This window comes from Methylobacterium haplocladii (assembly GCF_007992175.1).
Classification (GTDB): Bacteria; Pseudomonadota; Alphaproteobacteria; order Rhizobiales; family Beijerinckiaceae; genus Methylobacterium; species Methylobacterium haplocladii.
Genome location: NZ_BJZT01000044.1, coordinates 1 through 57,498, shown reverse-complemented (window position 1 = coordinate 57,498; position 57,498 = coordinate 1). Strand labels below are relative to the sequence as shown.

Here is a 57,498-nt window from a genome sequence, read left to right as displayed (position 1 = left end):
CGTCCTCGACAGCCGCGAGGTCGCCGACGCCAAGAGCGAGTACCTGACCGCTTCCGTGAAGGCCGAACTGGAGAAGACGAACTTCGACCGTCAGCAGTCGCTCTGGGACAAGCGCATCTCCGCCGAGTCGGCCTTCCTGAATGCGAAGGCCGTCTACTCGGAGGCGACCCTGCGGCAGGACCTCGCCCGTCAGAAGCTCTCGGCGCTCGGGCTGAACGCTGCGGAGGTGGCGAAGCTTGCCAAGCAGGACGAGACCACCCCGAACACCTCGACCCTTCGCCAATACGAGCTGCGCGCCCCGCTCTCCGGGCGGATCGTCGAGCGAAAGGTCGACGTCGGCACGGCGGTGGGCAAGGAGGGCGACCCGTCCGACGTCTACACCGTCGCCGACCTCTCCACCGTCTGGATCGAGCTCTCGGTGCCGACCTCCGAACTCGCGAAGGTCAGGGAAGGCGCGAACGTCACCGTCACGCCGAGCCAGGAGGGCGCCGAACGCCACGAACGGGGCAAGGTGATCTTCGTCAGCCCGCTCCTGAACGCCGACACCCGCGCCGCCAGGGTCGTCGTCGCTCTGCCGAACAAGGGCATGGCCTGGCGGCCCGGCACCTATGTCACCGCCGAGGTCGAGATCGCCACCGACCAGGTCCCGGTGCGCGTGGTGAAATCGGCCCTGCAGACGGTCGAGGGAAAGCGCGTCGTCTTCGTGCGCACCGAAGAAGGCTTCGAGAAGCGCGAGGTCGAGCTCGGACGCTCCGACGACGACGCCTTCGAGGTCGTCTCGGGCCTGAAGGCCGGCGAAGAGTTCGCGGTCGAAAACACCTTCCTTCTCAAGGCCGAGCTCGGAAAGAGCGAAGCCGATCACGACCACTGAGGGCCGGACATGATCGCCCGCATCCTCGATTTCTCCGTGAACCAGCGCTGGCTCGTCCTGCTGCTGTCCCTGCTCGCCGCCGCCTTCGGCGGCTACGCGGTGACGATGCTGCCCATCGACGCCGTGCCCGACATCACCAACAACCAGGTGCAGATCAACACGACCGCGCCGTCGCTCTCGCCGGTCGATATCGAGAAGCAGGTCACCTACCCGGTCGAGACGGCGCTCGCCGGCATCAAGGGACTGGACTACACGCGCTCGCTTTCGCGGAACGGATTCTCGCAGGTCACGGCGGTCTTCGCGGAAAAGCTCGACGTCTACTTCGCCCGCCAGCAGGTCGCCGAGCGTCTGGCCCAGGTCAAACAGGACCTGCCCCCGGGCGCCGAGCCCAGCATGGGTCCGATCTCCACGGGTCTCGGCGAGATCTACATGTGGTCGATCCACTACGCGAAACCCGGGGAGCGCAAGGTCTCGGGGATCGGCAAGCCGGGTTGGCAACCGGACGGCAGCTACCTGACCCCGGAGGGGCAGCGGCTCGGCAACGCGCTGGAACAGACCGCCTACCTGCGCACCGTACAGGACTGGATCATCCGTCCCCAGATCAAGACCGTGCCAGGGGTCGCCGGCGTCGACGGCATCGGCGGCTTCGAAAAGCAGTACCACGTCCAGCCGGACCCGACGAAGCTCGCCGCGCTCGACCTCTCCTTCGCCGACGTCGCCCGGGCGCTGGAGACGAACAACGCCAACCAGGGCGCCCGCTACCTGGAGGACAACGGCGAGGGCTACGTCGTGCGCGCCGCCGGCCGCCTGGAGGGCATGGACGACATCGAGACCGTCGTCGTCGCCACCCGCGGCGGGGTGCCGGTCAGGATCAAGGACATCGCCGAGGTCCGGATCGGGCGCGACCTCCGCACCGGCTCCGGCAGCGAGGACGGGCAGGAGGTCGTGATCGGCACGGCCCTGATGTTGATCGGCGAGAACAGCCGAACGGTCGCCGCCGCCGTCGACGCGCGCATGGAGCAGATCCGGAAGGCCCTGCCTCCCGGCGTCGAGGTGCAGACCGTGCTCGACCGGACCCGCCTCGTCGAGGCGACCATCAGGACGGTGGCCAAGAACCTGTCCGAGGGCGCGGCCCTCGTCATCGTCATCCTGTTCCTGCTGCTCGGAAATATCCGGGCCGCCATCATCACCGCGCTCGTCATCCCGGTCGCCATGCTGATGACCATGGCCGGCATGGTCGAGGCGAAGATCTCGGCGAACCTGATGAGCCTCGGGGCGCTGGACTTCGGCCTGATCGTCGACGGGGCGGTCATCATCACCGAGAACGCACTACGCCACTTGGCCGAACGACAGCACGAACTCGGACGCCCCCTCGACACCGAGGAACGCCTGCAGACGGTCAGGGCCTCGGCCGAGGAGATGATCAAGCCTTCGCTCTACGGACAGGCGATCATCATCCTCGTCTACGTGCCGCTCCTGACCTTCACGGGCGTCGAAGGGAAGATGTTCGAGCCGATGGCGCTCACCGTCATCATCGCGCTCGTGTCGGCCTTCGTGCTTTCGCTGACCTTCGTGCCGGCGCTGATCGCCATCGTCATCACCGGGAAGGTCACGGAGAAGGACAACCTCATCATCCGGACGCTGAAGGCTGTCTACCGTCCGGTCCTCGGAGCGGCCATGCGGGCGCCGTTCGCCTTCGTCGGCGGGGCACTGATTCTCCTCGTCGGCGCCGGAATCCTGTTCACCCGGCTCGGGACCGAATTCATCCCGCAGCTCGACGAGAAGAGCATCGCGTTGAACGCCACGCGCATTCCCTCGACGTCGCTGACACAGTCGCAGGCGATGCAGCTCAAGGTCGAGCAGGCGATCTCGAAGTTTCCGCAGGTCGCCTACGTCTTTTCCAAGACGGGCACGGCGGAGGTCGCCTCCGATCCGATGCCGCCGAACTCGTCGGACACCTTCGTCATCCTCAAGCCGCAGGAGGAATGGCCCGAACCCGAGCTCTCCAAGGCCGAGCTCCAGGAGCGGATCGAGAAGGCGGTCGGGCAGCTGGCCGGAAACGTCTACGAATTCTCCCAGCCGATCCAGCTGCGCTTCAACGAGCTGCTTGCAGGTACCCGTGGCGACCTCGCCGTGAAGGTGTTCGGCGAGGAGTTCGAGCCGATGCTGAAGGCGGCCAACCAGGTCGCCACGACGTTGCGCGGCATCGACGGCGCCGAGGACGTCAAGGTCGAACAGACCGCCGGGCTGCCCTTCCTGGAGATCAAGATCAACAAGGCCGAGGCCGCCCGCTACGGGCTCAGCACGGGGGCCATCCAGGACGTCGTGGGCGCGGCCATCGGCGGCAAGGACGCGGGCGTGGTGTTCGAGGGCGACCGCCGCTTCCCGATCGTCGTCCGTCTGACCGACAAGGTCCGCGAGGACCGCGAGGCGCTGGAGAACATCCCCGTACCGCTGCCCCCCGGGCCGGGCGGCCGGGCGGCCTCGGTGCTGCTGAAGCAGGTCGCCTCCTTCTCGGTGACCGAGGGGCCGAACCAGATCAGCCGCGAGAACGGCAAGCGCCGGGTCGTCGTCACCGCCAACGTCCGCGGCCGCGACATCGGCTCGCTCGTCGCGGAGGCGCAGGCGAAGGTCGGACCCTCGGTGCAGCTACCGCCGGGCTACTACGTGACCTGGGGCGGGCAATTCGAGAACCTCGCCTCGGCGAAGCGGCGGCTCATGGTCGTGGTGCCGGTCTGCTTCTTCCTGATCTTCCTGCTGCTCTATTCGGCGCTGGGCAGCCCCCGCGACGCGTTGCTCGTGTTCAGCGCGGTGCCACTGGCGCTGACCGGCGGCATCGTGGCCCTGTGGCTGCGCGGGATGCCGGTCTCGGTGCCGGCCGCGGTCGGCTTCATCGCGCTCTCGGGCGTGGCGGTGCTGAACGGCCTCGTCATGTTGACCTTCATCAAGCAGTTGGTGGCCGAAGGCCGCCCGAAGCGCGAGGCCATCCTGGAGGGAGCCATGACCCGGCTGCGGCCGGTCGCCATGACGGCGCTCGTCGCCTCCCTCGGCTTCGTGCCGATGGCCATCGCCACGGAGACCGGTGCGGAGATCCAGCGGCCGCTGGCAACCGTGGTCATCGGCGGCCTGATCAGCGCCACCCTACTGACCCTGGTGGTCCTGCCGGCGCTCTACGCCCGCTTCGGCAGGGTCGCCGTCCCCAAGGTGGCCCAGCGACCGCCCGAAATCGCGCCGGCGCGCCTGAAGGCGGCGGAGTAACGCGATGCCGCGACGGTGGCCGTTCCTCATCGCGCTGGCGGCATCGACCACGATGGCGACCGCGGAGGACCCGATCGTCGCCGCCGCTCCCTTCGGCTTGGCTTGGGGACCGGTCGAGCGTGTCGACCGGCCTTCGATGGTCGACCGCGAAGCCAACCTGACGGGTCTCTACTACTTCCACGACCGGCCGTTGGCCGCGGGGCCGGGTACCGTCGAGGTCGTCCTGGTCGTCTGCCGCGAGCAGGGCCTGCAACAGGTGGTCTGGGTGGGGCGTCCGCTCGGGGCGGCGGCCTCCGCGTCCGCCTGGGAGGCGGTCCGGCGAGAGGGCGTGCGGCGCTATGGCGACCCGCGCCCAGGCCCAGTCCCCGGCTCGCTGGAGTGGCCGTCGGGACGGGCGTTTCTGGCAACGCGCCCGATGGCGGACGGAACCCTCGAACTGGTGATGTCCGCGTCGGGCCCGGACTTGGCTGCGTGCTCGGCAAGCCACCGCGACGCCACCGGCCACCCCGTCGAAAACCACCTGACCGATCTGCTGAGAGACCCCGCTCTTGCACGGGCCGGTCCGTCCCTCGGCATGGGACATCCCTATCCATCCTCAGATGCACCGAAGTGAACGCCGTCATGTCGAAGGACAACAACATCCGGCTCGCGACCAGGATCGCGCAGGTCTACGTGGCCAACAACGCCCTTCCGGCAAGTCAGGTCGCCGCGCTCGTCCGGACCCTCTACGCGGCTATCTCCGGCCTCCGCGAAGACGCCGCGGCGGCCTCCGTGGAAGGTGGTCCAACGGAGCGGCCGAGAGAAACCAGAAAATGACGGGTGGCGCCGGCAGGGCTCCATGGCATGGAACGGCTGGGTTGCGCATCGCGGTATCAAATCGATGACCGGCAAGAAGCTCGCTCGGCGAAACGCGGTCTGGGGCGCCGGTGGAGGCGGTCGACGCGGCGTCAGACCGCATGTCCGCAAGGCCGCCGCGCGGTCGTTCCTGATGGCCGTGTTGCTGATACCCTCGGCCGTGCTGCTCCTCTATTGGATCGGTACATTGATCTGAGGATCAGACGGTCCGAACAGCCGACCGTGATCACGGAGGCGAGAGCTGGACCTCGGCCGGACCATCCGACTTTCGTCATGACGACCGCCGCCGAAGCCTGCCCCTCCAGAGTCATGGCGCGATGATCTTGAGCCGCGTCCCTTCTTTCAAAGGTGGACAGAGCGCAGCCGAAGAGCGTTGCCGATGACGCTGACGGAGGACAGGGACATTGCCGCCGCCGCGATCACGGGCGACAGCAGCAGGCCGAAGGTAGGATACAGCACCCCCGCCGCGAGCGGGATGCCGGCGGCGTTGTAGGCGAAGGCGAAGACCAGGTTCTGCCGGATGTTGCCCATGACGGCGCGCGACAACCGACGGGCCCGCACGATCCCCATCAGGTCTCCCTTGAGCAGGGTGATGCCGGCGCTCTCCATGGCGACGTCCGTGCCGGTCCCCATGGCGATGCCGACATCCGCCGAGGCCAGGGCGGGAGCATCGTTGACCCCATCACCTGCCATGGCGACCACCTGACCGGACGCCCTATGGCGCTCGACCACTGCCGCCTTCCGGTCGGGCAGCACGTCCGCCTCGACCTCGTCGATCCCGAGCTGCCGGGCGACGGCCTCGGCGGTGGTGCGATTGTCGCCGGTCAGCATGACGACGCGGATGCCCTCTTCCTTGAGACCGGCCAGGGCCTCGGCCGTCGTCGCCTTGACCGGGTCGGCGATGGCGATGACGCCGGCGAGCCGCCCGTCGACGGCAGAGAAGATCGCGGTGGCTCCGTCCCTGCGCAGCTCCTCTGCGACGGCGTTCAAATCCCCGGTCGCGACGTTCTCCCCGGCGAGGAATTTTGTGTTGCCGAGAAGGACGCGCCGTCCCTCGACGGTGCCGAGGGCGCCCTTGCCGGTGGGAGAATCGAACCCCGAGACCTCGGGAACCGTGATCGCGCGCTTCTGGGAGGCCGCGACGATGGCGACCGCCAGCGGATGCTCGCTCGACCGCTCGACGGCGGCCGACAGCCGCAGGATCTCCTCCTCCGAAAACCCGTCCGCCGGGACGATGCGGGTCACCGTCGGCTTGCCCTCGGTCAGGGTGCCCGTCTTGTCGACGACCAGGGTCGTGACCTTCTCCATCCGCTCCAGCGCCTCGGCGCTCTTGATCAGGACGCCGACCCCGGCGCCGCGACCGACGCCGACCATGATCGACATCGGCGTCGCCAGGCCCAGGGCGCAAGGACAGGCGATGATGAGGACCGCGACGGCGGCCACGAGCGCGTAGGTGAACCGGGGCTCCGGCCCGATGGCCATCCAGGCCGTGAAGGCAAGGACCGCGACACCGACGACGACGGGGACGAACCAGCCCGCGACCTGGTCGGCGAGGCGCTGGATCGGGGCTCGGCTGCGCTGGGCCTCGGCCACCATCTGGACGATGCGGGCCAGCATGGTGTCGCGCCCGATCTTGCGGGCCTCGATGACGAGTGAGCCGGATTGGTTGATGCTGCCGCCGACGACGGTCGCTCCGGCCTCCTTCGTGACCGGCATCGATTCTCCCGTGACGAGGGACTCGTCCACCGAGCTCCGGCCCTCGATCACGGTACCGTCGACCGGCATCTTCTCGCCGGGACGCACGCGCAGGCGGTCGCCGACCGCGATGTCTTCGAGCCGGACCTCGTCGTCGGTCCCGTCGTCGTGAAGCCGGCGTGCGGTCTTCGGTGCCAGATCGAGGAGCGCGCGGAGTGCGCCGCCGGTGCTCTCGCGGGCCCGCAGTTCGAGGACCTGCCCAAGAAGGACGAGCACCGTGATGACGGCCGCGGCCTCGAAATAGGTGGGCACGGCGCCGCCATGGCCTCGCAGGGCCTCCGGGAACAGTCCGGGCGCCAGGGTGGCAACCACGGAGTAGACCCAGGACGCTCCCGTGCCGAGGGCGATCAGCGTGAACATGTTCAGCGAGCGCAGGACCACCGACTGGTATCCGCGCACAAAGAACGGCCAGCCGGCCCAGAGCACCACGGGCGTGGCCAGGACGAACTGGATCCAGTTGGAGTTCTGCTGCCCGACCCGTTCCATCAGGTCGGTGAGATGGCCGCCCATCTCCAGGATGAACACCGGCAGCGTCAGAACGAGCCCGACCCAGAACCGCCGGGTCATGTCGACGGCTTCCTCGCTCGGGCCGTCGTCGGCGCTCACGGTCTCCGGCTCCAGGCCCATGCCGCAGATCGGGCATGAGCCTGGCCCGACCTGGCGGATCTGGGGGTGCATCGGGCAGGTGTAGATGGCGCCCTCGGGTACGGGGTCGGCCTTCGCCGCGGCGGCTGGCGGATCGAGGTAGCGTGCCGGATCCGCCTCGAACTTCGTCCGGCAGCCGTTCGAGCAGAAATAGAAGGGATGACCCTCGTGCTCGGAGCGGTGCTTTGCCGTCTGGGGGTCGACCGCCATCCCGCAGACCGGGTCCTTGGCAATCTTGACGCCATGGTCGGCCTGGACGTCGTGACCGTGTCCATGTCCCACATGGTCGTGACCGGTAGGAAGGCCATGCCCTCCGTGGTCGTGGGTATGGGCTTGGACTTTCGGGACGGGGTCGTTGGCCATGTCGGGTTCCTGACGGTTCGTATTGCCTATCGGCTTGCGGCTTCCCATCATGGGAAGGTCAACCATGGGGATTGCCATGAACATCGGGCAGGCCGCGGAGGCGTCGGGCGTCTCGGCCAAGATGATCCGACACTACGAGAGCATCGGCTTGGTGCCCCGTGCCGACCGCCGGAACAGCGGCTACCGCGATTACGGCCCGCAGGACGTGCACCGGCTCGGCTTCGTCCGGCGGGCACGGGACCTCGGCTTTCCCCTGGAACGGATCCGGGTGCTCCTGGGCCTTTGGGGCGACCCCGGCCGCAGCAGCGCCGAGGTGAAGGCCCTCGCCCTGAGCCACATCGGAGAACTCGAAGGAAAGGCCCGCCATCTTCAGGAGATGGCGGGCGTCCTGCGCGGCCTTGCCCTCTCCTGCGACGGCGACGAACGCCCGGACTGCCCTATCATCGCGGGGCTGGAGGCCGGCCCGGTGCCGCCCTCCGGCCCATGCACCGGGCGCCCTACTTCGCGTTCTTCTTCAGCCAAGCCTCCATCTCGCCGATCTCCCTCTCCTGATCGTCGATGATCTTCTGGGCCATCTGCTTCGTGGCGGGGTCCTTGGCGTGCTTCAGCGCGACGTTGGCCATGTCGACCGCGCCCTTGTGGTGCGGGATCATGTGCAGGCGGAAGTCGACGTCCGGGTTGCCGGTGTAGGCGACGTCCATGTTCTTCATCATCGCCATGTCGGCGGCCTTGAAATCCTTGGTCGAGGCGTCGTCCTTCGGGTCGGGCTTCATCGAGCCCATCGACCCCATTTCCTTGCCGGACATCGCGCCGTGGTCCTTCATGCCCTGCGCGAGGGCGGACCCGGCCAGGCTGAGGGACAGGAGCGCGGCGAGAACGAACTTCGGATTTCTCATGATGGTGTTCCTTCTGTTTGCAAGGTTTGGGACCGAGCCGCTCAGTCGAACTTGCCGCTGGCGGTGGAGCCGTCGGGGGCCGTCAGCTGCACCGCGCCCTTTGGCTTGGGGGTGAGCGGAACCTCGGAGGTGCCGGTCAGGCGAACGCCGTCGGCCGGGGCCAGGGCGACTCGGGCGGGCTTGCCGTCGACCACCAGGATCGCGGTGCCCTTGAAGCCGGTGGCCGGGACGGGCTTCTCGTCGCCGTCGAGGACGTAGACGTCGACGGTCCTATCCTTGGTGACGAGCTCGACATGGAACTTGCCGGCGTCCGTGACCCGGCCGCCGTTGCTGCCGTCGGCCTCATGGGCGCAGACGGGAAACGCGAGCAGCGCGCTCGCCGCCAAGGCCATTCTCCAGGGAATCATCGGTTTTCTCCGTTTTCGGGGGTGGGTTCAGAACGCCTCGACCGGACGCGGCTTGGCGCCGTCGGGACGAGGGGCGTCGGGGGTTTCGCCCTGTGCGGCGCGTAGGCGATCCAGCGGAGCCCTACCGAACCGCAGGAACAGGACCGGGGTCAGGACCGTGTCGAGGAGGGTGGCGCTGATGAGCCCGCCGAAGATCGTCACCGCGACCGGGTGCAGGATCTCCTTGCCGGGGGTGGCGGCGTCGATCAGCAGCGGCACCAGGGCGACGCCGGCCGAGAGCGCCGTCATCAGCACCGGGGTCAGCCGCTCCAGGCTGCCGCGCACGACGAGGTCGCGACCGAACGGGAGCCCATCGTGCAGCGACAGGTTCAGGTAGTGGCTGATCTTGAGGATGCCGTTGCGCGCGCTGATGCCGGTCAGCGTGATGAAGCCGATCATCGAAGCCACCGACAGCGGCTGCCCCACCAGCCACAAGGCGAGGACGCTGCCGATCAGGGCGAGCGGCACGTTGCCCATGATGATGAGCGCCAGCACGGCCGAGCGGTAGCGGCTGTAGAGGATGGCGAAGACCAGGGCGAGCGAGAGCCCGGACAGGGCCGCGATGGTCCGGCTCGCCTCCTCCTGCGCCTGGAAGGTCCCCTCTAGGCTGGCGAAGAAGCCCGGCGGGAGCTTGGCGTCCGACACCTCCTTGCGGATGGCCGCCACGATGGTGGCCATGTCGCTTTGGCCGTTGGTGTTGGCCTGCACGACGAGCCGGCGCCGGCTGTTCTCGCGCAGGATCTGGTTCGGACCGTCGGTCTCGCGGATATCGGCCACCTGGCGCGCCGGCACCCAACCCGAGGGCGTCTCGATCAGCAGGTCCTTGAGCCCTTGCGTCGTGCGCTGGCGCTCGGGCAGCCGCAGGACGACGTCGAAGCGCTTGTAGCCGTCGGCCACGGTCGAGACGACGCGACCGTTCGAGAGGCGACTGAGCTGCTCGATCACGGCCGAGGGCTGGACCCCGTAGAGGGCGGCCCGTGTGTAGTCGACCCGGATCTCCAGTTGCGGGATGCGGACCTGCTTCTCGACCTGGAGGTCGGCGAGACCGGGGATCTTGGCCATCCGATCCCGCAGATCGTTGGCCACGGTCCGCAGCGCGTCGAGGTCCTCACCGAAGATCTTCAGCGCGAGCTCGGCCCGGACCCCGGACAGCATGTGGTCGAGGCGATGCGAGATCGGCTGGCCGACGTTGACCGAGAGCGGCAGCGCCGAGAGGCGTTGGCGGATGTCGGCGACCACCGCGTCTTTGCCGCGGCCGGTCCCCTTGAGCGCGACCTCGATCTCCGAGGAGTGGACGCCCTCGGCGTGCTCGTCGAGCTCGGCCCGGCCGGTGCGGCGCCCGACCGAAGCGACCTCGGGGATCTGGAGGAGCAGCTTCTCGGCGATGAGGCCGACCCGGTTGCTCTCGGAGAGCGAGATGCCGGGGTTGAAGGTCGTGTTGACGGTGAACGAACCCTCGTTGAACGGCGGTAGGAAGGCCCGCGGCAGGTTCCAGGCCGCGATGCCGGCCGCGACCACGGCGACGGCGACGGTGGCGACCAGCACCCGCTGGTGCCGGAAGGCGACGCCGAGCAGCCGGGCGTTGCCGCGCTTGAGCCAGCGCAGCAGGGCGCTGTCGTGCTCGGACAGGTTCCTGAGGCCGGGCAGCAGGTAGTAGGCCAGCACCGGCGTAAGGGTCACCGACACCAGGAGGCTCGCCAGGATCGAGATGATGTAGGCTTGCCCCAGGGGCGCGAAGAGCCGTCCCTCGATGCCCGACAGGGCGAACAGCGGCACGAATACCAGCACGATGATCATCGTCGCGTAGACGATGCCGGAGCGCACCTCGGACGACGCCGCCACCACCACGTCGAAGGTGGATCTCGGCGAGCCGGCCGCCCGGTTCTCGCCGAGCCGCCGGAAGATGTTCTCGACGTCGACGACCGCGTCGTCGACGAGCTCTCCGATGGCGATGGCGAGACCGCCGAGGGTCATCGTGTTGATCGACAGCCCGGCGAAGTGGAAGGCGACCGCGGTGGCGAGGATCGAGACCGGGATGGCGGTCAACGAGATGACCGTGGTGCGCACGTTTAGGAGGAACGCGAACAGGACGATGGCCACCACCACGATGGCCTCCATTAGCACGCGCTCGACGTTCGAGATGGAGGTCTCGATGAAGTTGGCCTGGCGAAAGAGGACCTGGTCGGCCTTGATCCCGTTCGGCAGGGTCGACGTGACCTCCTTCAGGGCCGTCTCGATCTCGCGGGTGAGCTGGACCGTGTCGACGTCCGGCTGCTTCTCGACGGAGACGATGACGGCGGGCTTGCCCATGTAGCCGCCGTCGCCGCGCTTCACCTTCGGAGCGAAGGACACATCGGCGACCTGGCGAAGGTAGACCGGCGCGTCGCCGACGTTGGCGACCACGACGCTGCGCAGGTCGTCGAGGCTCATGGTCCGGCCGATGTTCCTGATCAGGTACTCGCGGGCGTACTGGTCGGTGAAGCCGCCGCCGGCGTTGGTGCCGAACTGGGCAAGCGACCCTTCCATCTGGGCGTTGGTCACGCCGAGGGCGCGCATCGCCGCGACGTTGGGGCTGACCCGGAACTGGCGCACCTCGCCACCGATGGGGATGACCTGGGCGACGCCGGGGATGGTGAGCAGGCGGGGCCGCAGGACGAAGTCGGCCGCCTCGCGGATCTCCATCGGAGAGGCCGTGTCGCTGGTGACCGCCACCAGCAGGATCTGGCCCATGATCGACGAGATCGGACCCATCTGGGGGGTGACGTTCGGCGGAAGCTGGTCACGGACCAGGGTCAGGCGTTCGGCGATCTGCTGCCGGTTCCGATAGATGTCGGTGCCCCAGTCGAACTCGACGTAGACGATCGATAGGCCGACGCCCGAGACCGACCGGACCCGGCTCACGCCCGGCAGCCCGTTCATGCGGGTCTCGATGGGGTAGGTGACGAGTTGCTCGACCTCCGGCGGGGCGTATCCCTCCGCCTCGGTCATGATGGTGACCGTCGGTTTGTTGAGGTCGGGAAAGACGTCGACCGGAAGCCTGGTCGCCGTGAAGGCCCCGTACAGGACCAAGACGGCGGCGACCGCGAGGACGATGAGCCGGTTGCGCAGGGACTGCGTGACGAGGACGTTGAACATGGGCGTACCCCCTCACCGGACCTGATCGAGGAGCTCGGCGCCCTCGGTGACGATGCGCCTTCCCGCGCCGACCCCCTCGGCGACGAGCACGTTCGCGCCGTCGAGGGGCTCGACCCGGACCTGACGGGGCTCGAAGCGTTCGGCGGCGACGTGCTCGTAGACGATGGCCTGCCCGTTGCCGGACCGGACCACGGCGGCGCGCGGCAGGGCGAGGCCCGACTGCTCGGCGTCGGTGCCGGCGAGCACGGTGAGGAACTGCCCGACGCGCAGGCCGGAGGTGTCGCCCTTCACCGCGAACTGGACCGGGATGGCTTGGTTGCGGTCGGCGAGGCCGGCCCCCTGATACACGAGGGACAGGGTGCGCCCATCGGCGAAGCGGGCCGTCGCGTTCCCGGCCGGGGTCAGGGCGTCGAAGCTCAGGGCCTCGACCCAGAGGCGGGTCGGGTCGACGATCTGGAAGACCATCGCCCCCGGCGAGGCCATCTGCCCGGCCACGGCCGAGGCCTGCGCGATCACGCCGTCGACGGGCGCCGACAGGGGTTCCGGCTGTTGCCGGATCCTGTCGAGGGAGGCGCGGCGGTCCTGGAGGCCCTTGAGCTCGGCGAGCGCGTCGTCGAGCTGGGTCTGGGCGACGGCACCGGTGACGGCGAGCTTGCGGAAGCGGTCGACCCGACGCTCGACGATGGAGGTCTGCTGATCGAGGTCGCCCTGGGTCTGGCGCATGTCGGAGACGTCCACGGCCTGGACGGGGGGCGTGACGAAGGCGAGCACGTCGCCCTTGCGCACCCGGGTGCCGAGGCGCGGGAACAGGCCGGACGGCGGCGGCGAGAGGCGGCCGCCGACCGAGGACTGGACGACGCCGCTGGCGTTCGGGTCCGGGATGACCCGACCCGGCAGCTCGACCGTCCGATGGAAGGTCGCCTTCTCGGTCATCGTCGTTCGCAAGACCAGCAGGCGCTGCGTGGGCTTGGGCACGAACACCGAGCCATCGGGAAGCCTCTGCGCGAGGTCCGACGCCGGTTGCGCCGGCTCGATCAGGGCGGAGCCCTGGACGGGTGCTCCATGGTCCTCGTCGCCATGGGCGAAGGCGGCCCCGCCCAGCACCAGCGTGACCAACACGGCGGTCAGGACGACGGCGGGCACTCGGCGCCGGCCGCGCATCGCCACAGTCAGGAGCATCCCGAGCAGGAACGCCCCTCCCGAGGCCAGCATCAGGACCGGGTCCCTGGCGACGCCGCGGGTCTTCAGTTCGGTGACCAGGTCGGATGCCCTCGCCATCGCGGACGGCGTAGCTGAGGAAGCCGTCGGAGCCGGAGCCTTCGTGTCGGGAACCGTCACGGAGACGGTCAGGACGTCGACCACGGCGCCGGCCGTCACGGTCACGAGGAGGTCGTGCGGGCCCGGCTTGGTCATCCAGGGCGCGTTCAGGACGTAGGCGGCCTCTTCCGTCTCCGTCGCGGTCCTCGGACCTTCAGGCGTCTCGACCTCTACGACTGCGCCCTTGACGGGTTCGTTCGTGCGGAAGCGGTCGAGATAGAACGCGACCGTCCCGTCCCGCGGGATGGCGGTCAGTTCGAGCGCCTCCGAGGCGGCCTCGCCCCGTGGGGCGATGGATTTGGAGACGGGCGGCGGGGCTGCGCCATGGTCATGCCCGTCATGGGCATGGGCGGACCCCGCCAACACGGCGGCAGCCAGCGCCACCGCGCCGAGGGCGGCGGCAAATCGAGACGACATTGTGGGACTTCCTCACGTTCGAACATCGGACGCGCGTCTGGACAGGCAGACGGAATCCGACCGTTGCGCGCCTCGGGCGCGCCGTTCGTTACGCGAGGGTTCGGGGGGGCCTGGGCAGAGCCTCGGGACCGACGCCGGGAAGACCAGCGACGTCGTACGGAACCAGGACGACGCGCGCGAAAGCCGGCGTCGGCAGGGAAACGGGGCCTGTCAGCATGGCGGAAGCGCAGCAGGACATCGTCCCGCAGCAGGTTCCCTTGCACGGGCCGGAGCAGCATCCCTTGCCTTGCTCGTCGGATTGGATCGATCCGACGACGGCGGAAGCCGCGAGGGTCTCGGGTGCGGCCGCCGGCATGATTGCCGACGGGACCCTCGTCAACGCCACCGGTGCCGACACCGAATGGACGACCGGCGGCACAGTCGCGACCTCGGCCACGGCCGCTTGATGGTGACCATGGTGGGCATGGCCCTCATGGGCCTGCACGGCAGACGGCGAGACGTAGGCGATGATCATCACGATCATCGCCGCCATCAGGCGCGCAAGTTGCCGGTCGAGGTTCATGAGACTTGGGTACACCAAATTCGAGACGCGAGAAACGCCCGGATCGACGAAAGCAATCCTCGGACCGGGCCATGGGTTGCAGGTTTCCGGCGGTCTATCCCGCGAGGGACAGTGCGTCCGCTCCGTAGCCGGCGGCACGAACGGCGTCGACGAAGCGCCCGGCCGGCGTTCCGGCATGGCTGGTGATCGCGACCGTCCCGCCGGCGAGGTCGACCGCGACAGTGGCACCGGTGTCTACGGCTTGGATCGCGCGGGTGACCGACTTGGCGCAACCGCCGCAGTTCATCCTGGCAACCTTGATCTGGAACATGACGGCTCTCCCGTGGGGTGGCGTCATGTCGAAATGGGGCTTCCCATAGTGGGAAGGTCAAGGGCATGCCCGGCGATTACGGATGGACCTCGTCGCGGACCTCGACCGTCAGGTGCGAGAGGTTGCCGACACCACCGAGCAGGCGACGATGGAAGTCGGGATTCCGGTCCTGGGCGGTCACCACGGAGACGATGGCACCGACGGGACCGGGGCCGAGGCGCCAGAGATGCAGGTCCGAGATCAGGTCGCCTTATCGCCCGGAGCGCTGGAGCTCGGGCCACCACGCGTCCACGATGAAGGGTGGGGGCCACGTTTGCGGGGTGGCGCCCTCCAGGTGTATCCTGCGGTCATCTCACGAGGCTATCGAAATGGCTGAGCCTGCCCATCGCCACCTGACAATCGAGGAATTCTTCGATTGGCAGGAGACCCAACCGCATCTCTACGAGTTGGTGTGCGGCCGACCGCAGATGATGGCCGGCGCCAGGAACGTGCACGACGACATCGTCGTCAACATCGTCAGCGAGTTGAAGAGCCAGACCCGAGGGACCGGGTGCCGCCCGTTCACCGGCGACGGTGCCGTCGAAACGGGACCCGATCAGATCAGGCGACCGGACGTCGGGCTCGATTGCGGGAACCGCAGGCCTAACTCGACCCTCGCGGCCGGGCCGAGGCTCGTCGTGGAAGTGCTGTCACCCAGCACTCGCGATTTCGATGCCTTCGAAAAACTCGATGAGTACAAGGCGGTGACCGGCATGGAGTACATCCTGCTTGTGGAACCCAACCAAGCGTTGGCCAAGCTGTGGTCCCGGGCGTCGGATGGCTCTTGGTCGCACCGAACCGTCGAGGGCCTCGACGCGGAAGTCGACCTACCGAACGTCGGCGTCAGCCTCCGCATGAGGGATGTATACGACGGCGTCGTGTTTCCTCAGGTGCCGAAGCTTGTCGTGGAAGAGGACGAGCCTTCCACGCCGACCATGCGCTGAGCCAATGGGTATCGCCGGTTTCGAGCGGCAAGGCGGATCGGCCTTGCCGAGTGGAATGGCGGGTCGTCCACCGATGATGGATTCGGGCACGTCTCAGAGTGCGATGCCGCCCCTATATCGCGCGAAGGTGCTTCGTCCAGCCGGCCCGAACAGGACGACGTCGTAGGCGTCGGGCTCCATGCCCTCGACCTCCATGCCGGGCGAGCCGGCGGGCATCCCCGGAACTGCCAACCCGGTGCCCTGGGGCCTTTCCGCCAACAGGCGTTTGATCGCCCCTGCCGGGACGTGACCCTCGACGACGTAGCCGCCGACCTGGGCGGTGTGGCAGGAGGCGAGGTCCCGCGGGAGCCCGAGGCGGACCTTGAGGGGGTTCACGGGACCCACGGTCACCGTCACCGAGAAGCCGCTCTCCCGCAGGTGGGCGACCCACTTCTCGCAGCAACCGCAGATGGGGTCCTTGGTCACGGCAACCGTGGGCAGCCCTTGCGCCAGGGCATGGCGCCCGAAGGCGACAGATGCCGCCAGGCCCAGGACCACGGCACGGCGCGACGTATTCGTCGTCTCTGTCATGGTCGGTCTCCTGTTCTCATTCCGCGGCCAGGGGCAATTTGGCGTGTTCGACGGATTCGGTCGGCATCTCGGCTCCGGGCAGGCTCCAACCCTTCACGAGGCCGTAGACGGCCGGTATAACGACGAGGGTGAGCACCGTCGACGAGACCATGCCACCGATCATAGGGACCGCGATCCGCTGCATGACCTCCGATCCCGAGCCAGTGCTCCACAGGATCGGGAGTAGGCCGGCCATGATGGCGACCACGGTCATCATCTTCGGCCGAACCCGCTCGACGGCACCGACCATGATCGCCCGCCGCAGGTCGTCTCGCGATAGGAGCCGACCCGCCTGGTCGCACTCGGCGCGGATCTCGGCCAGCGCGTGGTCGAGGTAGACCAGCATGATCACACCGGTCTCGGCGGCGACGCCGGCGAGGGCGATGAAGCCGACCGCGACCGCGACCGACATGTTGAAGCCCATCCACCACATCAGCCAGACGCCGCCGACCAGTGCGAAGGGCAACGACAGCATCACGATGAGCGTCTCGGTCAGCCGCCGGAAGTTCAGGTAGAGCAGCAGGAACACGATCAGGAGCGTCAGGGGGACCACGATCCTAAGCCGGGCCGTCGCCCGGTCGAGGTATTCGACTTGGCCGCTCCACTGGATGAGCGTGCCCTGCGGCAGCGCCACTTCGTTGGCGACCGCCGTCCTCGCCTCGGCGACGTAGCCTCCGAGGTCGCGCCCCGTGACGTCGACGTAGATGAAGACCGCGAGCTGCCCATTCTCCGTCCGGATCTGGGTCGGCCCCCGGTTCAACTGGACCTTGGCCACCTCGCCGAGCGGCACCGTGCCCCCGCTCGGGATCGGCACCTGCACCTCGCTCGCGATGGATTGCGGGTTCGAACGGAAGGCACGGGGATAGCGAACGTTGACTGTGTAGCGCTCGCGGCCCTCGACCGTGTTGGTGACGCTGTCGCCGCCCAGCGCCATCGCGATGACGTCCTGGACGTCGCCGACCGTGAGGCCGTACCGGCCCAGGACCTCGCGGTCGGGGGTGATGTCGAGGAAGTAGCCGCCCTGCACCCGTTCGGCATAGGCGCTCGACGTGCCCGGCACCGCCTTCACCACGGCCTCGACCTCCCGGGCGACCTTCTCCATCACCGTCAGGTCGGTGCCCAGCACCTTGATCCCGACCGGCGTTCGGATACCGGTCGCGAGCATGTCGATGCGGGCGCGGATCGGCTGCGTCCAGGCATTCGAGACGCCGGGGAACTGCAGCGCCGCGTCCAGCTCCGCCTTGAGGCTCGCAGCCGTCACGCCGGACCGCCACTCCGCCTTCGGCTTGAGGTTGACGATGGTCTCGAACATCTCGCTCGGAGCCGGGTCGGTGGCGGTGCTGGCGCGGCCGGCCTTGCCGTAGACCGAGGCGACCTCGGGGAAGGACTTGATGATCCGGTCCTGGGTCGCGAGCAGGTCCCCGGCCTTGGTCACCGAGATGCCGGGCAACGTGGTCGGCATGTACATCAGCGTGCCCTCGTCGAGGTCGGGCATGAACTCCGACCCCAGCCGGCTCGCCGGCCACGCCGTGGCCGCGAGGACGCCCAGGGCGAGGAGGATCGTGATCACGCGCGCCCTGAGGACGCCGGCGATCAGCGGCCGGTAGAGCCAGATCAGGAATCTGTTCACCGGGTTGCGGTGCTCGGGGATGATCCGTCCGCGGACGAACAGGACCATCAGGGCGGGGACGAGGGTCAAGGACAGCACCGCCGCCGCCGCCATCGCGAACGTCTTGGTGAAGGCGAGCGGCCCGAACAGGCGCCCCTCCTGGCTCTCCAGGGTGAAGATCGGCAGGAAGCTCACGGTGATGATCAGGAGCGAGAAGAACAGCGACGGTCCAACCTCGCTCGCGGCCTCGATCAGGATGTCGACCCGGGGCTTGTCCGGCGGCGCCCGCTCCAGGTGCTTGTGCGCGTTCTCGATCATCACGATGGCCGCGTCGATCATTGCGCCGACCGCGATGGCGATGCCGCCGAGGCTCATGATGTTGGCACCCAGCCCCAGCGCCTTCATGCCCGCGAACGCCATCAGGATGCCGACCGGCAGCATCAGGATCGCGACCAGTGCGCTTCGAACGTGGAGCAGGAACGCGATGCAGACGAGGGCGACGATGACGCTCTCCTCGATCAGCGTGCCCTTGAGCGTCTCGATGGCCGCCTCGATCAAATGCGAGCGGTCGTAGACCGGCAGGATCTCGGTTCCCGACGGTAGGCTTTTCGCGACCTCGGCGAGCCGGGCCTTGGCACCCTCGATGACGTCGAGGGCGTTGGCCCCGAACCGCTGGAGGACGATCCCTCCGGCGACCTCGCCGTCTCCGTTCATCTCGGTGATGCCCCGGCGCTCGTCGGGGCCGAGTTCCACGCGGGCGACGTCCTTGACCCGAAGCGGCGTGCCGGCCTCGGTCTTGAGGACGATGCTCTCGATGTCCGCGACGCTCTTGAGGTAGCCCCGTCCCCGGACCACGAACTCGAACTCCGACAGCTCGACGGTCCGGCCGCCGACGTCGGCGTTGCTCGACCGGACCGCATCCCGGAGCTTGGAGAGGGTGATCCCCTGCGCCCGCAGGCGGTTCGGGTCGACCACGACGTTGTACTGCTTGACGAAGCCGCCGACGCCCGCGACCTCGGCCACGCCCTCGGCGCGGGACGCCCCGAAGCGCACGACCCAGTCCTGGAGCGAGCGGAGCTCGGCGAGGGTCCGCTCCTTCGCGACGATCACGTACTGGTAGACCCAGCCCACGCCCGTCGCGTCTGGTCCCAGGGTCGGGGTCACGCCCGCCGGCAGGCGCTTGGCCACCGTGTTCAGATATTCGAGCACCCGCGAGCGCGCCCAGTACGGGTCGGTGCCGTCCTCGAAGATGACGTAGACGAACGATACGCCGAAGAACGAGAAGCCGCGCACCACCTTCGACTTCGGCACCGTCAGCATCGCTGTGGTCAGCGGGTAGGTGACCTGGTCCTCGATCACCTGGGGCGCCTGTCCCGGGTATTCGGTGTAGACGATGGTTTGGACGTCCGAGAGGTCGGGGATGGCATCGAGCGGCAGGGTCCGCAGCGCGTAGACACCCGCCCCGACGGCGAACACGGTCGCGATCAGGATCAGCACCAGATTCCGGGCCGACCAGGCGATCAGGCGGGCGATCATGGCGCCTTCCCCTCAGCCGCGGCCTGCGGACCGGGATCGGGCTTCGGCTCCGACAGCCCCTGCAGGGCGGCCTTGAGGTTGCTCTCGGCGTCGATCAGGAAGTTGGCCGCGGTCACGACGCGGTCGCCGGCGGCGATGCCGTCCCGGATTTCGACGTAGCCATCACCGCGGGTGCCGAGCCGGACCGGACGCGGTTCGAAGCGACCGTCTCCCTTGTCGACGAGGACGACCTGTTTCGTGCCGGTGTCGATGACGGCGTCGTCCGGCACGGCGACCACCGACCTGTCGCTGCCGGTAGCGATGTCGACGTCGGCGAACATCCCCGGGCGCAGGTCTCCGTTCGGGTTGGGCAGCTCGATCCGCAGGCGGGCCGTACGCGTGCCCATGGCGAGGTGCGGGTAGATCCGCGTCACGGTTCCGGTGAACGCGCGATCCGGGAACGTCCTGGCGCGCACGGTCGCCCTCTGACCCTCGGCGACGGCCGCGAGGTCACGCTCCGTCACGTCGACCAGCACCCAGACCCGGGAGTGGTCCACGAGCTTGAACAGGGTATCGCCGGACTTGGCACGCATGCCGTCGGAGACGTTGCGCTCGACGACGACGCCGTCGCGGGGCGCCGACCAGGTGATGGTCGCCGGCACCTTCCGGGTTCGCTCGATTTCGTCGATGACCTCGGGCGGGATGCCGAGGTTCTCCAGGCGACGCCGGGCACCCTCGTAGCCGATGCCCGTCAGGTACTGCGCGGCCGCCGCGTTCATCTCGGGCGAGAACAGGCGCATGAGCGGCTGTCCCTTGTGGACGTGATCGCCGGTGGTGACGCCCTCGACCTTCTCGACGAAGGCGTCGGTGCGCATCGCGATCACGGATATCCGCCGCTCGTCCTCCTCGATGGCGCCCGGCGCGCGTATCGGCATCGACAGCACGCGCTTCGCGGCGACCTCCGTCCGCACCCCGGTGCGCTGAAGTTTTCCGGGGGAGATCCTGACCGTGCCGTCGTCGCTGTCCTCGCCCTCGTAGACGGGGAGGTAGTCCATCCCCATCGAGTCCTTCTTCGGTGTCGGCGAGGTGTCCGGCAGACCCATCGGGTTGCGGTAGAAGCGGATTCGCTTGGCCCCGGTGGCGGCGGACGCCTCCGTGCCCGCCTCTGGTTCCGGCTCGTCGGCGTCGAAGCGCACATCCTCGCTCGCGTGCACGGCGCGGAACGCGCGTCCGTCCGCGGTCGACGTAGGGTTGGCCGCGTAGGCCGGCTTGCCGTCCGGGTCCTGGTAGTAGACCACCGGGCCGGACGCCTTCGCGGGCGGCGGGACCACAACGTTTGCGTTGCCGGGGAGCCAGTGCGCGAACTGGCCCCGCGCCTGCCCGACGAGCGCCGGAACGGGACTGCCTTCCCGTCCCGCGCCATACCCGAAAACCCCCGTCGCGAGCGCGACGAGGGTCCCGACGGCCCAGGCCGCCCGGCTCACTTGACGGCCTTGAGGACCAGCTTGCCCTCGACGGTGCCGGTCTCGCCTTGGACCTTGGCACCGAGGGAGAGCCGCCAGCCGCCGGCCATGGTGAGCTTCGCCTTGAAGCGGTAGACGCCGGGCTCGACCGTAGAGACCTGCTCGATCTTCGAGGTCATCTCCTCCATGCTGTCTGGCGCCATGTCGATCCGCTTGGCGAAGATCACGGCGTCGGGCACTGGCTTCGAAGTCCGCTTGTCGACCAAGCGGACTTCGAGCATGGCCTCTCCGACCTTGGCCTCCTGTCGGATGAGCTGGAACTCGTAATCCTTGGTGTCGGCCGAGGCCGGCCCGGCGAGGACGGCGCCGAGCAGCGCGGCCGCGATGGCGCGCGCGAATATGTTCTTCGTCACGGATCTTGTCTCCTGAACGCGATGGATGGCCACGCGCGGACGCGCGTCACCGTGCCGGCGAAGTCGCCGGCGGCATCGGGTTCAGGATCGAGGAGGCTCGGGCGACGGGGCCTGAGCGAGACTGTCGAAGTCGGCTGCCACGCTCCAGGTGGGTCCGGTCACGACGCCGATCCGCGCTGGAAGGCCGAAGCCGGTCGGAAGGCCTGTCGCAACCTTCGCGAAGCAGAGAGCCAAGAGAGGGCAGTTCTTGGAGCAGTCCGGCGCAGCAGGATCGTCCGGCGGGCAGCAGGGCATCTCGTCCATGGCCGCCGCTGCGCCGCTCGCTTCACCGTCCGGCATCGCCATCATGTGACCCGGCATACTGACGAGCGTGCGCATTCCCGGCGCGGCCGCGGATGCGGCCACCGGCGAGAGGGCGAGGCTGACGACCGCCAGAAGCGGGAGCAGCCGCCGCAAGGCGAGCCAGAACGTCACGAAACCATGATGCCAGTGATCGAGATCGGGATGAAGCGTGCTGCTTCAATCGCAGTCCGACAGGTGCCGGAGCGGCCTAGGTAGCGCTTACCATCGTTGGAAGGTCAAGAGGCAATATGGGCCGCGTATCGGACGCTCTAGCGGGTGCCCCACAAGGCAATTGCCATCCCGACATTCGCTATCGCTAGGGCCGCGAGCAACACATACGCGGAGTCGGGCCCTCCGTACGCCAGCGCCAGTGCGCCAAGCGACGGAGCGAGCGCTTGGGCGATCAAGCCCGGACGCGCCAGCCGGCCGACCAGCTCAGGGTAGCGGGCCGGGCCGAACAGGGCGAGCGGCACGGTGCCCCTGGCGATGGAATAGATGCCATTGCCTGCTCCGTAGAGCACGAGAGCGACCCCGACCGGCGGCACGCCGGCCGCGAGGATGCCCAGCCCGAATGCAACCAGCGTCATGGCCACGGTCAGAGTCCAAAGCGGGTGATGGCGGCCCTTGTTCGCCATCTCCAGAACGCGGGCCCCGACTTGCGACGGTCCGATGAGCGCCCCGTAGGAGACCGCCGCAGATAGAGCGACGCCGCGGGCCTGAAGCAGGGTGATCAGGTGCACGGAGACCAGCGCCATCACGGTGCCGCCCAGGATCAGGACGCCGGCCATCAGGAGGAACGCCCGGCGCTCGCGGGAGGTCAGAGATTCGATCTCCTGGCTCGTCTTGCGCTTGGCATCGTCCGGCGCCGGCGCCTTCGGGACGAGGCCGAGAACGAGCGGGAGCGTCACGAGAAGGTGAAGCCCGGCATAGGCGAAGCTGGTGGAGCGCCACCCGACATGCTCGACGAGGAAGGCCGAGACCGGCCAGCAGACGGTGCTGGCGAATCCGCCCCAGAGCGTCAGGGTCGTGATGGCCGGGCGCGCCTCCGCGCCGTAGAGGCGACCGAGGGTGGCGAAGGCGGGATCGTAGAGGCCGCACCCCATGCCGAGACCGAGCAGGAGCCAGCCGGCGAGGTAGATCGGCAGGGCCGGCGCCAGGCCGAGCACGACATGACCTGCAGCCAGCAGGATGGCAGCGCAGGCAAGCACTGGCCGGCCGCCGCGCTGCTGGATGACGACCCCGACCCGCGGCGATGCGAAGGCCGCTACGAGGAGTCCGATGGACAGCCCGCCGACCACCCAGGCCAGGGGCCAGCCGGTATCGGCCGCAACGGGTCCGGCGACGACCGCCGGCAGGTAGAAGGACGAGCCCCAGGCGAGGATCTCGACGACGCCGAGAGCCGAGATGACGGTCAGGCGCGCCCGACCGCCGGCGGCGTCAGGCGTCACGGGCGACGGTCTTCAGCGCGGCATTGCGGGTGGCGCCCCGCTCGTACCAGCCCTTGCTGCGGTTCACGATCCAGACGACCGACAGCATGACCGGCACCTCGACGAGGACGCCGACGACCGTGGCGAGCGCCGCCCCGGAATGGAAGCCGAACAGGCTGATGGCGGCGGCGACCGCGAGTTCGAAGAAGTTCGAAGCGCCGATCAACGCAGACGGACCCGCGACGCAGTGCTCCTCGCCGGCAATCCGGTTCAGGAGGTAGGCCAGTCCCGAGTTCAGGTAGACCTGGATCAGGATCGGGACCGCCAGGAGCCCGATCACCGCCGGCTGGGCCAGGATCTGCTCGCCCTGAAAGCCGAAGAGCAGCACCAGGGTGGTCAGCAGCGCGACGAGCGAGACCGGGCCGAGCGTTCCGAGCAGCCGGTCGAGGGCGGCCTGTCCGCCGGCCGCGAGGAGACCGCGGCGCGCGAGCTGCGCGATGATAACCGGGATGACGATGTAGAGGACGACCGAGAGAACCAGGGTGCTCCAAGGGACGGTGATGGCCGAAAGCCCCAGCAGAAGGCCGACGATCGGCGCGAAGGCCACCACCATGATCGCGTCGTTGAGCGCGACCTGCGAGAGCGTGAAGTGGGGCTCGCCCTTGGAAAGGTTCGACCAGACGAACACCATGGCCGTGCAGGGCGCGGCCGCCAGGATGATCAGGCCGGCGATGTAGCTGTCGATCTGGTCGGCCGGCAGATAGGGCCGGAAGAGCCAGCCGATGAACAGCCAGCCTAGCAGGGCCATGGAGAAGGGTTTGACGGCCCAATTGATGAACAGCGTCACACCGATGCCGCGCCAGTGCCGGCCGACCTGTCCGAGCGCGGCGAAGTCGATCTTGAGCAGCATGGGGATGACCATGAGCCAGATCAGGAGCGCGACCGGCAGGTTCACCTTCGCGATCTCGGCCGAGCCGACGGCCTGAAAGAAGCCGGGCATCACGTGGCCGAGGGCGACGCCGGCCACGATGCAGAGCCCGACCCAGACGGTCAGGTAGCGTTCGAATAGGGACATGGCGATGCCTTAGGCGGTGGCGACGCGGTGGCCGTGCTCGTCGACGACGCGCTCGCCGTCCTCCTTCACGAACTCGCCCTGCTGGACGGGCAGGAGATCGAGCACGGCTTCCGAAGGCCGGCACAGGCGCACGCCCTTGGGCGAGACGACGATGGGGCGGTTGAGTAGGATCGGGTGGGCCTCGATGGCGTCGAGCAGCTGCTCGTCGGTCAGTTCGGGATCCGCGAGGCCGAGCTCGGCAAAGGGCGTGCCCTTCTGCCGGAGTACATCGCGCACCGTCAGGCCTCCCCGGGCGAGAAGCTGCTTCACGAGCGCGCGCGCCGGCGGGGTCTTCAGGTACTCGATCACATGCGGCTCGAGGCCGGCATTGCGGATCATCGCCAGCGTGTTGCGCGACGTTCCGCAGGCCGGGTTGTGGTAGATCACGACGTCCATCACGCGACCTCCGGGCGGCGCGACGCGGCGCCTTCCTGCTGGCCGATCTCGCGGACCTTCGACGACAGAGCGACCATGTCGAGGCTGCCGAGGGGTAGCGCCACGAAGGCGGCGATACGGTTGCGGAGGAACCGCTGGGCGGTGACGAAGGCGGTCTTCCTCTCGATCTCCGAGCCCTCGACGGCGGCGGGATCCTCGATGCCCCAGTGCGCGGTCACCGGTTGGCCGGGCCAGTAGGGGCAGGCCTCGCCGGCCGCGTTGTCGCATACGGTAAAGACGAAATCCATGACCGGGGCATCCGGCGTAGCGAACTCGTCCCAGGACTTCGAACGCAGGCCCTCGGTCGGATAGTCGGTCTCGGCGAGCATCTGCAGGGCGAGCGGATGAGGTTGCCCCTTGGGCTGGCTACCGGCCGAGAAGGCCCGGAAGCGCCCATGCCCCTCCTTGTTCAACATGGCCTCGGCGAGGATCGAGCGGGCCGAGTTGCCGGTACAGAGGAACAGGACGTTGTAGACGCGATCAGACATGGGCGAGGTCTCCGGGAGGGCAATCGCAGGCGGCCAGGGCGGCGACCGCCGGGGCGCAGACCTCGGGCCGGCCCTGGCAGCAATCGCGCATCAGGAAGGCGATGAGGTCGGACAGGCCTTCGTAGGCGGCGCTGTAGATGATCGACTTGCCCTCGCGCCGGGACTGGATGAGCCCAGCGTGGGAGAGCTCCTTCAGGTGGAAGGTCAGGTTCGTGGCCGAGACGCCGATCTCGGTCGCCAGCACGCCGGCCGCCAGCCCGTCCGGCCCGGCGGTGACCAGCGCGCGCACGACCCGGAACCGGTTCTCCTGTCCCAGGGCCGCGAAGGCAGCGACGGCTTGCCGTTCGTCCATGATTGATCCATTGTTTCAATGTTTGTTGAAACGTAGAGGATGGCGACGCCTTGGACAAGCCCCAACAGCCCTTCGTCGACGGGATGCCGAACCTCTCCGAGGCCCACTTCGAAATCCCGACCGCCGAGCGCGTCCACGCATCGACGCCCTTCACCCATGCCCCGCGCTTCCTGATCCTCTACGGCTCGCTGCGGGAGCGGTCGTTCAGCCGCTTACTGGCCTACGAGGCGGCGCGTCTGCTGGAGGCGATGGGCGGCGAGGTCCGCATCTACGATGCGCACGGGCTGCCGCTGCCGGACGACGCTACGGCCGACCATCCGAAGGTCCAGCAGCTCCGGCAGCTCTCGATCTGGTCCGAGGGGCAGATCTGGGTCAGCCCCGAGCGGCACGGCAGCCTAACCGGTGTCATGAAGAGCCAAGTCGACTGGCTGCCCTTGAGCGAGGGCTCGGTGCGCCCGACGCAGGGACGCACCCTCGCAGTGATGCAGGTGTCAGGCGGATCCCAGAGCTTCAACGCCGTGAACGCGCTCCGCGTCCTCGGGCGCTGGATGCGGATGATCACGATCCCGAACCAGTCCTCGGTGCCGATGGCCTACAAGGAGTTCGACGAGGCCGGCCGCATGAAGCCGGGGCCGCTCAGGGATCCGCTGATGCCGGACCCTCCTCCGATGATGAGGGCGCTCCGATAGGGGATGTCCGTCATGCCTTCACCGTTCGATCGTGGAAGTGAACCCCGTGTGTTCGGCCTAGCATGTGGTGCTCGGCGGCGATCCTGCGAGGCGCGGAATGCCGAGTCGATAGAGCCGCGACGTCGTGCGCGCCCATGTGAGATCGAGGGCGATGGCTCGGAGGGCGCTCGTGTGGATGTTGGCGTTGCCGAGCAACGGATGGCCCGTCACTCGGCCAAGCAGCACGACGTACCCCCAGAGCGGATGCGCGACCTGCCACCAGTCGTCGAGGATCGGCGCGCCGGCGAGGCCGTCCTGTGTGGGTTCGCGGCCCTCGGCGATCGCCAGCATCTCCGACGCGAGCGGCTCCTTCTCCATGGGAGACCCGGGATCGAAGAACCCTGGCCGCAGGTATTCGTCATCGATGAGCAGTTTGGAGCCGATCTCCGAGGCGAGAAGTAGGATGGGGTCAGGCATCGCGACCGCCTCCCATCTCGACCTGCCGCCGTGCGACTTCGAAAGCGGCACGGCGACGGATGATCTCCGCCAAGCCCTCGATGACGAGCTCCCGCTCGCCGCCGAGGATCTCGCAGAGTTCGTCGATCGCTTCGGCGAGCGGCTGCAGCTCGCCGAGTTCGGGGCCCTCCGGAGGGATTGCGAACATCACCGCCTCCCTTCCGAATTGGGAGTGCTCGGCGAAGCGGCAGTAGCCAGAAGCCGTTCGATCTCGGCACCGGCCAGATAGCCCTCGGCTTCGAGAGCTGCTGCGATTGCCTCCACCTGCTTCCGATGGTCCTCGAGGAGCACGCGGGCGCGCTCCTCGGCCGCCCGCAGTCGCTTCGCCACCTGCTCGAGTAGCCCGTTGGGAATGAGCAGGTCGGTGGCGGAGACGTCGACAAGGACCGGACCCAAGGCGCCGAGCCCATACCTTGCCTCGATATCCCGGGCGATCGTCGTCGCACGCTCCAGGTCGGAGTTCGCGCGTCCTCCGGCGCCGATCGAAGCCTCGCCGAGGCAGATCCGTTCGGCCGCGCGACCGGACAGAATCACCGTGAGCATCGCTTCGAGCTGGGGTAGCGTCGAACAGCCGGTGATCTGCTGCGTCATGACGAGCAGGCCGCCTGCATCGCTCAACGACACGTCGACGATCGCGTCATGGAAGCCGAGCGCCCGGCATGCGACCGCGTGGCCCGCCTCGTGGATGGCGATCCGGCGACGGTCGTCGGAAGACAGTTGCGGAGCGTCGTCCCGGACCTCGGCCATTAGGTCGGCCAGGAGGAGTTCGCGGCCGCCGCGGCGAGCCCGGCCGCGTGCACGGCGGACGAAGCTTTCGACATCGGCCCCAGTGCGGCCGCGGGCGGCGAGCGCGACTGGAGCCAGCGAGATGTCCGGCAACGTCTCCGCCCCAAGGTGATGGCGGAAGATCCGATCGAGCGTGGCGACGTCGGGCTTCTCGATCGCGATCTCGCGGTCGAGGCGACCGGCCCTTTTGACGGCGGCATCGATCCGATCGGGATGGTTCGTCGCGGCGACGACCACGACCCCGGGACGTTCCTCGACGCCGGCGAGCAATTCGAGGAAGAGGTTCACGATCTGCGTCCAGTACTGGACGTATTCCCCCCGGATCTGCGTTCTGTCCGAGATCCCATCGAGCTCGTCGATGAAGAGCAGGCAGGGCGCCTGCGCCCGCGCGCGAGAAAAGGCCTCCCGGATCGCCTGAAGGGTTCCGCTCATGTAGTTGGCGCTATTCCACTCCGCGACGCTGGTCGCGACGAGCGGGACGCGGGCGCTTTTCGCCAGCGCCTTGGCGAAGCTCGTCTTCCCAACACCGGGCGGACCCGACAGGAGAAGTCCGCGGTTGTCGATATCGGACCAATCGATGCGGCCGGCGCGATAGTCGTTTAGGTCTTGTGCGAGAGCCAGGCCCCAATCCCGGGCTGCCCCGTAGCCATGCAGTTCGTCGAGCGAGGGGCCGGACTCGAGGTAGTCGGCCTTCTGCGACAGGACGCGCGCGATCGCGTCGATGCCATCGTCTGCGGAACGCACATTGCGGAGCGCGACCGGAAGATCGCCGATGTCCAGGGTCCGGAGCAGCGCGTCATCGAGCCGACGCGTCGGGACGCCGCCCGTGACGGCCTCGACCATCAGCGCGATCGCGCCATGATCGATAGGCGGCAGAACGAGGCGATGTTCCGCCGAGCGCAGGAGGTCCCTCGGCAATTGACGCTTCGGATCTGGAGCGATCCCGATGAGCGCGGCTCCGGCGTGAAGCGCGGCGCCGATGGCAGCGTTGCCGGTGTCGGGATTATGCTCCCTGCCGGACCCGTCCCGGACGACGAGACCGACCTCACTGCGTCTGAGGTCATGGTACTTCGAACCGTTCAAGTCCTTGACGAAGGTGTCGGTCGGAAGAGCGCATTTCTCGACCACGTAGCGCGTCGCATCGATCAGTTCCGGCATGTGGGTGGCGATGACGACGACCGGGTTTTCGCGGCGCAGCCGGCGAAGAACATCCGAATCCGCTTCGATGGCGCGAGCGACCAGGACGGCGGTCAGCGCACGGCCCGGAGGGACCGGAACGTGCTGCGCCTGCCTGTCGGGCTCGTCCTGAGCGATGATCTTCTCGACCGGGTCATCGTCGTCGACGAATGAGGCGTTGGAGGCTTCCTTGGCCCCGTGCTTCCAACGCTCGCGCTCCTTCTGGGCAAGCGCCTTGAGAAAAGCGCGCGCGAGTTGATCGGTCGAGGCAGCTGCCGGCGCTTCTCCAGCAGGAACGTCGATCGTCTTGGAGATTGGGCTGTCGAACATAAAGCGTCTCCCCCGGCCGGACTGGGCACGGCCGTCAGCGGAATGGCTGGATCGGATGATCGACGTGGCCGGCTCGATCGGATCGAGCACTCCGCGGACGCCGCCTTCGGGAGATCGCCTGCTTCATAGGCGATGTATGCGAAATAGAACAAAGCAGGAACTTATGCTAGTTGGATCGATGCTCGTCCACAGACGTCCCACACGGTCGTCTTCAGCACTGGTTGCTCGAAAGGCGCCTCCATCACGCCGCTGCAAACGGGCGGCCCATCATGCCGGAACCATTGAGATGGTGCTTGGACGTTCAAGCTCGTGATCGGAGACCAGATAGGAATCCGCGTCCTCCCTCGTCACGCGAGCGATATCCCTGGCGATGCGGCGCTCGCTCGCTTGGAGTACGAGGCTTTCGACCGTCTGGAGCGATGCCGCCGGCATGCGCATCCGCAAGCCTTGGCGCGTGGGAACGACGACCTGTCCGAGCGGGACGCCTTGCATGACGAGGCGACCGGTCAGCTCGCAGTGGCGCTTGACGCTCGGCATGAGCCAGTCCGCGACGATCCCCAGCCAGAGATCGCGCTCCCGGAAGTGGTCCACGACCTGGCGGGGCGACATGAAGCGACGGTCGCCCACATAGTTTCGCCAGTCGAGCTTTCCGAGATCGTTCCGATGGACGAAGACCCTGGTGCGATCGCCATGATGCACGAGGAGCTTCGTGCGGATTGCCGCGACGCCGATCCGGCTTCGCCGTCCATTCCGTATGTCGTCGCCGAGCTTGAACCAGACATCGGCCAATAGTTCGTCCGTCATCCCGTCGCCGAGCGCGTCGGCCACCGCACGGCGCCCGAGCCAGTCACCATGGGTTTCGGAGTCGAAGCGCTCGTATTCCCGAGCTGAACGCTTCTCGACCTGCCGCACAAGCGAACCGAAGGGCTCGACGACCTTGAAGGCGTCCTCGCCATGGATCCGGAAGCGGTCGCCGTCGCTGGCGTAGGCGATCATCCGGACCGGAACGCTGCTCAAGCTGGGGACTTCGCCTCTGACCGCCGCGGCGCAGAGCGCATTCCAGACCTGCCGCGAAGCGAGCGAACTCCGGACGCCGGCCAGAATGCACATCTCGGTGAAGGTGACCGGCCGATCGAATGCGCCGGCTGACGCATTCGCGCTCGCGCGAGCGCCCGGCTTCGCGGCGAAAACGTCGTCCGGATATCCTGCATCCCCGTCCAGCATGATCCTGGCCTCCGATAGGTCGAATCATCATGCTTGCGGAAAGCGACGAAAATCGCAAAAGCGTTTCTTCTCAGAAGTTTATGGCTTCCTCCGTGGTGGTTCTTCGGACAATTTCCATAATCCTGGTTCTGCCTCGCGGGGGTTGCGAAGGAACGACGGAGATCGCCGACCGCGACACCGAAGGAACGGATCACTGGAAGAAGCGGGGCTGCAATGCCATGCTATGGGCAACGAACTCGTTGGCCTGACATCCGACTGCCAATCATGGACGGGCCGAGCTTCAAGGCCAGACTGAAACTGCTCGGCCGAACCCAGATCGGCTTTGCGGAGGAGCACGGCTTCGCTCTCCGCACGATCCATAACTGGGCGGCCTCGGGACCTCCGCCGGAGATCGAACGCCTGCTCGATCTGATGATGCTGGTGGAAAGGCCGTTCGATGCCCCGCATCGAGATCCCGGGCCGGATGCGTTCCGTCGCGCCGTGCTCGGCGAGCTCGATCGACTGGCTGGGGCCGCCGGCCCCGAGCGTCGGGAAGCGTTCGTGCGGAGCATCCAGGCCTGGCTGGCGACCGCTGCCAGTCGCAGCACGTCGTCCTGAGTTTCCCAGAAGTCTGTCGGCGCGCGCGGAGTCATATCAAGAATAATCTCAGGTCAAGAATTTTCGATTATCTGCAAGATATCATCGTAATCCTTGCTTTCCGCAGTTTGGCTAACAAAAGAAGACAAGAAGGCCGTTTTGGCCTTTTCTGCGGATGCTCATCTGCTATCGATCGGTAGCGCCGACGTCGGAACGAGGTCCACGACTACGACCTGCCGGAAATCCCGAACATGCCGCAAACCGCATCCTGCTAGCCGACTTCCGAGCCGCCACCTTCCGGTTCGAGGTTTCGATCGCCCTGTGAAGGTGGAGTCGAGACCATGTCACCACAGAGCGTATCTGCGGCCGAAAACGATGCCCACGCGTCGCGGCCGACCGAACGTCCTGGATTTCGATCCGGCAAGACCATCGGGGCCATATCCTATCCCCAAAGGTGGCATCGGGACCTGCTGATCCAGGCCACGCTGGACCCGGCCGTTGCCGCCATCGAGCAAGCTACCTCGAGCCAACGCGGTCAGGATCCGTTCGAAGTGTTCGTCTGGTTCGGCGGCCAGCGCCGCCGATTGATCGCAGTCCGGGAGGCGTCGGATTTCACGATGCCCTGTGCGACGGACACCATGGTGCTCGCACGATCCTTTGTCCTGTCCGAGCCCAGATGCTCGACGGCACGCGGCATCTGGGCCTGCCGCAACACTCCGGTCTCACACGGAGACCGCTTCCGCATCCTTGGATTGCTCGACCAGCATTCCTCAGGCCTTCCGCTGCGTCGGCTCATGGAATGCGTTCGTTCCGAGACCGCCGAAAGCGTCGATATCGTTCTCGCCGTGATCTGCGCCGGGCAGGCCGAAGTCGAAATTCGTTCGCCATTGTCGCCGGACATCACCGTACGCCTCCGTCGCGGACAAAGCCGCCCGCTCCCGGCGAGCGCAGCGGCAGCAAATCCGCAGAACAGTATAAGTATCTCTGTGTGACCAAGAATTTCAAAATCTGTTCAGATGTAGTAGTTCTTTATAAACCATAGTAAATCGAAGGCATCGATCGAAGCTTGCGTTCAAGCTCAGCTTCCGGCAAAGACGGTTCAGCTTGACCAAGACGGTTGTCATGACCCGGTTCGAATTGCCACCAGTGTCCCTTCGGGACAGCGCCCGCGCCGCCTCCTAAGGCCTGCCGTCGAACCAGTTTCGGCGAGCCTTAGAGCCGCCGCCCAAGCTTTTCCGAAGGGACGCCCCCACCGCGCTTCCGACCGAGACAGGTCCCGAAGCGTAGAGTGACCTCGCCGCGAGCAGGCGAATTCACTCGCTGGGCAGCCAGACGACCGTTTTCGCGAAACAGGTCCAGGCCCCTGGAAGCCACCCACCGGACGCCTCCGTCGTCCGGTCCCATTGGTCTCCCCTTCGGCTCCACGACATTTCGGCCTTCGGCATTTCGGTTTCGACGTTCTTTCATCCCCGACGTCCACCCGGAAAACCCCGAGTAATTTCAAATCACGATCGAATTGTGTCTTGTCTTCTTAGCGAAGACTACACTCTCCGAGCGGTCTGAAATTTCCGATAAGTCTACGATCCGATCCGGGCTACGGAGTCGGGCAATACAGTCGATAGATATCGGCTTCTTGCTCATCGAAATCAGATTGAGAGGCTTTCCATGTCGTTCGATTTTCGTTTCCGCCACATGAAGCATTCCGACAGCTGGGAACTCGCAGAATTTCTGCGTCGCGAGGCCGAGCTCATGCGACGTCCGGACATCGATCCTTTGATCGAACGCTGGTCGCCCGCACGCCCCATGCCCTGGTCCGACGGCGACCAAGATTAGTCCTGCGGACCCGATCGCCGCTCCTGCCGAACATGGCGGAGCGGCTGCCTTCAGCAGAAACGACACCGGAGACTTCGCCATGGGCCAGCATTCCTTCGAATTCGATGCAGCCGCGACGACCGTTCCCTCCGTCGCCGACGACCGCGCACGACACCGTGCCTATGCCGAGGCCGTCCATTTCATGCGGCGTTCGGGACGCGAGCACGTCGAGATCGAGGCGATCGTGGCCCTGGTCGCGTACCTTCGCAAGGACTTCGAGGTCCCGTCGGAGCAGCTGATCGAGGACGGATACTGGGAGCTTGTAGCCCGGAGCCGCAAGGGAAACGATCAGGTCGACGACTGGCTTCTGCCGTCCGAGGGCGGGCGGGAAGTGGATTACGACCTCATCGCGACCTTGCATCCTGCCGAGCCGCCGGAGGGTGAGGACGCGACCGGGAAGCCGCCTCACCGCAAGCGGGATGACCGCACCCTCGGTCAAGTCCTGGCCGAAGCATTCAACCGCAAGAAGCCCTCCGAAGAACGGGACTGCGAGGTTCCGTTCAAGCCGCCCGCACCCTGCAAGGCCGGCGGACAGCGTTTCGGCGGTTCGGAGCTTCACGAACGGGATCCGCGAACGCGGGTCGCGGCGGATCGGCAGGATGTCCAGGCTCGGGTCGTGAGTCTTCGCCAGCCGACCATGGCTTCGAGGCAGCCGAGCGCTTCCGACCTCTCGGATCGGCCGAGCTATCGAGATGTCGAGGTTTGGCCTCCCGGTCCCCGAACGAGCGCGCAATGCAGGATCGATCCTTCGATCCGGCCGGCCTTCGAGGAGCTCGAAAACGAGATCCGCCGAAACCTTCAGGAGATATCCAATGCAGCGCGCTGACCGCTCCATCCCGACAGGCTCCTCGGCCATGCGGTCGAGGTCGTCCGAGACCACGCGAAGCGTGGCGGCAGGGAAGATCGAACGACCAGACCCGCGAGCGGTCCCAACCGGCCGTGCCCGAAGGACCGGTCGCCCACCATGGAGTGCGGGACGCCTGTCGTCCCGCCTCCGGAGCCGAGCCCCGCCCTCGACAACGTGGAGATGCGTCGATGAACATCGCCTTCACCCCGAAGAACCTGGCCCGCGTCCGCGGCGTCCGCAAAGCCGATAAGGCCACCAACCGCAGGAGCTTCTGCGGTGTCGTTCCCTGGTTCGATCTCGACAACCTCATGGCACCGACCGGGAAGCGGCGGTCCTCCAAGGAAGGTCTAATCGAGTTCGAGTCCTTGCTCGAGCACGACTTTCTCGTACTGACCCGGTCCGACGGCATCACGACGAGCGTCCGTCCGCAGCCGATCAGGTTCCACTGGTGGGATCCTCGCACTTCGCAGTGGCGTGTGCACATCCCGGATTTTGCGGTGATGCGCAGGTTCGTTCCGAAGCCCGTCTACATCCAGGTCAAGCCGAAGGCCGTGGCCGATGCGCTGTCCGAAGAGCTTGGTTTGATCAAGGCCGCCTTCCGGCAGCGCGGCCTGAGCTACGAAGTCTGGACCGACGAGGACATCCGTCGCCAGCCGCGGTTCTCCAACGCGGAGCTTCTTTTCGACCAGTCCGGTCCCCTCGAGGACGTCGAGGCGCTCGACCGGGTCCGCAAAGTCCTGAAGGAGGCCGCTCCTTCGGTCCTGTCCGTCGCCGAGGTGAGGGAGGCGGCTGGGATCGGACCCAGGGCCTTCCAGGCCATCCTGCGGCTCCACATGCGCAACGAGGTCGACCTGAACCTCGAGCGCCCGCTCGACGCCAAGGCGCTCGTCCAGCCGACCTTCGTCGACTGACCGGTGACGCTACGACGATCGCGGAATGCCCTGCGATCGCCGGCGCCCCGTCCCCATCCATCGAGCGCCCAGTATTCTCGAATACAAACCGAAAGGTCGGACTATGAAATCCCTTTTTGACTATGAATTTTCGGCCATAGCGATCGAGTTGCGCGAGATGCTGACGGGTATGCGCTCCGTCGCCAGTCTCCGCGAAAGCGATCGCGTGATGATCGATGGCGACTTCTGGACGGTCACGTGTACCGGGTTCGACTTCGTCCTGCTCGAATCGATGCGGGACAATACCGCGAGGGTGTTCACCCGGACCGATCTGGCCGAACTCTGGCTGACTAGCCGAGCTCACTTCGAATGCTTCCGCTCTGTGAAGGAGCTGCTGGAGGAACCCGGATCTTGGGCTTGGAGGCGCCCGAACCACGCCCAGCGCCGGCGGCCGAATTGGATGAGGGGAGATTCTGAATACGATCTGGTCTCCGGCATGAACGACGAGCTGGACGTCGAGAACGCACTCGACGGGCTCTTCGAACCGGCACGGCATGCGACGGCAGCGAGCAAGCCCGATGTTTCCGCTCGTGCCATGTCGCTTGCGCAGTCCGCCTTTCGGCACGGCACCGATTCCGACGACATCCTGTTCGACGGGATCAGGATCGGCGAGGTCCCGCACCGCGATATCCCCGTCGTAGATCGGTTCCGTTGCCTCGTAACGGGTCGGGGGCGTTGGAACGGCGAGGAAGTGATCTTCGTCCGCTTGCAGGACGAGAGTTACCGGACGGCGTACCGGAAGGCCGATCTGATCAAGGCTTGGCACGAGGGCAAGGCGCGTTTCGAACGCTGTTTCGGGCCGTTCATCGCCGACTATCTCGAGCAGACCTTGCTGGGAAAGTGCCGCTGGCACGTCCGCAACGCTTTGATCCCCGAAGAGCTGTGCCTGCCGATCGGGCGATAGCCTTGGTCGGCAATAGGGGCGGCGGTCTGCCTTGCAGCGAACCGATTCCGTCCATCGTCACCGTCTTCGCTCGCTCGGTTTCGATGCGCAGCGCTCGCCCGACAAGAGGCATCGAAGGAATTGCAATGAACGCGTCCATTGAAACCGGCTTGCACGACGACGTCCGCAACGACGGCACGACCGAACCGGTCAGTCTCACCTCCGAAGGTGGCGCAGCCGCTCTCGATCACTGGGACGAACTGATGATCTCGTGGCTCGAAAAGCGGACGCGGATCGAATTCGGATCCTGGGCCTGCTGAGGGTCCGCCCGAGGCCGCCGATCGCAACGCGATTGCGAGCCGCTCTCGTCCCGCCGCCCCTCGGCTGACCGAGGGAGCGCTGGCGGCGCGGATGCTCTCCGCGTCTCCGCGTCGGATCGTTCTCCATCCCTCTCGAATCCTCGTTTTCGAACCGAAAGGCGAAACCATGCACTCCGATCTGCCGAACGAGTTCGACGCCGCATCGATCGGCACGCGTCGGATGATGGCCGGCCTCGAAGCTGTCGGCACCCTCGAAAAGCACAAGCTCGTCCTGATCGACGGCCGCTTTTGGAAGGTACGCTCGAAGGGGCTCAGCATCATTCTGCGTGCCCTCGACTTCACCAGGACGCAGGTCCTCTGGTGTGTGGACCTTGCCGAGCTCTGGCTTTCGAAGCGTGCGCATTTCGGCAGCTGCCGGTCTGTCGAGGCGTTGCTGGACGAAGCCGGATCCTGGGCTTGGCGTCGCTTACCGTGTGCTCTTCGCGGCAAGCTCTCGTCCGACGGAAGGATGCTGACGTTCGAACGCGCTCTCGATCGGTACGAGGGCAGCGATCACATCGTCGGGAACGCCAGCCGTCTGTCCGATCCGGTCCGCTGGGGAATATCCCGCAAGGTCACGTCCTGCGCATACAAATATCGGGCAACCAGCCCGGCGGACAGGTTACGCAAAAGCATTCGCCACGTTCTTCGCCTCGCCGACTGCGAGGCCCGTGAATTCTTCCAGTATAGGGAGCATCTGCGCACGTACGGCGACCGGCCGTTTGTTGCCGACCTTCTCGATAGCTTCGCTCGGAGGGGATGGCGCCCTTTGGCCTACCCCTGGAAGACCCATCGCTTCACGCACGAAAACAGCTTCGCCTGACGGCGGTCTGCATCCATCCGGCCACTCGGCGCGATCTGCGCCGAGCGCCATCGTCCCAATCGCCTCGGCCTGCGCCGATCGATCGAACAGAACCCGGAAGGACCCATCGGATGCATGCCTTCAGCTTTCCGACCGCCCTGAGCTCCCTCCTCTCGGTGAACCTGACCGAACGAGACAGCCTCGTCGTAGACGGCTTCAGCTTCATTTCTATCCGTACCCTTCAGGACGGGGTCGAAGTCCGGTCCGAAGGCTGCGGCCTGGTCCGGTTCCTGTCCTGGGACGCTCTTGGAAGTTTGTGCTCGGAAGAACGCCTGCACATCGAGCATGGGCGCGCCGGAATGGCATCGGCCGTCGTCGAGTTGGCCGACGAGGATGCCGGTACGAGCGCCTCGGTCCTCCTTCTCGAATTCGGTCCTCCGTCCGATCGCTCGCGGCGCCTGAACTGAACGACGGCGCCGCCGGCGGTCGAACCGATCGATAGGACCAGCGACGCCGCCCGGCGAAGCACCCGGTCCGGTCGTATCGCGTAGGCGCCGTTGACCCATCACCCCACCAACAACGCGCTCCGACGACGAGTGCGAACAGAGAGGCTTTGCATGAACCCGTTCCGCCTGACCGACGCCGACGTCGTCGTGATCGATGGCATCCGCCTCAAGCCGACCGCCCTTCTGGAGGACGGCATCCTGCTGCGCTCCGACATCGTAAGCTCGCCCAATCCTTTCGGCTGGGACGAGCTCATGTCCCTGTGGCTCGAGAAGCGGATGCGGATCGTCCCCGCCTCCTGCTGAAGCCTTCTGCCCGCCCGGCACTGCTCCGTCCGATCGGACGCCGCCGCGGTGCCTGCGAAACATGCCGAACCGCATTCCCGTCGCAGCATGCTCCCACCGAGGAGCGTGAACAGAGAGGTCTTGCATGAACCCGCGCCGCCATCCCCGCGCACCCGGTATCGACCATTCCGCGATGGCGGTGTGCTGGCCGTCCAAGATCGTGACGGATATGGGCGCCGACTACCGCTCGGACAGCCTTGCAGCGACCTGCGCGCAGCTCGGCATTCGGTTCGTGTCCGACGAGTGCTCCGGCCGATGGAATGCCGTTTCGGCGACGGCGTCGGCCGTCGCGTCGCCTTCCGGCACGTGCGCCGGTCCCGAGGTCGGACACCGTCCGAAGGCTGAATACCCGCCGGACTAGCTCGCCGAGACCGTCGTTCGCGACCGCCGAGCCCTTCGCCGTCGATCGACTGCATCGGTCTCCCGGTCGGACGCCGACCGATCGCTCCTTCCTTCCAATCCACCGCAACGCGCTCCGAGGAGGAGCGTGAACAGAGAGGTTTTGCATGAACCCGTTTCGCCTGACCCAGGACGATGTCGTCATCATCGACGGCGTTCGCTTCTCTCCCACCACCCTTCTCGAAAACGGCATCGCGTTGAAGCCCGAAGGCGGCGGCGCGTCCAAACCCTACAGGTGGGACGAGTTGACGAAGCTCTGGCTCGACCAGCGTCTTCGCATCGAACCGCAGGCCGGCAAGGGCCTTCCGGCCAAGCTCATCGAGGACATGCGCCGCGACATCACGAGCTTCACGGAAGAGCAGCAGGCCATCGCCAAGCGTCGCCATCGCTACGTCCGCGCGCTCGAGTTCGGGCTGTCGCTGCGGAACATGAGCCGTCTCAAGCAGTATCGCCCCTCCCAGACGAAGAAGCGTTCGCGCATCGTCCTCCAGGCGAAGCCGCTGGACCTGCTGTGCCGCCGCGTGGCGAAGGTCATCGAGCCGAACGGCGTGGACGACGCGCCGAGCGGAGCCGCTCTCCTGAATTGGTATCGCCGGTACCAGCTGTCGGGTGGCTGCCTGTCGGCCCTCGTCCCGCAGCGCCAACACCAGGGCAACCGCAAGCCGCGCCTGTGGGCGCCGGCGTACGAGATCATGAACCGCTTCGCGGTCGCTCAGTATCTGCAGTCCGAACGCCCCAGGGCGACCGACATCTTCTGCATGGTCCGCGACGAGATCCGCAGGGTCGCGCGCCAGCATGGGAAGGATGAGGCCGAGGTCGAGTCCGCCGTGCCCGACATCCAGGCCTTCTACCGGACGATCGCCGACATCCAGTCGCGCGAGAAGACCTACTATCGCGACGGGCCGCAGGACGCCGACCGCAAGTATCGCATCAAGGGGCGCGGGCCGCGCTACCAGCGCCCGGGCGAGGCTGTCCAGATCGACTCCACGAAGCTGCCGATCGTGGTGCGCTGCCCGCTGACGGGGCTGCGCTTCAAGCAGGTCACCCTGACCATCGTCGTCGATCTGGCGACCCGCGCCATCATCGGCTTCTACGTCGGTCTGGAGGAGGGCTACCCGACCATCCAGGAGGCTCTCCGGATGTCGATGATGCCGAAGACCTGGCTCGCGAACCTGGAAGGGATCGACCATCCGTTCCTGGGGACGTGCAAGCCCGGCAAGGTCTTCACCGACCAGGGCGCCGACTACCGCTCCGCAGACCTCATCATGGCGACGGGCCAGCTCGGCATCCGCCTGCTGCACACGCCGGCCGGCCGTCCCGACCTCAAGGGGATCGTCGAACGCCAGATCCGCGAATTCAAGGAGACCTTGTTCAGCGGCATGCCGGGGAGCCTGTTCAAGAATGGCGGGCGCAGGCCCGAGTACGACGCAGCCGGCAACGCCAAGCTCACGCTCGAGCAGGCGAATTGGGCCGCCTGCAAGTATCTCTGCGACGTCTTCATGCGGAAGTGGCACGAGGGTATCGACGACACTCCCGCCGAGAAGTGGAGGAAGCTCGCCGACGTTCATCACGTCGACATGGCACCTTCGGTCGACCAGCTGATCCCCCTCATCTCGTCGACCAAGGTCGTCTCGGTCCAGCACACCGGCATCGAGTGGATGGGTCTGTTCTACGGCCACGGCTCGGAACAGCTTCAGGCGCTGCTGGACCGACATGGTCCCGGCAAGGTCAAGTACCAGTTCAAGATCGACGCGATGGATGTCGGTCGCGGATACCTGCTCGGTCCGGACGGCCGTTGGATCACGCTTGCCGCGTCGGATCCGGACGCTCGCGGCCGTACCCGTCACGACCATCTCGTCATCCGGGCCGAGGCCCGCTCGCGCCGGAAGGCCAACGAGCGCGTGACCCAGGCGGACATGGACGCGGCGAAGCGGCTGCTGCGCGCGCCCCAGGAGGAGATGAACAACCGTAGGGCGTCGAAGCGGGTCACGAACCGTGCCGCCCGCTTCCTGGCCGCCAAGGTCGATCCCCTGGCCGAGATCAAGCACGACTTCCACGCCTTCATCGGCATGGAGGACGCGAGGGACGAGTTCGAGGACGGCGTGGTGACCGCCGAGTACGAGCTCGTGCCGGCCGAAAGGCCTCGCCTTCCCGCTCCGCCGACGCCGTCGTTGCAGGAAGCCGAGGCCGACCCCGACGCCGGCGTACCGCCGGAGGAGGTCGTCGAGACGGAAGTCGACGACGACGTGAACCCCATTTCGACGACCGACGACGCGGCGCCGCCTGCTTCCGGCGCGCCCGCGGTCGCCGACACCGAGATGCCGACTGCTGCCGTCGTGGACGCTGCCGTCGTCATGCCCCGCCGCAACAGGAGCGCCACCTTTGTCGACTTTGCCTGAGTTCCGCCCCCTGTCCCCCGAAGCCGAGGTCGTGCTGACGCGCATGAAGCGGCAGCTCGTCGAGAGCCATCCTGATCTGGTGGAGGGCGTCAAAGCCATTCACCGGCTCGGCCGTGCCTACGACCGCAACGAGCCCGGCTCGTTCGTCCTGCTCACCGGTGCCGCCGGTACCGGCAAGACGACGATCATGCGCCAGTTCATCCGCGAGGAATACGCGCGGATCGAAGAGGATACCGGTCGCCCGCCGCGGATCACGCCCAACGGCCTCCATATCCCGGACGGCCCCGAGGGCGACGAGCGGTCGGCGATCTTCGTCAACGCCCCGAGCTCCCGGTCCACCACTGCGCTCGCCACGCAGATCCTGCGGGCCTTGGGTGCCGAGGTACCCAGGAACCTCCATCGCCATCAGGTCCTGGATCGCCTGAGGGTCCAGCTCGTCGGGCAGAAGACGCGCGTCTTGTTCATCGACGAGTTCCATCACCTCGTCTCGCAGAACGAGACCGTGGTCTGGGAGCTGTCGGAGCTCGTCAAGGACATCCTGGTCGAGACCAAGGTCCAGATGGTCCTCAGCGGGATGCCGGTGGCGGCTAGGCCCGTCGATGCGAACCCGCAGCTCGACCGCCGGTGCCGTCACCGCTTTCCTCTGGTCCCGTTCGGCTGGGGTGCGGACGAGGCCGACCAGAAGCCGCTCCGCGAGTTTCTCGTCGACCTGGAAGCCGGCATGGACCTGTCGGAGCCCTGGAATCTGGCCGATCCGAAGCTGGCAGGCGCGATTCATGCCTCGACGGGCGGCATCGTCGGTCGCGTGACCCGGCTGCTCTCGATCGCGCTGGAGCACTCGCTCGAAGCGGGGGTCGGGCGCATCGACGGGCAGTGGCTCGGCTACGCACACGACGTCCTGAAGCCCACCGGCGACAGGACGAACCCCTTCGACCAGCCGAAGGGGCCGCAGCAGGCGACCCGGCGCCACAGCCGGCCGAACCTCCCCATGCGCACGCGCGGTTCCCTCACCGGCAAGCCGTCCGACCCGACCTACGAAAAGAAGGCGCGTACGGCGTGAGCCCTTACCCAGAGCAGGGGGCCGTGATCTTTCCGATCCGGCCCCCTTACATCCTCGGCGAAACGGCGTGCGGCTACACGCTCAGGCTCGTCGAGGCGAACGGCTACGACTGGCGGAGATCGACCTTCGCCAGTCGCGGCATCCGGATGAAGGATCTCACGCACGGCACGACGTCGGCGTTGGCACGGATCCTCGACCCGGCGATCGTCGAACGCATCGATTGGTTCACACCCAGGGCCAGCGAGACCGGGGGTGTGATCCTATGCGGCGAGGCCTTTCAACCGTCGCAGATCCTCTATGACCGACAGCGCTTCTGCGTGGGGTGCTGGGCGGATGATTCAGGTCGGAGCTACGGCTCTTCGAGGAGACCTCTTCATCTTCGTGGTTGGTGGTCGGTCGCGGCCCTCATCTCGTGCCCGCTTCATGCGATCCGGCTTCTCGATCGTTGTGCGGAATGCTCGCGGACGAACAGGATCGGGCAGGCCAGCTGCACTTCCTGCATGTGCGGAGCCGATCTGGCCCGGGTTGCGCGTATCGAGGTGCCATCCAGTACCCTGGCGGCGGAACGGTACGTCGTCGGAAGACTCGGGGGCCTGCCTCGGATCTTCGATCCGGTTCTGGACGGTCTGCCGCTCGGGGATGCCGTAAACCTGATGCAGAGGCTCGGTTGCTGTCTCACGGCGGGTCGCGACGTCCGCTTCGGTAGACTTCCAACCGAGCGCCGGTCGGAAATGATGCTTGCAGGCTACCACGCGATCCAGCGCGGGCCCGAAGGCGTCGAGGAAGCGCTCGAACTTCTGTTGGCGGCGCCGGGGCGTCTAGACCAGCTACGCGTGCAGATCGGGCAGCTCTACTGCTGGTTCTCCCGCCTCCCCAAGGGTCGTCTCCAATCATGGATGGCCGAGAGGATCGCGAACGTCGTCCGGCGTCATCGGATCTCCTGGCAGGGCTGGGATCGACATGTCGGATCGTCCCCTGTCCCGGATCGGATCTCGGCGAGCCAAGCCAAGCTCCTATTCGGCTCCGGATGGGAGCGAACTGTCGCGGTCTTGGAAGCGGCGGGTCTTAGATGCGAACTTCAGGATCGATGCCGTCCCACCGTCGACCGCCGCCAGGTCCAGATGCTGGCGAAGCGGCTTGAGACCCTCGTCGACGTGAACGCGCTCGCGAAACGTGTCGGCATCACACCGGCCTCGGTCCGCAAGCTTGTCGAAGCGGAGATCCTTCCTCTCGATCCTCTAGGCCAGACCGCTTCTGCATTTCCGAGATTCGATCCCGCTGCAGTCGAGGCCATTCTCGGGAAAATGGCCGGACGTGCTCCGTTCGTCGCTTCGCCTCCGAAAGGGTCCGCCTGTCTGGCCGCGGCCGCGCGCAGTGTCGGCATCGTACCTCTCTGCCGAGCTTTGCTGGAGGGACGCCTCGCTCCGATCGGACAGCTGGAGGCCGGCCCGGGATTCAAACGGATCTTCGTTCCAACGACAGGGATCGTCGAGGCATGTCGCGTGCGGGAGCTTCCCCAGGTCACACTTTCCGAAGCGGGCCGTATCCTTCGCATGCGCCAATACGGACTGGCATTGATTGCCGGCACCGGCCTCATTCCGGTCGGCGAGAATAGCCGGGGTCGACGCGTACTGGATAGAAGAGATGTCGAACAGTTCGGAAGCCGCTTCGTTTCGACCACGGAGCTCGCCCGATCTCGGTCGACGAGCGCCAGGGCGATTCTTTCCCGACTGACGGCAGCAGGTTGCAGACCCGCGATCGAATTGGCTGTTCGCGGGCAAATCGAAATCCGTCTATTCGACCGCTCCTGTGAGATTTATCTTAAGACCCCTCAAATGAAGGCGCGGGAGCGTTCCGCACCATCGGATATTCAAGGCCGTTATCCGGTGTAGACGCTCGGCATCGGCAGGCCAGCCTTCAAAAGATCTGCCCTTCGATAGAGTGTTGTTACATTGTTATCGGGCAGCATGACGGCAATGATTCCATGCTCTTTCTTGAGTGCAGCTCCCAGCATTTTGTTGGATATGCCCATAAATTTACCAAGTTTTGATCCAAGCACAAAATTGGCATCAAATTTTCGGAATTCTTCTTCGGTAATCCAGATTTTCTTGCTTTGCTCCTTCACGTGAGGCTTGATGATGCCTCGATTTATAAAACTTCCTACCGTATGGGGATGCAGATCGATCCGCGCACCGAATTCGTCTTTGGTTATACAATCATAGACCCTGCCAAGGCTTAGGCGGAGGGCCTGGACATCTGCTCGCGAGATAAGGATCGCAGGTATGCCTGAAACATCTTTCAGGCGACACTTCGCTCGCAGAGTTCCATCCTGCAGCGCTTTTAGGAGTGCTGTCAGGCAGGTGCCGCGCGTGCTGGCGGCGAAAATTGTCTGCCAATCGTCTTGCGCTCGTTTGAGTATCGGCGCGTCGCCCATCAGACTTTCCAGAAACCGGTTAGGCAAATTCTTCGAGAACAAGTGCTTGTTGCTCTGAGCGCCTTGAAAGACATGGATCGGCTCGATCAGTCCGGCGCGCATGATCAGACGCAATTGTTTTTCCGACACCTGAAGCGACTTTTTTAGTTCTTTGGCGTCGATCGTCGATTTGAGCATTCCGACGATCTTCGTGGCCACCTCTTCGGGGACGCCGTCCGCCTTCATATCGTGTTCGGGACCGAGGAGTCCGAGTGAACGGCCGACCCTCGACATCCGCCGAGGATTCACGTCGAGTTCGGCATCCGAGTACCAACCCGGCACGACGGTGGAATCCAATCCCCGCCGGCCGAGCGTCATTCGGATCCTGGCCCTAGGAACGTTCTCGGCAACGAACTGCCGCAGCGTGCATGCGACCGGCTCGAGAGAGTCATCCTTCCTGTAGTCGATCGTGGTGTAGATCGAACCGAACACCTTCGGCAGCGACCACCCCTTCACGGGTTCTTCGGCATTCTTCCAGAGTCGATCGAGCAGCTTGAGAAAATCAGTTCGGGATCGGGCGCTCTGAAAGCCTGTTCGCAGCAGGGGCGCGTTGCCGATGAGGTGTTTGATGCGCGCCCGGTGGCCTGTTCCGTGGGTCGAGACGGCCCCGCATGTCGCTACGATTTCGCAAGCGCTCTCGAAGCTCAAGCAGTCTAGGAGATCCGAATCCACTCGTTCCGCAAACCCGAGGCGGCCGAGGACATATGCCTCCCAGGCGCAATCTTCTTCATCGAGGAGCGGCTCGGGACACTCCTTCTCCAGACCGCCGTCGAAGCGGGGCTTGTGAAGTCGGATTCGGTGGAGCGGGCAACGATGGAGTGCAAGCAGGTCCCACCATACCCTCCTGCGCACTCCGGAATCCTTTCCGGCGGCATCGGCGATCCGGTCGTTTCGGATGCAATGCCAGCACACCACCGGGCGGGCGCGTTCGAGGAACTGCTTCCCGAACGTCTCGGCTCCTAGCGTCCAATCGAAGGTGCGGTCGTAGCTCGGCGTCCCCTTGCAGAGCGCGCTCTCATCGACGCACGCTACGGCCGCCAGACGACCGACCTCCGTTCGGTCGCCGATACCGATCGCGCGCGCCGAAAGCCCGTAGTCGCGCGCCAGGCATTCGACGGACGAGCCGTTTCCAGCGGCCAACCTTTCGAGGAAGGAGTAGGCAGGCTCGCATCCCGCAGGAGCACCGACCCGCAAAGGCGTCCTGCGAAGTTTCCACGGCTTCGGAACGGCTGCAGCATCGGCGGACTTCGGGGAACGACCCGCAGACGAGGATGCCCGTCCGACGGATGTCGACCGGATCGTCGCCGTACGCTTCGCGGTAGATTTCGCTCCCGGTCCACCTCGGATTGCGACGTCCGGAAGCTCGCCGGTGATCGCGGCAAACGGGTCCGGATCATCGCAGACCAATCGTTGGGCCACCACGGGGATGGCTAAGGCTCGAGGTTCCCGACTATTCGGCTGGCCTCGTCCGACCATTTTGCGTGCGGGCTCGAGAGCGGTTGCGTGTTCGGTCGAGCCGATGATGGCGAAGGGATCGCCGGCATCGATGGGCATGGGGCCTCCGGGACGCGTGGATGCGAAGCTGTCGATGGGACGGGCTCCGCTTGGGCCTCCCCCCGACGACGGCTTCGAATCCAGGCGTCCCGGAGGCTGAACCAAGCCGTACGAAGGAGCGGACCGAACCTCGCCGTGCGGGAGAGGTTGCGGGCCGCACACGTTCGCCGGCAGCGGGGCGTCCGACGCCAATTCGGCGCTCACGACGGGAGTCCCCTGGACGGTTGCCCGTAGCGATCGATCGACCCGGCAGTTGTCGAGAACGGGCAGTCCTCGGTGATGGGCCGGTTGATCTCCGCCGGGGCGGAGGTACGTCGGTAGTCGAACATGGCCTTCTCCCTTTCCCTTCTCTCGTCTGATCGTCCGGTTGATACCGAGCGCAGCTCGAGCTGCGCTCGGTCGTTGGTGGGCCCCTGGCTTGGGGCCAACGGCCTGGCTTTCGCCTGCCGATCGTGGTCGCTTTCACTCCGCCCTCCTCGAAAGCCCGTCGGTCTTTCGTCCGGCCTATGAGGACCCCCTCGCGGGCGTCCCCTGGATGGCGTGGTGGCCCTTGCGCCCAGGGCCACCGTTCTTGCCGTCTGTCGCCGAAGTTGAGCGGCTTCGTCGGTCCCTCCTTTCGCTCGTCTGATCGTCTGGCCGAGACCGAGGGCAGCTCGAACCGCCCTCGGTCGTTGGTGGGCCCCTGGCTCGGGGCCAACGGCCTGGCTTCCGCCTGCCGGTCGTGGCCGCTTTCACTCCGCCCTCCTCGAAAGCCCGTCGGTCTTTCGTCCGGCCGATGAGGACCCCTCGCGGCTGTCCCCTGGATGGCGTGGTGGCCCTCGCGCCCAGGGCCACCGTTCTTGCCGTCTGTCGTCGAAGTTGAGCGGCTTCGTCGGTCCCTCCTTTCGCTCGTCGTCCGTGTCGGGTCGCCGGCTCCCGCTCCGACACGCTTGGTGGCCCTCGCGCATTCGGAGCGGTGCTTGGCTTGCGGTCTTCCGGACCCATTCGACCTCCTTCCGATCCGGGCCATTTCCCGAGGTCGGCGGCCTCGCCGCCCTCGGTCGTGGTGGCCCGGTGGGCTGGTTTGCCCGTCTTCTCCGTCGTCGATGGTCCGATTGGGCGCTCATGGCGGCCTCCTGAGATTTCCGGGGGGGATTCCGAGCGCAATCCGGGCATGGCTTCGCCGTGGTGGCGAAAAGGCCCGGAATGGCCGGCTAGAGAGCAGGGCCGGACACGGAGGTCCGGTAGTGGCTCCGCGGCGCCTGGACCGATCGCTGCAAGCTCGATCGAATGGCGAAGCGGAGACCGATATCACCCGTGTCCGGGATCAATCGGGGTGCGCCGCTCGCGCGGCGCGGGAGAACGTTTCTGCTGGGAAGTGTCGTAGGGGCCTTGAGGCGCGCCTACGAACGGGGGGTTCGACGGCGTGCCTTAGGCGTTACGCACTGGTTCCAGCAGAAGCGCTGGTATGAGGTCGAACCGGGTCATTTCAGCCATCTCTACCGGAACAGTTTGTCCGGAGTTGCTGTCGGGGACACTATCGATGCTCGGAATCGCAGCAGGCGACAAGGTGCTTTCCAAAACAATGGCTCAGCTTCATCGCAGTTAGTTAATCAAGGACTAGAGCATTCGCGATCATTCGTCGGATTTAGCACATAAGGTCTTGATTTTGCTATCGTGAGCGCGCCCTCGGCACCGATCACGTCACGGTCTTCTTCCATACCTCCGAGCACGATCGCGATCGGCCGCAACGATCGGTCTCGACCGTCGTCACGTTGCCTGAAGCAAGCAACGACACCCTGGTCCTGGCGAAGGCCTGCATCCATGGCGTTCGAATGACTTGGCGAGACGGCTATCGCTTTTCGAAAGCCGGCATCGTCACGACCGATCTAGTGCCGCTGGCGGCGTCTCAGCGCGCGCTTCCTGGCCTGGGTCAGCTCGACCGCAATCACGGTGGGGCATTGATGGCTGCCCTCGACGCTTCGGTCGCAGCTCCGTCGTTCCGGCAGCCGCCGGGTTCCCGCCGAAGCGGGGCTGGTCGACGAAGTTCGAAATGCGCTCGCTGCGATACACGACACGGTTCGACGATCTACCGATCGTGATGGCGGCATGATCCCGATGAAGCGAGCGCCCACCTGCGGCATCATGAGCGGTCGCGCCGTTCAGCAGATCGTCCGTCAAACGCAATAGTTTTCGTTTTTAAGTCGTGTTATTGCGGTTTTATGCCGAGGCTTCCCTACGACGTGGACCTTCATGCACAGATTCGAACACTCGTCGCCGAGCACGACGGGAACGTCTCTGCCGCGGCGGAGGCTCTGGGGGTCTCCTACATGCTGTTATGGAGATTCGAGAAATCGGGGAGCGCTCTAGCGCGAAATCTTGCGGCCATCCGCGTCGGCTTGGTCGGGCTGGAACGCGCCGAGGATGCTCAAGAAGACGCAGCACCTCGCAGAAAAACGAAACACAAAAGCGAAAAAATTGCGCTATTATCTCAATCGGACGTTGCGCGGCTGAAGGGCATGCTGCATCATCTGGTACGGGCCTTGGATGCCTACGAGGCGGAAAGCTCCGATCCTGCCCGTACCGGCAGTGGCCGGACGCCGTCTTGATCACGACTATTCGACCTGCGAGACGACCGCGATGAGCAGGAGCGAGTTGGTGCACAAGCTGGTTGACGCGGGCGCGAGAGGGGATCGCGATGCGCTTCATCGGACGATGGATTTGCTCGTTGCCGAAGCCGCGAGCGAAGGACGTCACTCGGAAGCGCGGAGATTGAGCACCGCAGCGCGCTCGGCCAAGACCTCCTCGGTGGCGCCGCTTTCCAGCGCCCGTAGCCTACCCGACTCGGTTCGCGACCTACTCGTAAAGCGGGCTCCGCGGCGGCGCCTGACGGACTTGATCCTGCCCGAAACCATCGTGGAAGACGTCCAGGAGTTCGTGGCGGAACAAGCCGAGGTCAGCCTGCTCCGATCGCAGTCGCTCGAGCCTCGACACGCCGTACTTCTCGTCGGCCCTCCGGGCAACGGCAAGACCAGTCTCGCGGAGGCGATCGCCACGGAGATGGGACTGCCTTTTCTGACGGTCCGCTACGACGGAGTCGTCGACAGCTTCCTCGGCGAGACGGCGTCCCGGATTCGCCGTGTCATCGAGTACGCCGCCGCTTCCCCCTGCGTGCTTTTCTTCGACGAGTTCGACGCGATCGGGAAGGAGCGCGGGGACATCCACGAAACCGGCGAGATCAAGCGGGTCGTCAACTCGCTCCTCGTTCAGCTGGACGAATTGCCCAGCCATTGCGTGATCGTCTGCGCGACCAACCACCCTGAACTTCTCGACAGGGCGGTATGGCGCCGCTTCGAGCTCAAGATCGAGCTGCCGCCCCCAGGCGGCAATGCGATCGCGCGCCTCTTCCAGCGCCTCGTGAAAGCGATCGGCGACACGGGACTGAGCGAGGCGCAGTACGTGGAGGCGATGCAAGGACGAAACATATCCGAAATCGAGCAGTTCAACCTTGACGTGAAGCGGCGTCTAGTGCTGTCCAAGGGCTCGCTGAACTCGAGCCAAGCTGTTCGTTCCGTTCTGAATCGCTGGTCACGCCAGTTCAGCCTCGCACAGATGCCATCGAGGCCGAACGAAGAAAATGGCAAAACGCCCGATCGTAAGAATTCAACGCCAGCCAGACGTCGGAAACCGAAAGCCGGGAAGAAGAGCTCGCTTTCCTCGCAAGATTCCCTACCGGGTACAGTCTGAGCGGCGCGGAGAAGAATTCAGAAAGATCGAGAGAGATCTAGTTCGAGTCGAACAAGGGCTCGACGTATCCTTGGACCCGGCCGCAGTTGCGCCGGAGCGCGCGCTGGTTTTCGAAGTCCTCGGACCTGTCAAAGCGTTCGCCGATGCGGCCGCCCAGAGCGGCTTCGACTGGCTTGCGGAAGACTACCTCTCCGAGATCCAGGCCAGCGGTCTGGAGGCCGAAGAGGAGGCCGAAGACGCCGGCGGGGACAGCGAGGACGACGACAAATCGACGTCGCTCCTCTACCTCACCATGCCGACCATCGAAGGGCTCAAGCGTCTGCTCGCCTGGTGGAAGCGCTACACCGCCGGCGAGGATGCGCCTTCGGATGTCGCGAAGCGCTGGTGGAACCTGTTCGGCTACCTCTCGGAGGTCAGGGTCTGGGGGCCGCAGGACAGGGTCGATCCTTCTCTCGCTCCATACGTGCAAAACCTCCTCGAGAACGACCCCAAAGGTCCGATCAAGGTTGAATTCGACCTGTGGTTCGTAGGTCCGAAGGAGCGGCAGGAGACTGCGCTTGAAAATCTGGCGAAGCTCCTTGCTTCGGAAAATGCGGAAATCCTCGACCACGAGAGCATCCCGGAAATCCGGTACCACGGGGTGCTGGTGAAGCTCCCGGCAGAGGTAGCGCGTGAAGTTGCCGAGCGTAACGGTGCCTTGGCCGCGGCGCCGATGGTCATGACCATCCGCCCACAGTCCTTGAGCGCGTTCATCACACCTTCGACCGCTCCTTCGGCAAAGCAGACTCGACCCGTCCCGGCCGCACCAGACCCGCGACCCGCGCTGGCAGTGCTGCTCGACGGCTACCCTGTTCAAGGGCACGATCTGCTACGCAACCGCATCGACATCGAAGAGGTCGATGTGACCGGTGCGCAAGCGCCCGTGGCCTCGCGCTTCCATGGCACCGCCATGGCATCGCTGATTCTTCACGGGGATCTGGCCGACCAGCAGGCTTCGTTCGATCGCGTTCTGAAGGTCGTACCGATTCTCGCGGCACCACAGGGCGCCCATTTGGAGTCGACGCCGAGCGACAAGCTACCGCTGGCCATGGTCTACAGGGCCGTGAAGGCACTCGTCGGCCAGAATGGCTTGGCTCCCGAAGCCATCCTGTTCAACCATTCGATCTGCGACGTGAGCGCGCCCTTCGTTCGGCGACCCTCCGCCTGGGCGAAGCTTCTCGACCACCTCAGCCACCAGCATCGGATCCTGTTCGTCGTCAGTGCCGGCAACGTCCATGCGTCCATTCCTTTGGGGGCCTACGACGACCACGCGGCATTCCAGAGCGCGGATCCGATCGCGCGCGCAGTCGAAATTCTTCGAGGCATCGAGGCCGCAAAAGGGACGAGGGGCATCCTCAGCCCTGCCGAAGCCGTCAATGTCGTCACCGTAGGGGCGCTCCACTCCGACGGTTCGGGCAATTGCCCAGCGCCCCACGTCGATCCCTTCGGGTATCCCGCGGCCAATATCTGTTCGGCTGTCGGTCTCGGCGTGAACCGGTCGGTGAAGCCCGACGTCGTCCTGCCGGGAGGTCGGCAGATCGCGAGACCGGTTCCTCACGGAAGCGGGTTCGCTTTCGCCGGGGACGAAATCGAGGAGATGGGTACGCAGACGGCCGCGCCGGACATCTACGGGGCGACACTGGACTACGTGCGCAGGTCGACCGGGACGAGCAACGCTGCCGCTCTGGCGACGCGTTCGGGCATCCTCGTCGCAGAGACTCTCGAGGATCTCGTCGCGCAGTCCGGTCAGAACCTACATGGTCTGCGCACGCGTGCGGTCATGCTGAAGACGCTTCTCATGCATGGCTGCGGGTGGGGCGACGTCGGGAGGCTTCTCGATCAAGCCTATCCGCCTCCGGAAGCAAAGCGCGGCAGGAGACGCCGGGAGACCATCACGCGGTTTCTCGGCTTCGGGCAGCCCGACGTCTCGAAGGTCCTCGAGGGCGACGCCAACCGGATCACGCTGCTTGCCGACGACATGATCGCAGCGGAGCAATTGCACGAATACCGGCTCCCGGTGCCCCAGGATCTTCTCAACAGCCGCGAATTGCGGAGGATCACCATGACCCTCACGTGGTGCACGCCGATCCATCCCGCCACGACGACCTACCGGGGCGTCACCCTCGATCTCGTCGACGAGAACGGGAAGCGCAAGTTCTGGGATGCCGTCTCGCCGAAGATCCAGCCGCACCCCGACGACTGCCGACGGGGCACGACCTTCCACCGGGTCTACGAAGGAACGAAGAAGATCAAAGCCATTCCTTCGGGAGGCCTTTTCCTGGGTGTCCAGGCGCGTGGGCTGCACGATGATTTCGCGACCACGCCGATCCCGTATGCCTTGGCAGTATCGATCGAGGTTGGACAGAACGTGAGAGCCGACATCTATGCCGACGTCCGATCGCGCGCGCGCGTCCAGGTGCGGCAGCGTGAACGCGTCTAAGAGCCGGGGACATTCAGAGCATGGCCAACGACGACCTGATCCTCGGCAAGCGAACCGCCAGGGAGATCGCGGAGTATCTGACGCTCATCGGCGACGAAGAGTCGGCCGAGCGCTTCAGGGCGGCGGAAGCCGCCGTGAAGGGTATGGGGGCGGGTTGGGATGCGTTTCTCGGTAAGGACCAATGGGCCTACGGAAGTATGGTCGTCGGTTTCGTCGACGCCGACGATGAGCACCGTGTCGGGATCTCTAATGCGAACGCGATCGAGGCCGATCAGGGTCTCAGGGGGAAACGCGTCAAGATCTCCCTCGAGGGGTTCTACGTCCAGAGCTATCCAGGTAGCGGGAAGCATCGCATCCTCTGCGAGTTCTCGGGCCGCAATCAGGTCGCGGGGGAGAGCGAGGAACTGAAATTCGCTCTGACGGTCGAAGCGAGAGACGGCGAAGGAGCGGCGATCCAGGGGAAGCCCATCTTCATGGGCGTCACCATCGGTGACGATGGCTTGAACTTCATGGGTGAGACCGTGAACGTATCGAGCTCCGAGGACGACGTGATCCTGGATGCCCTGAACAGCGATGCCTTCAAGCAGGGCTTGGCGCTCGCGACGATGGTCCAGCCGGCCCTGAAGCCCTTCACCGGTCTCGCGACCGGCGTGGTGAAGGCGGTGCTCGGCCGCAGCAAGAACAAGAAGGTCTTCAAGTTCGATCTGGGCCTCGACTTCAACAAAAGCCATCTGTCGGTCCGATTGCGGCGCGGCTCCTACGTGATCGTCCAGAAGGGCGCCGGGGACTGGAAATGGGAGAATTTCGAGTTCGAGCGCGCGACCCGACAGATCTATCGGAAAGCCGATGGCGAGCCACTCGAGCTGAACTATCTCGTCGTGGGCGTTGACGATTTCCTCGGCGAGCCCGCTCCGCCGAAGGCTCCACCCAAGGCCCGGGCCCCAAGGCCATGATCTAAGCTCTCTGAATTCGCTGCGGGATGATGTCCGGCGCCGCAACGCGCGAGATGCCGACCGGCTGCTACTGGCCGAAGTCGGATTCGCGAACGGGCGTCGCCAGGAGGCGTCTCCCTTCCGCTTCCGCCATCGAGCTCCCGACAAGCACCTCGCTCGCGCTCAGAGAGCGTGGAGTCCGGTGAGGGGCATGTCGACGTACATTCCATCACCGTTGATGCGGGTGAACATCCCGTATCCGTTGAGAAGCTTTTCGAGGATGGCGATCAGCGGATCGTAGACGCTCAGATCCTCCCAGGCCTTGAGCTTCATGTACGGCTGAACCCCCTCGCGGCAGACTTCGATCAACCAGCCGGTCGGTAGCCGTTCGAGCTCTTCCAGCTTGTCCGAGTATCGCTTCGCGAGTTCGGGATGCTCCTCGGCTTCATGCGCAACCCAATCGGCGTGCCCAAGACCATAGCCGAGCGCCTGGAAAAGGAACGTGAGGCGCCTCACCACGACCGGCCAGAACGTCTGCATGTCGCCGTGCAGGCGGTATCGCCGTCGCTCCGAACGAATCTGATCGTCCACCTCCACCATGGCCTCGCCGAGCATCTCAAGGAGCTGGAGGCCGTGTTCCGGCACCAGCCACGCGGATCTGCGCTGCGCGCTGTACTCGGATGCGCATGGATGAACCAACGGGAGAAGCTCCTGCTCTCGGCCGTCACGCGCTCTGGCTGCGCGCCATCCGCCCGGGAACGTGCCGCCTAGGAGCCGCAGGTCGTCGACGTGGACCAATTCGTGGACGAGCAGCATGAGGGCGAAGCCATGATCGGGATGCTCCGGGTCGAGGATCTGCCGTAGCAAAGGCGCCCAGATCACCACGACGCTCCAAGGCTCGTCGTCGCGAACGACAAGGCACGACATGGCACCGCCTTGCCCGTACTCGTTGGATGTCGGTACGGTCGGCGCGATACCTTCGCCCCGTTCGAGGCTTGCAAGCGCCTCTTCGTAGTTCATCGCGATGACGATTGCCTCGAGCCGGCTGAGATCGAGCCGACGGGAAATGGATTTCGCCAAAGCCAAAACCCCACCACCCAGTTCGCGGGCATCGGCCTCTTCCTCCGATGGCCATCCCCTCAAGGAGACGTTGAAGACCGAAGGTAGGGTTTCCGGCGGCAACCGGTCGGTGAGGGTTGAGGAAGTGTCGGCACTGTCCAAGGATCTGTCCTTCGAACCGGCAATGAAGTCGAGAAAGGGGGTGGGCGCCGACCGGCGTGTCACATGAGCTGCTTGGGGGCCAGGATCTCGCGCAGTTCCCGTTCCTTGGGCACGATCGTCAGATACCCGATGGTGATGGGCATCGGTGACTTGTCCGGCCAGTTGGCGCCGACCATCTTCGTCGATCGAAGGGCCCAGAAGAGTCGAAGGTCGAAGCTTTCGAGCTCGTTCTTCAGCCGCTCCAACTCCTCGCGGTAGCGGCGCCTCTCCGTGAACGAGATGTCGTCCCACACGTCGACGAGATCCCGCATCAGGTCGAACATGCCGGCGGCGAGCTCCTGAGCCTCCTGAGGGGCCTCGTCGTCGCAATGGAGCAGGGTTGCACCCGCCTCGTCGACCATGCGGGCAAGCTCGGACCCGCTCTCCACGATCGAGACGGGCACCGGGACGTGGTCCGGAAACTGTTCCGCCAGCGTCTCCTTGTCAGCCTTCCGCGCGTCGGCAATCATCCCCTGAACGGTCTGGATGAAGGTAGGATCGTCGAAGATATCGACATTGTCGTAGCCGAAGCCTCTCGCCAGAGCGCGGCGGGTCGTGACGGTCGTCGGTTGTCCCGTCTCGACGCGCTGCACGGTGCGGACGTTGACGTTGGCCGAAGCGGCAAGCGCCTCCTGCGACCAGTTGGAAGCCGTTCGAAGGGCCTTCACCCAGAAAGCCAGTAGATTGGGAGAGAGCATCAGAGTGGCCGTCGCCATGTTCCGCCTCCGTCGGCATCTGCGTTGCCGTGGAAGCTATGCTCGCGGAGAAAGTCGGACCACGACACCATCCCGACATTAGACCGAAACGTGATCTCGTGTCGGTTACGGATCGAATGCCGCCCGTCACTTCGTCGGCTCGACTCGCGTCCGTCGATCCTGATGTCGGCAGCTTGGTATTTCGGTGGTCGCATCGCACATGTTGGTCAAAAGCGACATAAAGCTCGCTAATGTCGATTGCAGCCGACATCCGCGATCTGAGGCTTGAATTTGCGCCTCATGTCAGTTAAAAACGACATCAGACGGGTTACCGTCGTTTATAAGCGACATTTGCGATGCGTAAGAGCTCCCACAGCAACCCACTCCCCTATGAGGCCAGCCAAGCCTTGCGTCGGCTCGGCGCCAACCTAAAAACCGCACGGTTGCGCCGCAACGAAACGCTCGAGGCTATCGCCAGCAGAATCGGCGTACATCGAACAACCTTGTCCCAAGTCGAGCGGGGCGATCCGACTGTTACTGCGAGTACCTATGCGGCTGCTCTTTGGGCATATGGGCTCACGGATCAGATCGCCGAGGTTGGAGCTCCTGATAAAGACGCCGTCGGTAAAGCTTTCGAAGCATCGGGAGCGAGGACACGTGCGCGCACCTCGACAGAGGGGCTAAGCAGTGACTTCTGAATGCTACGTTTATGTCACTCTGCCTGAGACAACCGAACCGGTTGTGGCCGCCCGGCTGAAGGTCTCCAGCGACCACCAGGGAAACCAAGTCGGCCAGTTCGTCTACGGAAACAGCTATCTCGCTCGACCCAACTGCGTGCCGCTGGATCCGGGGCGCCTGGCAGTGCTCGACAACAAGGTGAAGCAGTACGCCGGCACGAGTGCCATCTTCCCATCTCTACGGGATGCCGCCCCCGATCGTTGGGGGCGGCTGATCATAGAACGCGAATTCGGCGGCGAACTGAATGAACTCGAATACCTCCTGTATTCGCCGGACGATCGGGCAGGAGCACTGGCATTCGGTCTGAACTCGGTGCCACCAGCCCCGCTTTGGCAGTTCAATCGGACACTGCAGCTTCCTGAATTGCTTGAGACATCCGATGCGCTTTTGAAAAAGGAGCCGGTTCCCGACCCGATCGTCGCACAGCAAGTCCAGAAGCTTCATCTTCTGGGAACGTCGATGGGTGGCGCTCGACCCAAAACCGTCGTCGAAGATGAAGAAGGCCTCTGGCTCGCCAAATTCACGCGTCCAGACGATGCATGGGACAACCCGCGCGTCGAACACGCCATGTTGGAATTGGCGCTAAGCTGCGGTCTTTCCGCCTCGAGATCAAAGATCGTCGATGTGGGGGGGCGTCCCGTGCTCTTCGTGAAGCGCTTCGATCGCGAGAGGGTCGATGATGGCTATCTGCGGCACCGTATGATCAGCGCCGTCACGTTCCTCGACGCTAGCGAGAGTTCCGCGGACCGTACGCGCTGGTCCTACCCTCTTCTGGCCGACGAACTTCGAAGGACGGATATCGACCAGGCCAACTCGCGCCGCGAACTGTTCCGACGCGTGGTCTTCAACGCACTGATCTCGAACGTTGACGACCATCCTCGCAACCATGCTTTGATCGCGGATGCCGGTGGATGGCGTCTCGCGCCCGCCTACGACCTCGTGCCAACTCCGATGATTGCGCAGGATGGAAGAACGCTGGCCATGGTCGTGGGCGATCAAGGTCGCGTTGCCACTAGGGACAATCTGCTGACGGAGTGTGCTCGATTCGGCTACGAGTGGGACGAGGCCTCGTCCCTCATCGATGAGATGCGATCGATCGTCGAGAATACTTGGTACAACACCTGCCGTTCGCTCGGAGTGATACCGGCCGACTGCGAGCAGATAGCGAATGCCTTCGTCTATCCGGGCTTCCAGTGGCGTGACGATATCGATGCGGATGAAGCGCCAGTCCCAGTCCCAAACTTCTGAAGCCGCACGGACATGCCGCATAGCTACGAAGAGGTCCGCGAAGCTGTCGTGGACTCGCTGCTGCAACCGTCGAAAGGCTTTGGCCAGGGCCCACCTGACCAATGGATGTCGCTCGTCTCTGCGGTGGCCGAGCGACTCGCACCTGCAGCACGGGAACGCGGATCCAGCGGCTCGATCTTCGGGGATGCTCCTCGTGCGGACCCGCATGATGCCGAACTCCTGCGAGACGTCTTCTGGGACCTGTTCCGGCAAGGCTACATCACGCTCGGCATCAACTCCTCGAACCCTGGTTGGCCGTTCTTCAGACTGAGCCACTTCGGCCGCAATACGCTCGCGATTGGCACGCCGCACCGCTTTCACGACATCGCCGGGTACGTCCGCATGCTTCGCGAGGCCGCTCCGGAAATCAGCGACGTAGCCGTTACGTACGTCGAAGAAGCTGTCGCTAGCTTCTACGCGGGCTGCATGTTGGCAACGGCCGTGATGCTGGGCGCTGCTGCCGAAGCCGAGTTCATCCGGCTCACGGAAGTGGCCGAGAGCAGCGTGGCGCACGGCTCGACCTTCAAGGGCGTATCGAACGAACGCTTCATCAAAACGAGGATCACGAAGTTCAACCAAGCGCTGGCTCCTCTTCGATCGTCGCTGAAGCCCAAGCGGGATTTCGAAGACCTCGACACCAACCTCACGCAGATCCAGGCCGTGATCCGTGCCGCTCGGAACGACGCGGGTCACCCGAGTGCGTCGCCTCCCCCCAGCCGTGAGCAGGCCTACGTCAACCTGCAGCTTTTCGTTCCGCTAGCACGACAGATGACAGCACTAGGTCGCGCGCTGACATGATCCAAGGTTCGTCTCCACCTGCAGCGTCCGTTCGATACAAGGCATTCTCGCCGACACACCGCTTCACCACACCAAGCGGCCGGCGCCGATCATCACCCGCAGCGGCATCGGGGGATGCCAGTGATCCAAGATATTGTGAAAATGCGAAATAATTGAAATATGAGTGACTACGCTTAAAAGAGCGAGCCAATCAAAATATAGACGTTAGAAATACGAGAAATGCTTCTAAGTTTTATCAATGACTTAGTAGATTGCCGCGTCAATAATTTGGGTCGTGCTAC

General features: G+C 65.7%; 51 protein-coding genes and 2 pseudogenes (1 of these 53 only partly in view). 28 read left to right on the top strand and 25 right to left on the bottom strand.

Going from position 1 to position 57,498, the window contains the following annotated elements:
- The 5 genes from MHA02_RS19780 to MHA02_RS22475 all read left to right on the top strand — a co-directional run.
- Window positions 1-871 carry the 3' portion of an efflux RND transporter periplasmic adaptor subunit gene (locus MHA02_RS19780; protein WP_147081955.1) on the top strand. It extends 497 nt beyond the left edge of the window, so only the last 871 of its 1,368 coding nucleotides appear in the window; its start codon lies off the left edge, out of view; it ends in the stop codon at window positions 869-871.
- Window positions 872-880: 9 nt separating this feature from the next.
- A complete protein-coding gene (locus MHA02_RS19775) occupies window positions 881-4,129 on the top strand; it encodes an efflux RND transporter permease subunit (protein ID WP_147081954.1) in 3,249 nt (1,082 codons plus the stop codon).
- 4 nt (window positions 4,130-4,133) lie between these two features.
- Window positions 4,134-4,742, top strand: a complete 609-nt coding sequence (locus MHA02_RS19770) for a threonyl-trna synthetase (protein ID WP_174804693.1) — start codon at window positions 4,134-4,136, stop codon at window positions 4,740-4,742.
- Window positions 4,743-4,750: 8 nt separating this feature from the next.
- Window positions 4,751-4,945, top strand: a complete 195-nt coding sequence (locus MHA02_RS19765) for a MucR family transcriptional regulator (protein ID WP_147081952.1) — start codon at window positions 4,751-4,753, stop codon at window positions 4,943-4,945.
- Between the two features lie 64 nt (window positions 4,946-5,009).
- A complete protein-coding gene (locus MHA02_RS22475; protein WP_210245094.1) occupies window positions 5,010-5,180 on the top strand; it encodes a hypothetical protein in 171 nt (56 codons plus the stop codon).
- Between the two features lie 146 nt (window positions 5,181-5,326).
- Here the strand turns inward: MHA02_RS22475 and MHA02_RS19755 are convergent, their stop codons facing one another.
- Window positions 5,327-7,747, bottom strand: coding sequence for a heavy metal translocating P-type ATPase (locus tag MHA02_RS19755; protein ID WP_147081948.1), 2,421 nt, complete (start codon window positions 7,745-7,747; stop codon window positions 5,327-5,329).
- 76 nt (window positions 7,748-7,823) lie between these two features.
- On the opposite strand from MHA02_RS19755, the gene cueR reads away from it, so the two are divergent.
- A complete protein-coding gene (gene cueR, locus MHA02_RS19750) occupies window positions 7,824-8,309 on the top strand; it encodes a Cu(I)-responsive transcriptional regulator (RefSeq protein ID WP_147081946.1) in 486 nt (161 codons plus the stop codon).
- Here the strand turns inward: cueR and copM are convergent.
- The 6 genes from copM to MHA02_RS19720 form a co-directional block, all read right to left on the bottom strand.
- Window positions 8,245-8,643 carry a CopM family metallochaperone gene (gene copM, locus MHA02_RS19745; protein ID WP_147081944.1) on the bottom strand — a complete coding sequence of 133 codons (399 nt, stop codon included), beginning with the start codon at window positions 8,641-8,643 and terminating at the stop codon, window positions 8,245-8,247. The genes cueR and copM overlap by 65 nt on opposite strands.
- 41 nt (window positions 8,644-8,684) lie before the next feature.
- Window positions 8,685-9,050 carry a hypothetical protein gene (locus MHA02_RS19740; protein ID WP_147081942.1) on the bottom strand — a complete coding sequence of 122 codons (366 nt, stop codon included), beginning with the start codon at window positions 9,048-9,050 and terminating at the stop codon, window positions 8,685-8,687.
- Between the two features lie 27 nt (window positions 9,051-9,077).
- Window positions 9,078-12,224, bottom strand: coding sequence for an efflux RND transporter permease subunit (locus MHA02_RS19735; RefSeq protein ID WP_147081940.1), 3,147 nt, complete (start codon window positions 12,222-12,224; stop codon window positions 9,078-9,080).
- Between the two features lie 12 nt (window positions 12,225-12,236).
- On the bottom strand, window positions 12,237-13,958 hold the full coding sequence (locus tag MHA02_RS19730) for an efflux RND transporter periplasmic adaptor subunit (protein ID WP_147081938.1): 1,722 nt from the start codon (window positions 13,956-13,958) through the stop codon (window positions 12,237-12,239).
- 88 nt (window positions 13,959-14,046) lie between these two features.
- Window positions 14,047-14,520 carry a hypothetical protein gene (locus MHA02_RS19725; protein ID WP_147081936.1) on the bottom strand — a complete coding sequence of 158 codons (474 nt, stop codon included), beginning with the start codon at window positions 14,518-14,520 and terminating at the stop codon, window positions 14,047-14,049.
- Between the two features lie 94 nt (window positions 14,521-14,614).
- On the bottom strand, window positions 14,615-14,830 hold the full coding sequence (locus MHA02_RS19720; RefSeq protein WP_147081934.1) for a heavy-metal-associated domain-containing protein: 216 nt from the start codon (window positions 14,828-14,830) through the stop codon (window positions 14,615-14,617).
- 293 nt (window positions 14,831-15,123) lie between these two features.
- On the opposite strand from MHA02_RS19720, the gene MHA02_RS19715 reads away from it, so the two are divergent.
- Complete coding sequence (locus MHA02_RS19715) at window positions 15,124-15,813, top strand: Uma2 family endonuclease (RefSeq protein WP_170249365.1); 690 nt, start codon at window positions 15,124-15,126, stop codon at window positions 15,811-15,813.
- A 93-nt stretch (window positions 15,814-15,906) separates the two neighbouring features.
- On the opposite strand, the gene MHA02_RS19710 is transcribed toward MHA02_RS19715, so the two are convergent.
- The 10 genes from MHA02_RS19710 to MHA02_RS19665 form a co-directional block, all read right to left on the bottom strand.
- Window positions 15,907-16,383, bottom strand: a complete 477-nt coding sequence (locus tag MHA02_RS19710; RefSeq protein WP_147081931.1) for a DUF411 domain-containing protein — start codon at window positions 16,381-16,383, stop codon at window positions 15,907-15,909.
- A 16-nt stretch (window positions 16,384-16,399) separates the two neighbouring features.
- Window positions 16,400-19,567, bottom strand: coding sequence for an efflux RND transporter permease subunit (locus MHA02_RS19705; RefSeq protein WP_147081929.1), 3,168 nt, complete (start codon window positions 19,565-19,567; stop codon window positions 16,400-16,402).
- A complete protein-coding gene (locus tag MHA02_RS19700; protein ID WP_147081927.1) occupies window positions 19,564-21,030 on the bottom strand; it encodes an efflux RND transporter periplasmic adaptor subunit in 1,467 nt (488 codons plus the stop codon). The genes MHA02_RS19705 and MHA02_RS19700 overlap by 4 nt, the downstream gene beginning before the upstream one ends.
- Entirely contained in the window at window positions 21,027-21,422 is a 396-nt protein-coding gene (locus MHA02_RS19695) for a FixH family protein (RefSeq protein WP_147081925.1), read from the bottom strand. Before MHA02_RS19695 ends, MHA02_RS19700 begins: the two co-directional genes overlap by 4 nt.
- An 81-nt stretch (window positions 21,423-21,503) precedes the next feature.
- A complete protein-coding gene (locus MHA02_RS19690) occupies window positions 21,504-21,896 on the bottom strand; it encodes a hypothetical protein (RefSeq protein WP_147081923.1) in 393 nt (130 codons plus the stop codon).
- 137 nt (window positions 21,897-22,033) lie between these two features.
- Window positions 22,034-23,212: an MFS transporter gene (locus tag MHA02_RS19685; RefSeq protein WP_147081921.1), complete on the bottom strand. Its 1,179-nt coding sequence runs from the start codon at window positions 23,210-23,212 to the stop codon at window positions 22,034-22,036.
- Complete coding sequence (gene arsB / locus MHA02_RS19680) at window positions 23,202-24,266, bottom strand: ACR3 family arsenite efflux transporter (protein WP_147081919.1); 1,065 nt, start codon at window positions 24,264-24,266, stop codon at window positions 23,202-23,204. The genes MHA02_RS19685 and arsB overlap by 11 nt, the downstream gene beginning before the upstream one ends.
- Window positions 24,267-24,275: 9 nt before the next feature.
- On the bottom strand, window positions 24,276-24,701 hold the full coding sequence (arsC, locus tag MHA02_RS19675) for an arsenate reductase (glutaredoxin) (RefSeq protein WP_147081917.1): 426 nt from the start codon (window positions 24,699-24,701) through the stop codon (window positions 24,276-24,278).
- Complete coding sequence (locus MHA02_RS19670; protein ID WP_147081916.1) at window positions 24,701-25,228, bottom strand: arsenate reductase ArsC; 528 nt, start codon at window positions 25,226-25,228, stop codon at window positions 24,701-24,703. The genes arsC and MHA02_RS19670 overlap by 1 nt, the downstream gene beginning before the upstream one ends.
- A complete protein-coding gene (locus MHA02_RS19665; protein WP_147081914.1) occupies window positions 25,221-25,580 on the bottom strand; it encodes an ArsR/SmtB family transcription factor in 360 nt (119 codons plus the stop codon). The genes MHA02_RS19670 and MHA02_RS19665 overlap by 8 nt, the downstream gene beginning before the upstream one ends.
- 50 nt (window positions 25,581-25,630) lie before the next feature.
- On the opposite strand from MHA02_RS19665, the pseudogene arsH reads away from it, so the two are divergent.
- Window positions 25,631-26,224, top strand: a pseudogene (gene arsH, locus MHA02_RS19660) (arsenical resistance protein ArsH); the annotation flags it as partial.
- Window positions 26,225-26,326: 102 nt separating this feature from the next.
- On the opposite strand, the gene MHA02_RS19655 reads toward arsH, so the two are convergent.
- The 4 genes from MHA02_RS19655 to MHA02_RS19640 form a co-directional block, all read right to left on the bottom strand.
- Entirely contained in the window at window positions 26,327-26,725 is a 399-nt protein-coding gene (locus MHA02_RS19655) for a DUF6634 family protein (RefSeq protein WP_147081912.1), read from the bottom strand.
- Complete coding sequence (locus MHA02_RS19650; protein ID WP_147081910.1) at window positions 26,718-26,912, bottom strand: hypothetical protein; 195 nt, start codon at window positions 26,910-26,912, stop codon at window positions 26,718-26,720. Before MHA02_RS19650 ends, MHA02_RS19655 begins: the two co-directional genes overlap by 8 nt.
- Window positions 26,912-29,056 carry an AAA family ATPase gene (locus MHA02_RS19645; protein ID WP_147081908.1) on the bottom strand — a complete coding sequence of 715 codons (2,145 nt, stop codon included), beginning with the start codon at window positions 29,054-29,056 and terminating at the stop codon, window positions 26,912-26,914. Before MHA02_RS19645 ends, MHA02_RS19650 begins: the two co-directional genes overlap by 1 nt.
- A 267-nt stretch (window positions 29,057-29,323) precedes the next feature.
- Window positions 29,324-29,968 carry a hypothetical protein gene (locus MHA02_RS19640; RefSeq protein WP_147081906.1) on the bottom strand — a complete coding sequence of 215 codons (645 nt, stop codon included), beginning with the start codon at window positions 29,966-29,968 and terminating at the stop codon, window positions 29,324-29,326.
- 576 nt (window positions 29,969-30,544) lie between these two features.
- Between MHA02_RS19640 and MHA02_RS19635 the strand changes: the two genes are divergently transcribed.
- Window positions 30,545-30,877: a hypothetical protein gene (locus MHA02_RS19635; RefSeq protein WP_147081904.1), complete on the top strand. Its 333-nt coding sequence runs from the start codon at window positions 30,545-30,547 to the stop codon at window positions 30,875-30,877.
- A 320-nt stretch (window positions 30,878-31,197) separates the two neighbouring features.
- Entirely contained in the window at window positions 31,198-31,848 is a 651-nt protein-coding gene (locus tag MHA02_RS19630) for a hypothetical protein (protein ID WP_147081902.1), read from the top strand.
- 755 nt (window positions 31,849-32,603) lie between these two features.
- Here MHA02_RS19630 and MHA02_RS19625 read toward each other — a convergent pair.
- The gene (locus MHA02_RS19625) at window positions 32,604-33,608 is read right to left on the bottom strand and encodes a hypothetical protein (RefSeq protein ID WP_210245093.1); all 1,005 of its coding nucleotides are present in this window, start codon (window positions 33,606-33,608) and stop codon (window positions 32,604-32,606) included.
- A gap of 155 nt (window positions 33,609-33,763) precedes the next feature.
- Here MHA02_RS19625 and MHA02_RS19620 point away from each other — a divergent pair, with 155 nt between their 5' ends.
- From MHA02_RS19620 to MHA02_RS19580, 10 genes are all read left to right on the top strand, one after another.
- The gene (locus MHA02_RS19620) at window positions 33,764-34,486 is read left to right on the top strand and encodes a hypothetical protein (protein WP_147081898.1); all 723 of its coding nucleotides are present in this window, start codon (window positions 33,764-33,766) and stop codon (window positions 34,484-34,486) included.
- Window positions 34,487-34,643: 157 nt separating this feature from the next.
- Window positions 34,644-35,429 carry a hypothetical protein gene (locus MHA02_RS19615; RefSeq protein WP_147081896.1) on the top strand — a complete coding sequence of 262 codons (786 nt, stop codon included), beginning with the start codon at window positions 34,644-34,646 and terminating at the stop codon, window positions 35,427-35,429.
- Window positions 35,430-35,431: 2 nt separating this feature from the next.
- On the top strand, window positions 35,432-35,728 hold the full coding sequence (locus tag MHA02_RS22295; RefSeq protein WP_210245092.1) for a hypothetical protein: 297 nt from the start codon (window positions 35,432-35,434) through the stop codon (window positions 35,726-35,728).
- A 166-nt stretch (window positions 35,729-35,894) separates the two neighbouring features.
- Window positions 35,895-36,590: a hypothetical protein gene (locus MHA02_RS19610; RefSeq protein ID WP_147081894.1), complete on the top strand. Its 696-nt coding sequence runs from the start codon at window positions 35,895-35,897 to the stop codon at window positions 36,588-36,590.
- Between the two features lie 110 nt (window positions 36,591-36,700).
- Window positions 36,701-37,036: a hypothetical protein gene (locus MHA02_RS19605; protein ID WP_147081892.1), complete on the top strand. Its 336-nt coding sequence runs from the start codon at window positions 36,701-36,703 to the stop codon at window positions 37,034-37,036.
- Between the two features lie 150 nt (window positions 37,037-37,186).
- Entirely contained in the window at window positions 37,187-37,378 is a 192-nt protein-coding gene (locus MHA02_RS19600) for a hypothetical protein (protein WP_147081890.1), read from the top strand.
- 124 nt (window positions 37,379-37,502) lie between these two features.
- Window positions 37,503-37,778, top strand: coding sequence for a hypothetical protein (locus tag MHA02_RS19595; RefSeq protein ID WP_147081888.1), 276 nt, complete (start codon window positions 37,503-37,505; stop codon window positions 37,776-37,778).
- Window positions 37,779-37,923: 145 nt separating this feature from the next.
- Window positions 37,924-40,215 (top strand): integrase catalytic domain-containing protein, encoded by a 2,292-nt coding sequence (locus MHA02_RS19590; RefSeq protein ID WP_147081886.1) that lies wholly within the window; start codon window positions 37,924-37,926, stop codon window positions 40,213-40,215.
- Entirely contained in the window at window positions 40,199-41,275 is a 1,077-nt protein-coding gene (locus MHA02_RS19585) for an AAA family ATPase (RefSeq protein ID WP_147081884.1), read from the top strand. The genes MHA02_RS19590 and MHA02_RS19585 overlap by 17 nt, the downstream gene beginning before the upstream one ends.
- Before the next feature lie 23 nt (window positions 41,276-41,298).
- Complete coding sequence (locus tag MHA02_RS19580; RefSeq protein ID WP_170249361.1) at window positions 41,299-43,167, top strand: TniQ family protein; 1,869 nt, start codon at window positions 41,299-41,301, stop codon at window positions 43,165-43,167.
- Here MHA02_RS19580 and MHA02_RS19575 read toward each other — a convergent pair.
- Entirely contained in the window at window positions 43,155-45,302 is a 2,148-nt protein-coding gene (locus MHA02_RS19575; protein WP_147081880.1) for a TniQ family protein, read from the bottom strand. The two genes, MHA02_RS19580 and MHA02_RS19575, sit on opposite strands and share 13 nt — an antisense overlap.
- A gap of 1,655 nt (window positions 45,303-46,957) precedes the next feature.
- On the opposite strand from MHA02_RS19575, the pseudogene MHA02_RS19570 reads away from it, so the two are divergent.
- The 5 genes and pseudogenes from MHA02_RS19570 to MHA02_RS19550 all read left to right on the top strand — a co-directional run.
- A pseudogene (locus MHA02_RS19570) lies at window positions 46,958-47,394 on the top strand (DUF4113 domain-containing protein); the annotation flags it as partial.
- A 130-nt stretch (window positions 47,395-47,524) separates the two neighbouring features.
- Complete coding sequence (locus MHA02_RS19565) at window positions 47,525-47,890, top strand: hypothetical protein (protein ID WP_147081878.1); 366 nt, start codon at window positions 47,525-47,527, stop codon at window positions 47,888-47,890.
- Window positions 47,891-47,921: 31 nt separating this feature from the next.
- Complete coding sequence (locus tag MHA02_RS19560) at window positions 47,922-49,028, top strand: AAA family ATPase (protein ID WP_210245091.1); 1,107 nt, start codon at window positions 47,922-47,924, stop codon at window positions 49,026-49,028.
- Between the two features lie 70 nt (window positions 49,029-49,098).
- The gene (locus MHA02_RS19555) at window positions 49,099-51,507 is read left to right on the top strand and encodes a S8 family peptidase (RefSeq protein ID WP_170249357.1); all 2,409 of its coding nucleotides are present in this window, start codon (window positions 49,099-49,101) and stop codon (window positions 51,505-51,507) included.
- 20 nt (window positions 51,508-51,527) lie between these two features.
- Window positions 51,528-52,460, top strand: coding sequence for a hypothetical protein (locus MHA02_RS19550; protein WP_147081874.1), 933 nt, complete (start codon window positions 51,528-51,530; stop codon window positions 52,458-52,460).
- A 162-nt stretch (window positions 52,461-52,622) separates the two neighbouring features.
- Here the strand turns inward: MHA02_RS19550 and MHA02_RS19545 are convergent, their stop codons facing one another.
- Window positions 52,623-53,660, bottom strand: coding sequence for a hypothetical protein (locus tag MHA02_RS19545; RefSeq protein ID WP_147081872.1), 1,038 nt, complete (start codon window positions 53,658-53,660; stop codon window positions 52,623-52,625).
- A gap of 59 nt (window positions 53,661-53,719) precedes the next feature.
- Window positions 53,720-54,415, bottom strand: a complete 696-nt coding sequence (locus MHA02_RS19540) for a helix-turn-helix transcriptional regulator (protein WP_147081870.1) — start codon at window positions 54,413-54,415, stop codon at window positions 53,720-53,722.
- Between the two features lie 335 nt (window positions 54,416-54,750).
- On the opposite strand from MHA02_RS19540, the gene MHA02_RS19535 reads away from it, so the two are divergent.
- The 3 genes from MHA02_RS19535 to MHA02_RS19525 are packed head-to-tail and all read left to right on the top strand — an operon-like array spanning window position 54,751 to window position 57,217.
- Complete coding sequence (locus MHA02_RS19535) at window positions 54,751-55,092, top strand: helix-turn-helix domain-containing protein (protein WP_147081869.1); 342 nt, start codon at window positions 54,751-54,753, stop codon at window positions 55,090-55,092.
- A 43-nt stretch (window positions 55,093-55,135) separates the two neighbouring features.
- Window positions 55,136-56,380 (top strand): type II toxin-antitoxin system HipA family toxin, encoded by a 1,245-nt coding sequence (locus MHA02_RS19530; protein ID WP_238180079.1) that lies wholly within the window; start codon window positions 55,136-55,138, stop codon window positions 56,378-56,380.
- 12 nt (window positions 56,381-56,392) lie between these two features.
- Window positions 56,393-57,217: a hypothetical protein gene (locus tag MHA02_RS19525; protein ID WP_147081865.1), complete on the top strand. Its 825-nt coding sequence runs from the start codon at window positions 56,393-56,395 to the stop codon at window positions 57,215-57,217.
- Window positions 57,218-57,498 lie beyond the last annotated feature (281 nt).

Excerpts from the sequence above, each read along its gene's own strand:
- MHA02_RS19605 (WP_147081892.1), top strand. The coding sequence starts at position 36,701 with ATGCATGCCTTCAGCTTTCCGACCGCCCTGAGCTCCCTCCTCTCGGTG.
- MHA02_RS19725 (WP_147081936.1), bottom strand. The coding sequence starts at position 14,520 with ATGAACCTCGACCGGCAACTTGCGCGCCTGATGGCGGCGATGATCGTG.
- copM (WP_147081944.1), bottom strand. The coding sequence starts at position 8,643 with ATGAGAAATCCGAAGTTCGTTCTCGCCGCGCTCCTGTCCCTCAGCCTG.
- MHA02_RS19715 (WP_170249365.1), top strand. The coding sequence starts at position 15,124 with ATGAAGGGTGGGGGCCACGTTTGCGGGGTGGCGCCCTCCAGGTGTATC.
- MHA02_RS19705 (WP_147081929.1), bottom strand. The coding sequence starts at position 19,567 with ATGATCGCCCGCCTGATCGCCTGGTCGGCCCGGAATCTGGTGCTGATC.
- MHA02_RS19730 (WP_147081938.1), bottom strand. The coding sequence starts at position 13,958 with ATGTCGTCTCGATTTGCCGCCGCCCTCGGCGCGGTGGCGCTGGCTGCC.
- MHA02_RS19620 (WP_147081898.1), top strand. The coding sequence starts at position 33,764 with ATGAACATCGCCTTCACCCCGAAGAACCTGGCCCGCGTCCGCGGCGTC.
- MHA02_RS19615 (WP_147081896.1), top strand. The coding sequence starts at position 34,644 with ATGCTGACGGGTATGCGCTCCGTCGCCAGTCTCCGCGAAAGCGATCGC.
- MHA02_RS19595 (WP_147081888.1), top strand. The coding sequence starts at position 37,503 with ATGAACCCGCGCCGCCATCCCCGCGCACCCGGTATCGACCATTCCGCG.
- MHA02_RS19740 (WP_147081942.1), bottom strand. The coding sequence starts at position 9,050 with ATGATTCCCTGGAGAATGGCCTTGGCGGCGAGCGCGCTGCTCGCGTTT.
- MHA02_RS19770 (WP_174804693.1), top strand. The coding sequence starts at position 4,134 with ATGCCGCGACGGTGGCCGTTCCTCATCGCGCTGGCGGCATCGACCACG.
- MHA02_RS19550 (WP_147081874.1), top strand. The coding sequence starts at position 51,528 with ATGGCCAACGACGACCTGATCCTCGGCAAGCGAACCGCCAGGGAGATC.
- MHA02_RS19525 (WP_147081865.1), top strand. The coding sequence starts at position 56,393 with ATGCCGCATAGCTACGAAGAGGTCCGCGAAGCTGTCGTGGACTCGCTG.
- MHA02_RS19590 (WP_147081886.1), top strand. The coding sequence starts at position 37,924 with ATGAACCCGTTTCGCCTGACCCAGGACGATGTCGTCATCATCGACGGC.
- MHA02_RS19775 (WP_147081954.1), top strand. The coding sequence starts at position 881 with ATGATCGCCCGCATCCTCGATTTCTCCGTGAACCAGCGCTGGCTCGTC.
- cueR (WP_147081946.1), top strand. The coding sequence starts at position 7,824 with ATGAACATCGGGCAGGCCGCGGAGGCGTCGGGCGTCTCGGCCAAGATG.
- MHA02_RS19645 (WP_147081908.1), bottom strand. The coding sequence starts at position 29,056 with ATGTTCGACAGCCCAATCTCCAAGACGATCGACGTTCCTGCTGGAGAA.
- MHA02_RS19650 (WP_147081910.1), bottom strand. The coding sequence starts at position 26,912 with ATGTTCGCAATCCCTCCGGAGGGCCCCGAACTCGGCGAGCTGCAGCCG.
- MHA02_RS19600 (WP_147081890.1), top strand. The coding sequence starts at position 37,187 with ATGAACCCGTTCCGCCTGACCGACGCCGACGTCGTCGTGATCGATGGC.
- MHA02_RS19560 (WP_210245091.1), top strand. The coding sequence starts at position 47,922 with ATGAGCAGGAGCGAGTTGGTGCACAAGCTGGTTGACGCGGGCGCGAGA.
- MHA02_RS19630 (WP_147081902.1), top strand. The coding sequence starts at position 31,198 with ATGTCACCACAGAGCGTATCTGCGGCCGAAAACGATGCCCACGCGTCG.
- MHA02_RS19655 (WP_147081912.1), bottom strand. The coding sequence starts at position 26,725 with ATGCCTGACCCCATCCTACTTCTCGCCTCGGAGATCGGCTCCAAACTG.
- MHA02_RS19575 (WP_147081880.1), bottom strand. The coding sequence starts at position 45,302 with ATGCCCATCGATGCCGGCGATCCCTTCGCCATCATCGGCTCGACCGAA.
- MHA02_RS19635 (WP_147081904.1), top strand. The coding sequence starts at position 30,545 with ATGGACGGGCCGAGCTTCAAGGCCAGACTGAAACTGCTCGGCCGAACC.
- MHA02_RS19540 (WP_147081870.1), bottom strand. The coding sequence starts at position 54,415 with ATGGCGACGGCCACTCTGATGCTCTCTCCCAATCTACTGGCTTTCTGG.
- MHA02_RS19735 (WP_147081940.1), bottom strand. The coding sequence starts at position 12,224 with ATGTTCAACGTCCTCGTCACGCAGTCCCTGCGCAACCGGCTCATCGTC.
- MHA02_RS19535 (WP_147081869.1), top strand. The coding sequence starts at position 54,751 with ATGCGTAAGAGCTCCCACAGCAACCCACTCCCCTATGAGGCCAGCCAA.
- MHA02_RS19765 (WP_147081952.1), top strand. The coding sequence starts at position 4,751 with ATGTCGAAGGACAACAACATCCGGCTCGCGACCAGGATCGCGCAGGTC.
- MHA02_RS19670 (WP_147081916.1), bottom strand. The coding sequence starts at position 25,228 with ATGTCTGATCGCGTCTACAACGTCCTGTTCCTCTGTACCGGCAACTCG.
- arsB (WP_147081919.1), bottom strand. The coding sequence starts at position 24,266 with ATGTCCCTATTCGAACGCTACCTGACCGTCTGGGTCGGGCTCTGCATC.
- MHA02_RS19665 (WP_147081914.1), bottom strand. The coding sequence starts at position 25,580 with ATGGACGAACGGCAAGCCGTCGCTGCCTTCGCGGCCCTGGGACAGGAG.
- MHA02_RS19710 (WP_147081931.1), bottom strand. The coding sequence starts at position 16,383 with ATGACAGAGACGACGAATACGTCGCGCCGTGCCGTGGTCCTGGGCCTG.
- arsC (WP_147081917.1), bottom strand. The coding sequence starts at position 24,701 with ATGGACGTCGTGATCTACCACAACCCGGCCTGCGGAACGTCGCGCAAC.
- MHA02_RS19755 (WP_147081948.1), bottom strand. The coding sequence starts at position 7,747 with ATGGCCAACGACCCCGTCCCGAAAGTCCAAGCCCATACCCACGACCAC.
- MHA02_RS19720 (WP_147081934.1), bottom strand. The coding sequence starts at position 14,830 with ATGTTCCAGATCAAGGTTGCCAGGATGAACTGCGGCGGTTGCGCCAAG.
- MHA02_RS22475 (WP_210245094.1), top strand. The coding sequence starts at position 5,010 with ATGACCGGCAAGAAGCTCGCTCGGCGAAACGCGGTCTGGGGCGCCGGT.
- MHA02_RS19610 (WP_147081894.1), top strand. The coding sequence starts at position 35,895 with ATGCACTCCGATCTGCCGAACGAGTTCGACGCCGCATCGATCGGCACG.